The organism is Kitasatospora sp. NPDC018058, assembly GCF_044327205.1.
Lineage (GTDB): Bacteria > Actinomycetota > Actinomycetes > Streptomycetales > Streptomycetaceae > Kitasatospora.
The window spans coordinates 1-56,106 of sequence record NZ_JBIRFA010000041.1 but is presented as its reverse complement, the minus strand read 5'-3'; the positions used below and the strand labels follow the sequence as shown (position 1 = coordinate 56,106).

52 protein-coding genes and 1 pseudogene are annotated in these 56,106 nt (G+C 73.3%); 19 read left to right on the top strand and 34 right to left on the bottom strand.

Annotated features, from left to right (window positions below; all coding sequences use genetic code 11):
* Window positions 1-35: 35 nt before the first annotated feature.
* The gene (locus ACH4E7_RS36570) at window positions 36-1,289 is read left to right on the top strand and encodes an RNA-guided endonuclease InsQ/TnpB family protein (RefSeq protein ID WP_396253501.1); all 1,254 of its coding nucleotides are present in this window, start codon (window positions 36-38) and stop codon (window positions 1,287-1,289) included.
* A gap of 254 nt (window positions 1,290-1,543) precedes the next feature.
* Here ACH4E7_RS36570 and ACH4E7_RS36565 read toward each other — a convergent pair whose 3' ends face one another.
* Both ACH4E7_RS36565 and ACH4E7_RS36560 read right to left on the bottom strand, forming a co-directional pair.
* The gene (locus ACH4E7_RS36565) at window positions 1,544-1,963 is read right to left on the bottom strand and encodes a hypothetical protein (protein WP_396253500.1); all 420 of its coding nucleotides are present in this window, start codon (window positions 1,961-1,963) and stop codon (window positions 1,544-1,546) included.
* 170 nt (window positions 1,964-2,133) lie between these two features.
* Window positions 2,134-2,421 carry a CGNR zinc finger domain-containing protein gene (locus ACH4E7_RS36560; protein WP_396253499.1) on the bottom strand — a complete coding sequence of 96 codons (288 nt, stop codon included), beginning with the start codon at window positions 2,419-2,421 and terminating at the stop codon, window positions 2,134-2,136.
* Between ACH4E7_RS36560 and ACH4E7_RS36555 the strand changes: the two genes are divergently transcribed.
* Window positions 2,306-3,628: an MFS transporter gene (locus tag ACH4E7_RS36555; protein WP_396253498.1), complete on the top strand. Its 1,323-nt coding sequence runs from the start codon at window positions 2,306-2,308 to the stop codon at window positions 3,626-3,628. The genes ACH4E7_RS36560 and ACH4E7_RS36555 overlap by 116 nt on opposite strands.
* Before the next feature lie 220 nt (window positions 3,629-3,848).
* Window positions 3,849-3,917 (top strand): annotated as a pseudogene (locus ACH4E7_RS36550) (helix-turn-helix domain-containing protein); the annotation flags it as partial.
* A gap of 123 nt (window positions 3,918-4,040) precedes the next feature.
* On the opposite strand, the gene ACH4E7_RS36545 reads toward ACH4E7_RS36550, so the two are convergent.
* From ACH4E7_RS36545 to ACH4E7_RS36530, 4 genes are all read right to left on the bottom strand, one after another.
* Window positions 4,041-5,567 (bottom strand): DUF6529 family protein, encoded by a 1,527-nt coding sequence (locus tag ACH4E7_RS36545; RefSeq protein ID WP_396253497.1) that lies wholly within the window; start codon window positions 5,565-5,567, stop codon window positions 4,041-4,043.
* The gene (locus tag ACH4E7_RS36540) at window positions 5,564-6,517 is read right to left on the bottom strand and encodes a metallophosphoesterase family protein (protein ID WP_396253496.1); all 954 of its coding nucleotides are present in this window, start codon (window positions 6,515-6,517) and stop codon (window positions 5,564-5,566) included. The genes ACH4E7_RS36545 and ACH4E7_RS36540 overlap by 4 nt, the downstream gene beginning before the upstream one ends.
* A complete protein-coding gene (locus tag ACH4E7_RS36535) occupies window positions 6,514-7,035 on the bottom strand; it encodes a cupredoxin family copper-binding protein (RefSeq protein ID WP_396253495.1) in 522 nt (173 codons plus the stop codon). The genes ACH4E7_RS36540 and ACH4E7_RS36535 overlap by 4 nt, the downstream gene beginning before the upstream one ends.
* A gap of 314 nt (window positions 7,036-7,349) precedes the next feature.
* On the bottom strand, window positions 7,350-7,880 hold the full coding sequence (locus ACH4E7_RS36530; RefSeq protein WP_396253494.1) for a GNAT family N-acetyltransferase: 531 nt from the start codon (window positions 7,878-7,880) through the stop codon (window positions 7,350-7,352).
* A 51-nt stretch (window positions 7,881-7,931) separates the two neighbouring features.
* Here ACH4E7_RS36530 and ACH4E7_RS36525 point away from each other — a divergent pair, with 51 nt between their 5' ends.
* Complete coding sequence (locus tag ACH4E7_RS36525) at window positions 7,932-8,519, top strand: TetR/AcrR family transcriptional regulator (protein WP_396253493.1); 588 nt, start codon at window positions 7,932-7,934, stop codon at window positions 8,517-8,519.
* Window positions 8,520-8,727: 208 nt separating this feature from the next.
* Here ACH4E7_RS36525 and ACH4E7_RS36520 read toward each other — a convergent pair whose 3' ends face one another.
* Window positions 8,728-9,120, bottom strand: coding sequence for a nuclear transport factor 2 family protein (locus ACH4E7_RS36520; RefSeq protein ID WP_396253492.1), 393 nt, complete (start codon window positions 9,118-9,120; stop codon window positions 8,728-8,730).
* A 104-nt stretch (window positions 9,121-9,224) separates the two neighbouring features.
* On the opposite strand from ACH4E7_RS36520, the gene ACH4E7_RS36515 reads away from it, so the two are divergent.
* Window positions 9,225-9,671, top strand: a complete 447-nt coding sequence (locus tag ACH4E7_RS36515) for a MarR family winged helix-turn-helix transcriptional regulator (protein WP_396253491.1) — start codon at window positions 9,225-9,227, stop codon at window positions 9,669-9,671.
* A gap of 79 nt (window positions 9,672-9,750) precedes the next feature.
* Here the strand turns inward: ACH4E7_RS36515 and ACH4E7_RS36510 are convergent, their stop codons facing one another.
* The gene (locus ACH4E7_RS36510; protein WP_396253490.1) at window positions 9,751-11,007 is read right to left on the bottom strand and encodes an alpha/beta hydrolase; all 1,257 of its coding nucleotides are present in this window, start codon (window positions 11,005-11,007) and stop codon (window positions 9,751-9,753) included.
* Between the two features lie 108 nt (window positions 11,008-11,115).
* Between ACH4E7_RS36510 and ACH4E7_RS36505 the strand changes: the two genes are divergently transcribed.
* Window positions 11,116-11,574, top strand: a complete 459-nt coding sequence (locus ACH4E7_RS36505) for a MarR family transcriptional regulator (RefSeq protein ID WP_355675301.1) — start codon at window positions 11,116-11,118, stop codon at window positions 11,572-11,574.
* A gap of 454 nt (window positions 11,575-12,028) precedes the next feature.
* Here ACH4E7_RS36505 and ACH4E7_RS36500 read toward each other — a convergent pair whose 3' ends face one another.
* The 11 genes from ACH4E7_RS36500 to ACH4E7_RS36450 form a co-directional block, all read right to left on the bottom strand.
* The gene (locus ACH4E7_RS36500; protein ID WP_396253489.1) at window positions 12,029-12,694 is read right to left on the bottom strand and encodes an HAD family hydrolase; all 666 of its coding nucleotides are present in this window, start codon (window positions 12,692-12,694) and stop codon (window positions 12,029-12,031) included.
* Window positions 12,691-13,356: an HD family hydrolase gene (locus tag ACH4E7_RS36495; RefSeq protein ID WP_396253488.1), complete on the bottom strand. Its 666-nt coding sequence runs from the start codon at window positions 13,354-13,356 to the stop codon at window positions 12,691-12,693. Before ACH4E7_RS36495 ends, ACH4E7_RS36500 begins: the two co-directional genes overlap by 4 nt.
* A gap of 47 nt (window positions 13,357-13,403) precedes the next feature.
* Window positions 13,404-14,813: an NCS2 family permease gene (locus tag ACH4E7_RS36490; RefSeq protein WP_396253487.1), complete on the bottom strand. Its 1,410-nt coding sequence runs from the start codon at window positions 14,811-14,813 to the stop codon at window positions 13,404-13,406.
* Window positions 14,810-15,616: a hypothetical protein gene (locus ACH4E7_RS36485; protein ID WP_396253486.1), complete on the bottom strand. Its 807-nt coding sequence runs from the start codon at window positions 15,614-15,616 to the stop codon at window positions 14,810-14,812. The genes ACH4E7_RS36490 and ACH4E7_RS36485 overlap by 4 nt, the downstream gene beginning before the upstream one ends.
* Window positions 15,613-17,055: an MFS transporter gene (locus tag ACH4E7_RS36480; RefSeq protein WP_396253485.1), complete on the bottom strand. Its 1,443-nt coding sequence runs from the start codon at window positions 17,053-17,055 to the stop codon at window positions 15,613-15,615. Before ACH4E7_RS36480 ends, ACH4E7_RS36485 begins: the two co-directional genes overlap by 4 nt.
* Before the next feature lie 30 nt (window positions 17,056-17,085).
* Entirely contained in the window at window positions 17,086-18,018 is a 933-nt protein-coding gene (locus ACH4E7_RS36475; RefSeq protein WP_355675295.1) for a nucleoside hydrolase, read from the bottom strand.
* 14 nt (window positions 18,019-18,032) lie between these two features.
* The gene (locus ACH4E7_RS36470) at window positions 18,033-19,118 is read right to left on the bottom strand and encodes a glycosyltransferase family 4 protein (RefSeq protein ID WP_396253484.1); all 1,086 of its coding nucleotides are present in this window, start codon (window positions 19,116-19,118) and stop codon (window positions 18,033-18,035) included.
* 5 nt (window positions 19,119-19,123) lie between these two features.
* Window positions 19,124-20,137, bottom strand: coding sequence for a formylglycine-generating enzyme family protein (locus ACH4E7_RS36465; protein WP_396253483.1), 1,014 nt, complete (start codon window positions 20,135-20,137; stop codon window positions 19,124-19,126).
* On the bottom strand, window positions 20,134-21,249 hold the full coding sequence (gene ribD / locus ACH4E7_RS36460; RefSeq protein WP_396253512.1) for a bifunctional diaminohydroxyphosphoribosylaminopyrimidine deaminase/5-amino-6-(5-phosphoribosylamino)uracil reductase RibD: 1,116 nt from the start codon (window positions 21,247-21,249) through the stop codon (window positions 20,134-20,136). Before ribD ends, ACH4E7_RS36465 begins: the two co-directional genes overlap by 4 nt.
* Window positions 21,250-21,311: 62 nt before the next feature.
* Window positions 21,312-22,031 carry a GTP cyclohydrolase II RibA gene (ribA, locus tag ACH4E7_RS36455; RefSeq protein WP_396253482.1) on the bottom strand — a complete coding sequence of 240 codons (720 nt, stop codon included), beginning with the start codon at window positions 22,029-22,031 and terminating at the stop codon, window positions 21,312-21,314.
* A 9-nt stretch (window positions 22,032-22,040) separates the two neighbouring features.
* On the bottom strand, window positions 22,041-23,753 hold the full coding sequence (locus tag ACH4E7_RS36450) for a WD40 repeat domain-containing protein (protein WP_396253481.1): 1,713 nt from the start codon (window positions 23,751-23,753) through the stop codon (window positions 22,041-22,043).
* Between the two features lie 577 nt (window positions 23,754-24,330).
* Here ACH4E7_RS36450 and ACH4E7_RS36445 point away from each other — a divergent pair.
* The 3 genes from ACH4E7_RS36445 to ACH4E7_RS36435 all read left to right on the top strand — a co-directional run bounded on the left by ACH4E7_RS36445 (window position 24,331) and on the right by ACH4E7_RS36435 (window position 30,182).
* Window positions 24,331-25,365, top strand: a complete 1,035-nt coding sequence (locus ACH4E7_RS36445) for a questin oxidase family protein (protein ID WP_396253480.1) — start codon at window positions 24,331-24,333, stop codon at window positions 25,363-25,365.
* Between the two features lie 37 nt (window positions 25,366-25,402).
* Entirely contained in the window at window positions 25,403-27,025 is a 1,623-nt protein-coding gene (locus tag ACH4E7_RS36440) for an alpha-amylase family glycosyl hydrolase (protein WP_396253479.1), read from the top strand.
* 376 nt (window positions 27,026-27,401) lie between these two features.
* Window positions 27,402-30,182, top strand: a complete 2,781-nt coding sequence (locus ACH4E7_RS36435) for a BTAD domain-containing putative transcriptional regulator (RefSeq protein WP_396253478.1) — start codon at window positions 27,402-27,404, stop codon at window positions 30,180-30,182.
* A gap of 230 nt (window positions 30,183-30,412) precedes the next feature.
* Here the strand turns inward: ACH4E7_RS36435 and ACH4E7_RS36430 are convergent, their stop codons facing one another.
* Together ACH4E7_RS36430 and ACH4E7_RS36425 are read right to left on the bottom strand one after the other, a co-directional pair.
* Entirely contained in the window at window positions 30,413-30,979 is a 567-nt protein-coding gene (locus ACH4E7_RS36430) for a phosphatase PAP2 family protein (RefSeq protein ID WP_396253477.1), read from the bottom strand.
* Window positions 30,976-32,322, bottom strand: coding sequence for a diacylglycerol/lipid kinase family protein (locus ACH4E7_RS36425; protein WP_396253476.1), 1,347 nt, complete (start codon window positions 32,320-32,322; stop codon window positions 30,976-30,978). Before ACH4E7_RS36425 ends, ACH4E7_RS36430 begins: the two co-directional genes overlap by 4 nt.
* A 651-nt stretch (window positions 32,323-32,973) precedes the next feature.
* On the opposite strand from ACH4E7_RS36425, the gene ACH4E7_RS36420 reads away from it, so the two are divergent.
* The 3 genes from ACH4E7_RS36420 to ACH4E7_RS36410 all read left to right on the top strand — a co-directional run bounded on the left by ACH4E7_RS36420 (window position 32,974) and on the right by ACH4E7_RS36410 (window position 37,806).
* Window positions 32,974-33,504, top strand: coding sequence for a hypothetical protein (locus ACH4E7_RS36420; protein ID WP_396253475.1), 531 nt, complete (start codon window positions 32,974-32,976; stop codon window positions 33,502-33,504).
* Window positions 33,505-33,802: 298 nt separating this feature from the next.
* Complete coding sequence (locus tag ACH4E7_RS36415) at window positions 33,803-36,547, top strand: ATP-binding protein (protein ID WP_396253474.1); 2,745 nt, start codon at window positions 33,803-33,805, stop codon at window positions 36,545-36,547.
* A 155-nt stretch (window positions 36,548-36,702) separates the two neighbouring features.
* Window positions 36,703-37,806: an NADH:flavin oxidoreductase/NADH oxidase gene (locus tag ACH4E7_RS36410; RefSeq protein ID WP_396253473.1), complete on the top strand. Its 1,104-nt coding sequence runs from the start codon at window positions 36,703-36,705 to the stop codon at window positions 37,804-37,806.
* Window positions 37,807-37,872: 66 nt separating this feature from the next.
* Here ACH4E7_RS36410 and ACH4E7_RS36405 read toward each other — a convergent pair whose 3' ends face one another.
* The 7 genes from ACH4E7_RS36405 to ACH4E7_RS36375 all read right to left on the bottom strand — a co-directional run bounded on the left by ACH4E7_RS36405 (window position 37,873) and on the right by ACH4E7_RS36375 (window position 45,963).
* Window positions 37,873-40,014, bottom strand: coding sequence for a hypothetical protein (locus ACH4E7_RS36405; RefSeq protein WP_396253472.1), 2,142 nt, complete (start codon window positions 40,012-40,014; stop codon window positions 37,873-37,875).
* 3 nt (window positions 40,015-40,017) lie between these two features.
* A complete protein-coding gene (locus ACH4E7_RS36400) occupies window positions 40,018-40,329 on the bottom strand; it encodes a hypothetical protein (protein ID WP_355675474.1) in 312 nt (103 codons plus the stop codon).
* Between the two features lie 268 nt (window positions 40,330-40,597).
* Window positions 40,598-41,617: a hypothetical protein gene (locus ACH4E7_RS36395; RefSeq protein WP_396253471.1), complete on the bottom strand. Its 1,020-nt coding sequence runs from the start codon at window positions 41,615-41,617 to the stop codon at window positions 40,598-40,600.
* A complete protein-coding gene (locus ACH4E7_RS36390) occupies window positions 41,614-42,498 on the bottom strand; it encodes a hypothetical protein (RefSeq protein ID WP_396253470.1) in 885 nt (294 codons plus the stop codon). Before ACH4E7_RS36390 ends, ACH4E7_RS36395 begins: the two co-directional genes overlap by 4 nt.
* Window positions 42,495-43,355, bottom strand: coding sequence for a hypothetical protein (locus ACH4E7_RS36385; protein ID WP_396253469.1), 861 nt, complete (start codon window positions 43,353-43,355; stop codon window positions 42,495-42,497). The genes ACH4E7_RS36390 and ACH4E7_RS36385 overlap by 4 nt, the downstream gene beginning before the upstream one ends.
* 53 nt (window positions 43,356-43,408) lie before the next feature.
* On the bottom strand, window positions 43,409-44,380 hold the full coding sequence (locus tag ACH4E7_RS36380) for a hypothetical protein (protein ID WP_396253468.1): 972 nt from the start codon (window positions 44,378-44,380) through the stop codon (window positions 43,409-43,411).
* A gap of 542 nt (window positions 44,381-44,922) precedes the next feature.
* Window positions 44,923-45,963 (bottom strand): GlxA family transcriptional regulator, encoded by a 1,041-nt coding sequence (locus ACH4E7_RS36375; protein WP_396253467.1) that lies wholly within the window; start codon window positions 45,961-45,963, stop codon window positions 44,923-44,925.
* Window positions 45,964-46,033: 70 nt separating this feature from the next.
* On the opposite strand from ACH4E7_RS36375, the gene ACH4E7_RS36370 reads away from it, so the two are divergent.
* On the top strand, window positions 46,034-46,366 hold the full coding sequence (locus tag ACH4E7_RS36370) for a cupin domain-containing protein (RefSeq protein WP_396253466.1): 333 nt from the start codon (window positions 46,034-46,036) through the stop codon (window positions 46,364-46,366).
* Between the two features lie 53 nt (window positions 46,367-46,419).
* Here ACH4E7_RS36370 and ACH4E7_RS36365 read toward each other — a convergent pair whose 3' ends face one another.
* The gene (locus tag ACH4E7_RS36365) at window positions 46,420-47,403 is read right to left on the bottom strand and encodes a winged helix-turn-helix transcriptional regulator (RefSeq protein ID WP_396253465.1); all 984 of its coding nucleotides are present in this window, start codon (window positions 47,401-47,403) and stop codon (window positions 46,420-46,422) included.
* 202 nt (window positions 47,404-47,605) lie between these two features.
* On the opposite strand from ACH4E7_RS36365, the gene ACH4E7_RS36360 reads away from it, so the two are divergent.
* Window positions 47,606-48,715 carry an alpha/beta hydrolase gene (locus ACH4E7_RS36360; RefSeq protein ID WP_396253464.1) on the top strand — a complete coding sequence of 370 codons (1,110 nt, stop codon included), beginning with the start codon at window positions 47,606-47,608 and terminating at the stop codon, window positions 48,713-48,715.
* A gap of 50 nt (window positions 48,716-48,765) precedes the next feature.
* Window positions 48,766-49,854, top strand: coding sequence for an RICIN domain-containing protein (locus ACH4E7_RS36355; RefSeq protein ID WP_396253463.1), 1,089 nt, complete (start codon window positions 48,766-48,768; stop codon window positions 49,852-49,854).
* A 12-nt stretch (window positions 49,855-49,866) separates the two neighbouring features.
* On the opposite strand, the gene ACH4E7_RS36350 is transcribed toward ACH4E7_RS36355, so the two are convergent.
* Window positions 49,867-50,298 carry a hypothetical protein gene (locus ACH4E7_RS36350; RefSeq protein WP_396253462.1) on the bottom strand — a complete coding sequence of 144 codons (432 nt, stop codon included), beginning with the start codon at window positions 50,296-50,298 and terminating at the stop codon, window positions 49,867-49,869.
* Between the two features lie 153 nt (window positions 50,299-50,451).
* Here ACH4E7_RS36350 and ACH4E7_RS36345 point away from each other — a divergent pair, with 153 nt between their 5' ends.
* Window positions 50,452-51,696, top strand: a complete 1,245-nt coding sequence (locus ACH4E7_RS36345; RefSeq protein ID WP_396253461.1) for an RNA-guided endonuclease InsQ/TnpB family protein — start codon at window positions 50,452-50,454, stop codon at window positions 51,694-51,696.
* Here the strand turns inward: ACH4E7_RS36345 and ACH4E7_RS36340 are convergent.
* Entirely contained in the window at window positions 51,693-52,220 is a 528-nt protein-coding gene (locus ACH4E7_RS36340) for a peptidylprolyl isomerase (protein ID WP_396253460.1), read from the bottom strand. The two genes, ACH4E7_RS36345 and ACH4E7_RS36340, sit on opposite strands and share 4 nt — an antisense overlap.
* Before the next feature lie 106 nt (window positions 52,221-52,326).
* On the opposite strand from ACH4E7_RS36340, the gene ACH4E7_RS36335 reads away from it, so the two are divergent.
* Window positions 52,327-52,542: a hypothetical protein gene (locus ACH4E7_RS36335; RefSeq protein WP_396253459.1), complete on the top strand. Its 216-nt coding sequence runs from the start codon at window positions 52,327-52,329 to the stop codon at window positions 52,540-52,542.
* 91 nt (window positions 52,543-52,633) lie between these two features.
* Window positions 52,634-52,810, top strand: a complete 177-nt coding sequence (locus ACH4E7_RS36330; protein WP_396253458.1) for a hypothetical protein — start codon at window positions 52,634-52,636, stop codon at window positions 52,808-52,810.
* A 71-nt stretch (window positions 52,811-52,881) separates the two neighbouring features.
* On the opposite strand, the gene ACH4E7_RS36325 is transcribed toward ACH4E7_RS36330, so the two are convergent.
* On the bottom strand, window positions 52,882-54,258 hold the full coding sequence (locus ACH4E7_RS36325; protein WP_396253457.1) for an ALF repeat-containing protein: 1,377 nt from the start codon (window positions 54,256-54,258) through the stop codon (window positions 52,882-52,884).
* Window positions 54,259-54,411: 153 nt separating this feature from the next.
* Between ACH4E7_RS36325 and ACH4E7_RS36320 the strand changes: the two genes are divergently transcribed.
* On the top strand, window positions 54,412-55,368 hold the full coding sequence (locus ACH4E7_RS36320) for an NAD-dependent epimerase/dehydratase family protein (RefSeq protein WP_396253456.1): 957 nt from the start codon (window positions 54,412-54,414) through the stop codon (window positions 55,366-55,368).
* A gap of 9 nt (window positions 55,369-55,377) precedes the next feature.
* Here the strand turns inward: ACH4E7_RS36320 and ACH4E7_RS36315 are convergent, their stop codons facing one another.
* Together ACH4E7_RS36315 and ACH4E7_RS36310 are read right to left on the bottom strand one after the other, a co-directional pair.
* Window positions 55,378-55,707 carry a DUF1330 domain-containing protein gene (locus ACH4E7_RS36315; protein ID WP_396253455.1) on the bottom strand — a complete coding sequence of 110 codons (330 nt, stop codon included), beginning with the start codon at window positions 55,705-55,707 and terminating at the stop codon, window positions 55,378-55,380.
* Window positions 55,708-55,880: 173 nt separating this feature from the next.
* The coding region (locus tag ACH4E7_RS36310; protein WP_396253454.1) for a hypothetical protein at window positions 55,881-56,106 on the bottom strand (226 nt) is incomplete at its 5' end.

The following is a 56,106-nucleotide window of genomic DNA, read 5'->3' as shown; positions in this document are numbered from 1 at the left end:
GGGCCGTTGTCAGTGGCTTTCGGTAGGTTGATCTTGTGCATCTTCGGTACTCCTATCGCATCTGTCCGACGGCTGGTCAGCGCTCTGCGCTGGCCCGTACGTTCGGGTGTGCGCGGGTGGTGTACAACGATGCTTTGGCGGCTCGGAAGCAGGCCCGTAAGGACGGCCTTCCGTACCCCAAGGGCACCGACTTGCAGAAGCTGGTGATCACAGAGGCGAAGCGCACCGCCGAGCGGGCGTGGCTCGCCTCGGTCGGTGTGGACCCTCTGATCCAGTCCCTGCGGGACCTGGACACCGCGTACCGGAACTTCTTCGACTCGGTGTCCGGCAGGCGCGCCGGGCGTCCGGTAGGGCTTCCTCACTTCAAGTCGAAGCGGGACAACCGGCAGAGCCTTCGGTTCACCCGCAACGGGTTCCGCATCCGGGGCAACGGGAAGCTGAATCTGGCGAGGATCGGCGATGTGCGGGTGAAGTGGTCGCGTGTGCTGCCCGCCGATCCGTCCTCGGTGACGATCCTGCTCGATCCGTCGGGCCGGTACTACGCGAGCTTCGTCGTGGACGTCGAGCCGGAGCACCTTCCCGAGCTGGACACCGAGATCGGCATCGACCTCGGACTGACCACCTACGCCGTCATGTCCGACGGCAGCGTGATCGACAACCCCCGTTTCCTGCGCAAGGCGGAGAAGAAACTCAAGGCCGCGCAGCGGGCGCTGTCCCGCAAGGCGAAGGGGTCGAAGAACCGGGCCAAGGCCCGGCGCAAGGTCGCCAAAGCGCACGCCAAGGTGGCCGACACCCGCATGGACTGGCTGCACAAGCAGACGACCGGGATCATCCGCGAGAACCAAGCGGTGTACCTGGAGGATCTGAACGTGCGCGGCCTCGGTCGTGGCCGGCTGGCCAGGTCCGTCCACGACGCCGGATGGTCCACCTTCCGGCGTCTCCTGGAGGAGAAGGCCGCCCGGTACGGGCGCACCATCGGCATCGTGCATCGTGCGTTCCCGTCCTCGCAGCTCTGCTCCGAGTGCGGGCACCGCGATGGCCCCAAGCCCCTCGCGGTCCGCGAGTGGGCCTGTGGCGCGTGTGGTGTGCTCCATGACCGTGACCTCAACGCTGCTCGAAACATCCTGGCCGCCGGGCAGGCGGACAGGCTAAACGCCCCTGGAGGGCCGGTGAGACCTGGTGCGGCGATCCCGCGCCAGGCGCGGCCCGTTGAACGGGGAACCCACCTCGGCGACTTGCCACGCACGGGTGTCCGTGCCGCAGGCGCGGGAGGAATCCCCGTCCTTTAGGGCGGGGAGGATGTCAAACGTTCCCGCCCGCGTCCCCACCTGCCACCACGTGCAGCCACGTGCGACCAAGCCAGCCAGTCCGGCCCGGCGCGGGGAGCCGGCGGGGCCGGCCGGCTGGGCCCCGCCGCTTCCGTACCGGTACCGCAGTGGGGCGATCAACGCCTGCCGACCCCGCCCCGGATCGACGGCGGCCCGCCGCGTGCGAGGAAGTGCACGCGGCGGGCCGTCGGGTGTGCGGGGCTGTGGGCCGTGGGTCAGCGCACGGTCACGGTGAACACGGGAGAGGCGGTGTTCCCGCTGATGATGCGCAGCTCGTTCAGGCCCTTGATGCCGAGCTTCACGCCGAGGGAGTAGGAACCGTTGCGGGTCGTGTGCACGGAGGCCGGCAGGGTGACCCACGTGCCGTGCTGCTTCTGCTGCAGGGTCACCGCGCTTCCGGCCTTGAGGCCGGTGGTGGTGCCGGCGACACGGAACAGCCGCCAGGCCTGGACGGACGTGACCGACGGCTTGGCGGTGATGCCGGCGGACGCGGCGGGGACGGCCGAGGCCGCCGGGGCGGACGCGCCGGGGACGGCCGGGGCGGCCGCCATGGCGGTGCCCGCCGCCCCGAGGACGAGCGCGCTGAAGGTGGCGACGGCGGCCAGGCGCAGGGAGTTCCGCTTGGAGACGATCACGGGTGCACCCCTTTCAGGGGGAGGTGGTCGTTCGGCCCGAAGACGCGGTCGGTGCGATTCGGGCGCTGTCATCCGGTGGGACGTCTCACCCGACGCCACCGGTTGCGTACGGAACGTCACTGTCATGTAACAGTCGGAAAGGCGCCGGGGCGCATTGCCGTTCGCGGGCGCTACGCCGAGTGGCCGCGCTGGCGGTGGTAGTGGCGGGCGGCGCGGGCGCGGTTGCCGCAGCCGGGGCCGCACCACTCGCGGCGCGGGTGGTCCTTGACGAAGAACAGGACGCAGCCCGGGCCGTGACAGGCCCGCAGGTCGGCGGCGAGCGGGCCGGTGAGCAGGGCGGCGGTGTCGTGGGCGAGGGCGCCGAGCGCGGCCGGGACGGGGGCGCGGTCGGCGGACGAGCAGCCGCCGGCCCCGGCTCCGGCCGAGGCCCCGCTCTGGCGGAACCGGGACTTCCTCAAGTTCTGGTCCGGCGAGACGCTCTCCCTGCTCGGCACCCAGGTCACCACCCTCGCCCTGCCGCTCACCGCCGTGATCGCCTTCGGCGCCACCCCGGAGCAGGTCGGACTGCTGCGCTTCCTGCAACTCGTCCCGTACCTCGCCCTGGCCCTGGTGTTCGGCGTCCTGGTCGACCGGATGCGGCGCCGGCGCGTCATGCTGCTGGCCAACGGCGCCAGGATGGTGCTCATCGGCCTGATCCCGCTGCTGGCCGTCACCCACCACCTCGATCTGCCGCTGCTGCTCACGCTCGCCTGCGCGATCGGCGTCTTCTCCGTCCTGTTCGACGTCAGCTGGATGTCCTTCGTCCCGACCCTGGTGAAGGACCCGGAGCGCTACGTCGAGGCCAACCAGAAGCTCGGCGTCACCTCCTCCACTGCCGACGTCGCCGGCCCGGGCCTGGCGGGCGTGCTGGTCGGCGCCCTGAGCGCGCCGGTCGCGCTGCTGGTGGACGCCTTCTCCTACCTGGTCTCGCTCATGACGCTGCTGCTGATCCGCACGCCCGAGCCGCGCCCCGAGCCGCCCGCGCAGGGACGCCACCTCGGGCGGGAACTGGCCGAGGGACTGCGCTGGGTCTTCGGCGACCGCGTCCTGCGCCCGCTCGCCCTGGTGGCGCCGTTCTGCAACTTCTCGATGGTCTCGGTGTGGACGGTGTTCGTCCTCTACGCGGTGCGCGACCAGGGGCTGACGCCCACCGAGATCGGCGTCGTCTTCTCCGCGTCCTCGGTCGGCGGCCTGGCCGGCGCGGCCTTGTCCGGACGGATCATCAAGCGGTTCCGCCTGGGCACGGTCTACGCGGTGTCGATGACGGCGATCTTCACGAGCCCGCTGCTGCTCCCGTTCGCGGACGCCTCCAAGCCGGTGATGACGGCCCTGTTCGTCGGCTCGTTCTTCATCAGCTACCTGGGCCTGGGCGTGGCCGGCGTGGTGATGGTCAGCCTGCGCCAGACGCTGACGCCGCAGCCGCTGATGGGCCGGATGAACGCGGCCTTCCGGACCCTGCTGTTCGGCGGCGGCTCGCTGGGCGGCCTGCTCGGCGGCGTCATCGGCGGGGCGCTGGGACTGCGCGAGGGACTCGCCGCGATCGCCGTCGGCTCGGCCCTGATGCTCGTCCCGCTGACCCTCTCCCCCGTCAGCCGGCTGCGTCGACTGCCGCCGCCCGCCGCCTGATCCGCCAGGCCCCCGGACCACCGGGGGAAGGGCCGGTCGACCCCGGTACGCGCGCATGCTTCGACACCGTGCCGCCGGCCCGTCGACTGATCTGAACTCTTGAGCGCGGACCCCCTGCTTCAGCCCCGGGAGGAATCGGTTCCTTGTCTCGGAGCCACGAAGTGGTGGAGTGAGCTCCGGAGTTCTGTACGGGGTCAGTGGCCCCCGGTAGGTTGATCGTGTGCATTTGGGGCACTCGTATCGCATCTACCCGACGGTGGGTCAGCGGGTTGCGCTGGCGCGGACGTTCGGGTGCCGATCCCACGCCAGGCACGGCCCGTCGAACGGGGAACCCACCTCGGCGACCTGCGAACCACGGGCATCCGTGCCTCAGGCGCGGGAGGAATCCCCCGGCCTTAGCCGGGGGAGGATGTCAAAGGCCGGGCACCTGGAAGCCGTTCAGGTACCAGAAGGGGGCGGCGTACCAGATCAGGGCGATCGCCGTGACGAGGGTACCGCCGGCCAGGGGGAGCGCCCAGCCGGGCCAGCGACGGTGCCGGACCACGACGACCTTGGCGACGAAGGCCCCGTAGAGGAAGCAGCCGGTGAGCGAGTGCAGCGCCACACGGGTGTCGGTGAATTGGACGCCGTAGGCGGTGATGCAGTGCCGGGCGATGGGCAGGGAGAGGAGGAAGGCGGTCAGACCGATGAGGCGGTGCGTGGTGTGGACCGCGTGCGGTGCGGTTCGCAGTGCGGGCAGGCGGCCGTAGATCCACAGGGCGAGGAGTAGCTGGATCAGCGCCAGGCCCAGGAGCGCGGATCCCAGTTGGGCTTTCAGCAGTTGTGCGTCCTTGCCGCGGTTCCCGAAGAGGCCGGTCTCGTAGTCGGGGGTGTGTGCCCGGCCGTACCAGAAGAGGCCGGCCATCACCGCCACGGGCAGGAGAAGCCACAGGACGTCATGGAGCCGTCGGTGGCCGGCGGGGGGAGCGAGGCCCTCCGCGTGCTCGGCCGCCGCCCTCGATCTCACCGCCGCCGTGAGCGCGGGCTGCCAGGCCACGACGATCAGCAGGGTGAGTGTCTCGGCGATGAGGCTGAGCAGGGCCTGCGGGGCGGGTTGCAGGCCGTTTTCGGAGAACCCGAACAATCCGGTGGTGCGGGACGCGGCGAACCCGACGAGCGTGCAGCCGGCGATCGCGGCGGCGGCGATTCGCAGGAGCAGGGGTGCCGCCAACAGCAGGAGGGCGGCCACCGCGAAGGCGGTACTGGCCTGCAGCAGGAACAACGAGCCGATGACGTGGACGAGGCGATATCCGTCGATGTAGAGCTGAGCGTGGATGTATCCGCTCGCCGCGAGCGTGGCGGCGAGCACCAGACGCAGTACGAGGGCGGTCATGCTCCGGGTGTGCTCGGCATCCGCAGCGCCGCTTACCGGCAGGGCGGCCCCGCGTCCTTGAGGCGTCCGGCGGGCAGCACCTGCGGAAGTGGGGCGGGGCCCCGGCCGGGTCGGGGAAACGGATAGCTGTGGGTCCAGGTCACCTTCGTGCCCGCCTTGACCGTCGGTCGGCCGGGCGCGGCGCTGTCGCCGGGCCCCGGATGCCTGCCAGGCCACGACGATCAGCAGGGTGAGTGTCTCGGCGATGAGGCTGAGCAGGGCCTGCGGGGCGGGTTGCAGGCCGTTTTCGGAGAACCCGAACAATCCGGTGGTGCGGGACGCGGCGAACCCGACGAGCGTGCAGACGGCGATCGCGGCGGCGGCGATTCGCAGGAGCAGGGGTGCCGCCAACAGCAGGAGGGCGGCCACCGCGAAGGCGGTACTGGCCTGCAGCAGGAACAACGAGCCGATGACGTGGACGAGGCGATATCCGTCGATGTAGAGCTGAGCGTGGATGTATCCGCTCGCCGCGAGCGTGGCGGCGAGCACCAGACGCAGTGCGAAGGCGGTCAGGCTCCGGGTGTTCATGCGAGCTTTTCGTCCTTGACGGCCAGTGTGTGGCTGCCCTGCCAGTAGTCGACGGTGCGGATGCCGAGTGCGTCCTTGAGGCGTCCGGCGGGCAGCACCTGCGGAAGTGGGGCGGGGCCCTGGCCGGGTTGGGGGAACGGGTAGCAGGTGGGGCGGGCCGAGTGGAAGGTGATGTTGCCCTCGGTCTTGCTGAACAGCTGGTGGACGTGCCCGTTGAGGCACGTGACCGAGGAGAAGCGGTGGAACATCGACAGCAGCTGCACCGCGTCGTCGGTGCCCCAGCCCCACGTCGGATACATCGCGAACAACGGGATGTGACTGAAGATGACGATGGGGGTGTCCGACGACAGGCCGGCGATGTCCTTGCGCACGAAGTCGATCTGATCGTTGCCCAGATGGCCGAGTTGCTCCAGGTGCAGCGTGTTGACCAGCGCGATGAAGTGCACACCGTGGGTGTCGAAGCTGTACCAGCCGTCGCCCAGGGTGTTCTGGCCGAAGGTCTGTCGGTAGGCGCGTGGTCCGTTGTCTCCGATCGAGTCGTGCTCGCCCGGCACGGTGAAGACCCGGTCCGTGTCCAGTTGCGACAGCATCTGCTTGACCTGGTCGAACTGGTCGGGGGTGGAGAGGTGCGTCAGGTCGCCGCTGTGCATGACGAAGTCGGGTCGGAACCCGAGGGAGTTGACCTGGTTGATCGCCGTGCCGAACGTCCCGGTGACGTCCATGTTGGCCGGGCCCTGGAAGCCGATGTGGCTGTCGGAGATCTGCACGAACCGCAGGTCCGCACTGCTTGCCGGGGCCGCGCTCGCCGATCCGGGGATATGACTGATCACCTCTCCTGCGACGACCGTCAGGACGACGGCACCACCGAACCAGGCGGAGTGCCGCATGAGCTGCCGGCGGGTCATGCCGTGCTCGCCACCGCCGTCGGAGTCGTGTGTGTCCTCGGTCATGGGGTCACCTCCACGGTGGCGGTCATGTACGGGTGGATGGTGCAGTAGTAGGGGTAGGTGCCGGGTTGGGCGAACGTGTAGCTGTAGGTGTCGTTGGTGGCCAGGGCCGCCGACTGCAGTGGCCCGCCCGATCCCTCTTTGCTGGTGACGGTGTGGGCGTCGGGGTCGGTGTTGGTCCAGGTCACCTTCGTGCCCGCCTTGACCGTCAGAGTGGGCGGGGAGAACGCGAAGTTCTTGATCGTCACCGCGTTGGCAGCCGCCGGCGCGGACGGCTGGCCGCCGGCAGGTGAGGTCGAGGACGTGCTCGGTGGTGCGCTGACGGCGACCGTACCGTTCGTTCCGGAGGCGCCGGGAAATCCCGCCAGGGTCTGGCCGGGTCCGGGACTCAGCGCGCCGGCGGGTTCGGGATGTGACGATCCGCCGCAGGCGCTGAGCAGTCCGAGTGCTCCGGCGACGGCGACAGCGACCAGGCACACCGTACGCGACCGCCGGACCGACGGAGAGGAGCTCGCATTCATGACCATCGTTCCTTCTGCGCGTCCCCAGCCGCACGGGTGGGTGCGATCCACGAGCGGTCCGGGATCGGTCTTCTCAGCAGACAGACGACCGTCACACCCACCGGAGGACTCTGAAAGAGGGGTGCGACCCGGTGGGTCACTGTATGTGAGCGGACGGCACATTCCCCGGAGCGAAACGAATCCCAGAGCGGAGTCTCGTCGTTTCACCCCGGCGGCGGGCAGCGGGACTCCTCCAGCGGGTCAGGGGCGTTCGGGCCGCTCAATGGGCCGAGAGAGCAGGCGATCGTCCCACTCCTGTGCGGCTGGTGTCCGGGCTAGGATTCCGGGCCGAATCGCAGGTCCATCCGCTGTTCGACGGTGTCGAGGCCGAACTTGTGGGCGGGGCGGGAGAGGGTGAGCTCGAAGCCGGCCTTCGCGTAGAGGTGGTGGGCGGCGTCGAGGCCGGTGACCGTCCAGAGCAGTACGCCTTCGTAGGAGCGGGCGCGGGCCTCGTCCAGGGCGGTGTCCAGCAGCCGTCGACCCAGGCCCTGGCCGCGGACGTCCGGGTCGAGGATCACCCAGCGCAGCTGGCCCCAGCCGGGGCGTTCCTCGGCGCGGACGAGGCCGACGGCGCCGACCACCCGGCCGGCGAGTTCGGCGACCCACAGGCGGCCGGGGGCCGGGGCGCCCTCGCGGATGCGGGCCAGGACCAACTCGGCCATGCCGGCGGCGACATAGGCCTCCATGGTGGCGTCCATGCCGTACTCGCGGGTGTAGAGGACACCGTGCAGGGCGGCGACGGCGCCGAGGTCGCCGGGGCGGTCGGCCTCGCGGATGGTCGCGATTGCGGGTGCGGTGGCGGCCATGGCGGCATCCCCTTCCACTGAAACACTCGTTTCAGTGGAACGATAGACCACGTGTCCACTCCCGCCAACGCAGCCTCCCGTCCGTCGCCGCGCCGCGAGGAGATCCTCGCCGCGACCGTCCGCTACGTCGCCGAGCACAACGTGTCCGACCTCTCGCTGCGCCCGCTGGCGGCGCGGATCGGCTCCAGCCCGCGGGTGCTGCTGTACCTGTTCGGGTCGAAGGAGCAGCTGGTCCGGGAGGTCCTGGCGGTCGGACGGGCCGAGCAGTTGGCGCTGCTGGAGCGGTGTGAGGTCGAGGGCGGCAGCGCCCGCGAGACCCTCGAACTGCTCTGGGAGTGGCTGACGAGGCCCGAGCGCCGGGGCGCGCTGCGGCTGTTCTTCGAGGGGTACGTCCGCGCCTTCGACCGCCGCGAACCCTGGCTGGACTTCGGCACCGCCTCGTTGGAGGAGTGGCTGCCGCCGCTGGAACGCGTCCTCGAGGGCACCGGGGCGAACGCCACCGTGGTGCTCGCCGTCCTGCGCGGCCTGCTGCTGGACCTCCTCGCCGACGGCGACGGCGGCGACGGCGACGGCGACGGCCGCCACGCCGGGCGGGTGCACGCCGCCTGGCGCGACTTCCTCGACGCCACGCTCCCCTGAGGTCCGGGCCTGAGGCCGTCCCCGGCTGCGCGCGTCAGCCGCGGCCGTCGCGGGCCGCCCCTGCCGCGCATCGACACCGAGAGGGAGGGCGAGAAGTCGCAGGCGCGGCCTTCCCGCCTTCCTCACGGCGCTTCGACGGACGCTTCACGGGCTCAGTGGGCGCCTCAGTGGGCGCCTCAGTGGGCGCCTCCGTGGGTGCCTTGCGGGTTCAGCGGGCACTGCCGAGGTTCCGGTCGGCGTCGGCGCCTTCGAGCATGAGGGTGGTCTCCTCGATGCGGCGGAAGCGGCCGTCGGGGGCGAACTCGGCGAAGAGGTAGACCTCCATGCGGACGGTGGAGCCGTCGGTCTTGGTGACGGTCATGGTGTGGCGGTCGGCGTAGCGGTCGCCGTCGAGGAGTTCGTCGTGGACCTCGACCGAGCCGCCGGCGACGACCGTGCGCAGGTGGGCGATGTGGGCGAGGAACTCGGTGCGGTTCGCCCAGCTTCCGTCGGTGCGCTGGCGGTAGTCGGGGGCGAAGTGCCGGTCGGCGGCCTCGTCGAGGTCGAGTCCGGGGGTGAGGAGCAGGTCGGTGAGGGCGGCGCGGGCGTCGGTGCGGTGCATGGGGTTCCTCCGGTGGATGGGCGGATGGAGCGACAAGATGCGTGCCTTAAGCACGCATCTCACGATACAGGAAGAGCGTGCTCGGTGCACGCTAATCTGGAGGGGTGACGAACCCGACGGGACATGAGATCGCCGAGGCCCTGGGGCTGCTGCTGCTACGCGGCACCCGCTCCGGCCTGCACGCCCAGCTCGTCGACGGCCTCGGCGAGGCCGTCGACGAGCTCACCTATCCGGTGCTCAGCGGCCTGGCCCGCACCGGCCCGTGCAGCGCCGCCGACCTCGGTCGCGAGGCCGGGCTGGACCGCACCACCGTGACCCGCCGCGCCGACCGGCTGGAGGAGGCCGGCCTGCTGCGGCGCGAGGCCGACCCCGGCGACCGGCGCGCCACCCTGCTCGTCCTCACCGACGCCGGGCAGGGCGTGGTGCGGGCCACCCGGGAGCGTCTGGCGGCCCGCATCGAGGGCTCCCTCGCATCCTGGCCGGCTGCGGACGCCCGGGCCTTCGCCCGACTGCTGCGGCTGTTCGCCGAGGAGGGGCCCTTCCAGGCGTAGGAAGGGAGGCGGCCACCCGCAAGGGGTGCCGGCACCCGCCGGGCGCGGCACCGTCGGCGCGCCGACGGCTGTCGGCGGCTCAGCCCCGCCGGATTCCGGCGAGCCGGGCCGGGGCGGCACCGAGCCACCAGGTGGGGTCGGCACTGCCGTCGGTGGTGCTGCCGTCGCGGTGGACGTAGTGCCGCACGTCCCGTCCGGGGTCGGCGAACTCACCGGCGAGGGCCCGCTCCAGCCACTCCGCCCCGAACCGGAACACCTCGGCCGCCACTCCCCCGAGCGGGTGGAACTCGTCCTCGTAGACCCGCAGTTCCTTCGGCGCCCGGATGCGCTCGAAGCTCTCCAGCGCCTGGCCGAGGTCGGTGAGCTCGTCGAACTCGCCGATCCCGTACAGCACCGGGCAGTCGATGTCGGTCACCAGGTCGCCCAGCGGCATCCGGTGGGCCAGGTCGCGGTCAAAGGCCTCCTCGTCGGTGTACCCGGCCATGTACATGTAGTTGTTCTTGAAGGTCGGCTGGGCGCGCTCGAAGATCGTCGCAAAGTCCCCCGTGACGGCCTCGAAGGCGGCCAGCGCGGCCAGGCGGCGGTCGGTGGCGGCCGCGCGGGAACCCCAGTAGCCGCTCATCGAGATGCCGAACATGCCGATCCGGTCGGCGTCGACCTCCGGGAGCGCGGCCAGGTGGTCGAGGCAACGGCCGATCGCCCGCTCGTAGTTGGCGAGGTCGACGGTCAGCCCGCCGGCCCGGCTCTCGCCCTGACCCGGCCCCTCGATGGACAGCGCGACCATCCCGCGCGAGGTGTAGTAGCGCTCGGCCGCCCAGATGTAGTCCTCCTTGATCATGTCCATCCCCGGGCCGAGGATGACGGCCGGCGCGTTCTCAACCCGCCCGGCCGGCAGGTGCAGCAGAGCGAAGATCCGCGAACCCTCGAAGTCCAGCACCACCCGCCGCACCCGGCCGTCGCGCAGTGCGCCCAGGCGCTCCACGCAGTGGTCGGCGCGCTCGCGCATGGCCGCCTTGCGCGGGTCGGCGGCGTCGAAGAGCGAGTACTGCGCCCGGCCCCACATCACCGCCGCCCTCAGGTAGAGGTCGGCGGCGGTCTGCGCGAACCCGCCGCGCTCGTGGTGGGCGGCGCGCTCCTCGGCCTGGCCGGCCACCGTCGCCCACGCCTTGGGCAGCATCGCGCCGCTCCGGACCAGCGCGAAGACCTTCGCGAAGTCGGTGTGGTCGTGGCCGAGCTGCTCCATGGTCCCGACGGCCTCGGGGTGCAGCGCGTCGAAGCCGCCCTGGGCGAGGGCGATGTCCAGGGCCCAGCTCTGGCCGGTCGAACGGGTGGTCATGGGGGTCTCCTTCTGAGGTCCTTTGAGCTAAGTACTTAATGAATAAGTACTTAGTCATTAAGTACTGAGGCTAGGCTGCTGTCAACCCGCCGAGGAGAAGGACCGACCATGGCCGAGCCGCCCCCCACCGCCGACCGCGCCCAGGCGCTCGACCGCCTGGCCCGCGCCGCCTACCGCCTCAGCGCCGCCGACGCCCGGCTGCGCGGACGCGCCACCCGCACCCCGGGCGCCCTCTCCCTCACCCACGCCCGGGCCCTGCGCACCCTGGCTGAACAGGGCCCCCTCACCATCAGTCAGCTCGCCGCCGGCACCGAGACCACCGGCGCCGCCACCACCCAGCTGGTGAACGGCCTGGTCACGGCCGGCTACGTCACCCGCACCCGCCAACCCGAGGACAAGCGCTCCGTCCTGGTCGCCCTCACCGACGTCGGCCGGGCCCGGCACGACCAGCGCCAGCGGGCGCTGACCGAGGCCCTGCACACCGACCTGGGCGACTACGACGACGACGCCCTCGACCGGGCCGTCGAGGTGCTGCACCGGCTGTCCGCCGTCTACGACCGACTCTGAGGACGGCCGCCGACCGGCGGTACTCCGGCCGCCCGACGATTCGCCCGCGCGGGGACGGGGTGCCCGCCGCGACCGTCCGGAGCCGGACCCGCGCCGGGGACGACGGACCGCGCCCGCACCGCCGAGCGGTGCGGGCGTACGGCGTCGGTCAGCCCGGCACTTCGCTGTCGACGTAGCCGTCCGCGGACACCTGCATCGCCACGACCAGCCATCCCGTACCGCTCATGTCGCACCTCCACGGCGACGATAGCGGGAGGAGTCCGACAGGCCACCGCGCCTACCGGTCCTGGAAGGGCGGATCGACCGGCCCCGGTTCCGTCGGCTCCGGTTCGGGGACGGGTTCGCGCAGCGGCCGCACCGCTTGGGCGGGCCGGCCCCGGCGGACGAGCGGGTGGGCCGGGCCGGTGCGGGCGCGATGGCCGGGGTGGGGGCCCGGCTCCCGCCGCCTTGGGGGTCAGCCGGGCGGGGCGAGGATCCGGTCGACGACGGCGGGGAAGGTGGGGGCCAGCCAGGTCGGGGTGGCGGTGCGCAGCCGGGCCTCGGGGTGGAGGCCGTAGGTGACGGCGATGGAGGGCATGCCGGCGGCGTTCGCCATGTGGAGGTCGTTGACGGTGTCGCCGACCATGACCGACTCGGCGGGTCGGTGGCCGAGTTCGGCGGTGATCAGCAGGCCCGCGTCGGGGGCGGGTTTGGGGCGGGGGACGGCGTCGGCGCCGACCACCATGGCGAAGTGGTCGCGCAGGCCGGCCGCGGTCAGCAGGACCTCGGCGCTGGCGGTGAGCATGTTGGTGGCCACCGCGAGGGTGCGGCCGTGGGAGCGCAGGCGGGCCAGGCCCCGCGCGACTCCGGGGTAGAGCAGCGCGGGGGCCCGGGGCACGATCCGTTCGCGGTAGAGCGTCAGGTAGGTGCGCACCGCGGTGGTGACGGTCTCGGCGTCGGCGGGCGCGTCGAGGAGTTGCGCGAAGGCCTCGGTCAGGGGACGGCCGATGGTGGCGCGGATCGCCTCGGGGGTGGTGCCGTGGACACCGAGGGCGGCGAGGGTGGCGGTGCTGGTGTCGACGACGGTGGAGGCGGTGTCCAGCAGGGTGCCGTCGAGGTCGAACAGGGCCAGGCCGGTCACGACTCGGGGGGTGCACTGGCGCGTGGGACCCAGCCGTTGTCGGCGCCGGTGCGGATCAGGGTCTCGGCGTAGCGCCACAGGTCGGCGGAGGAGTCGCCGATGACGGACTTGCGGGCCAGGACGTCGGCGTCGGTGACCCCGGGGGTGCGCCAGGTTCCGCCGCGGTTGCCGTAGTTGAGCAGCAGCGGCTGGAGGCGGTCCATCGCCTTGGCGAACCGGGCCTCGGCGCTGGTGCGTTCCTCGAACTCGTCCCAGATCGCGCGGAAGTGGTCGCGCTGGTCGTCGGGGAGGATCGCGAACAGCTTGTCGGCGGCGCGGCGTTCGCGTTCCTCCTGGTCGGCGGCGGCCGCGGAGTCGTAGAGGAAGGTGTCCCCGGCGTAGATCTCGACCAGGTCGTGCAGGATGACCATGGCGAGGGCCTTGACCGGGTCGACCGGCTCCTCCGCGTACTCGGCGAGGACCAGGGTCATCAGGGCGAGGTGCCAGGAGTGTTCGGCGTCGTTCTCGCGCCGATCGGCGGCCAGCAGCGGGCTCTGCCGGAAGACGTTCTTGAGCTGGTCGACCTCGATGATGAACTCGATCTGGCGGCGCAGCCGTTCGGGGGTGGTGTCGGGCTGTCGCACGGACGCGGCGAACTGCGGGGTCTGGTCGTCATGGGGCATGGGGCCTCCCGGTGGCGCTTGTTGACGGTATGTCAGGACTGGAGGTGTTAGAACTGGAGGTACTGGAGGAGGATACTGGCGGCGAGTACGAGGGTGGTCGCCCACAGCGCCGGGTGGAGGGGTCTTCGGCCGGCGGCGCGTAGCAGGGCGCTGGTGGCGAAGGCGGCGGCCATGGCCTGGTCGATGGCCAGGGTGGCGACGGTGACGGCGGCCGCGACGGCGGTTGTGGCCAGGGTGAGGCGCTCGCCGCGGGCGGGGCGCAGTGCGGTGAGCATCTTGATCGCGACGAAGACCAGGGCGCCGGCGGTGGCCTCGACGGGGACGTGGGCGAGGACCGGGGCGAAGAAGAGGCACAGGAGCAGCAGGAGTCCGGTGGTGACGGCCGAGAGGCCGCTGCGGGCGCCGGCGCGGATGCCGACGGCGCTCTCCACGAACGCCACGAAGCTGGAGGAGCCGGTGGTGGAGCCGGCGATGGTGGCGCCGGCGTCGACCAGCAGGGCCTGGCGCATGCCGGGGACCTTCCCGGCCCGGTCCTGGAGGGGGGTGTGGGCGGTCAGGCCGACGATTTTGGCGATGCTGCCGAAGAAGTCCAGGGCGAAGAGCACCAGGATGACGCCCCAGGCGCCGGGGTCGGCGATCACCGTCAGGTCGAGGCGGAACAGGGCGGCGCCGCTGCCGTCGAGGCCGTGGCCGAGGTGGGCGACGCCGACGCCGCCGGCCGCGCAGACCAGGGCGGAGGTGAGGATGCCGGCCGGGACGGCCAGGGCCTGTCCGGCGGATCTTGTCGGGCCCGGCAAGATCCGCCGGACAGGCCCTGGGGCCTTGGCGCCGTAGTGGTCCAGGAGGAGCGCCGTGGCCAGGCCGGTGTAGAGGGCGATCGCGGGTGCGCCCGTCCAGTCGCCGGCGCCGGCCAGGTGTCCGCCGGAGGTGCGTACGACGTGGGCGATCTGCAGGCCGATCAGGCCGATGAACGCCGCGACGGCGGCGGCGAGGGCCGAGCGCAGTTCGGCGGGGATGGCGTTGATGACGGCTTCGCGCACGCGCAGCAGGGAGACGACGAGCATGGCGACGCCGGACCAGAACACCATGCCGAGGGCCTGGGGCCAGGTGTAGGCGAGGGTGCCGACCACGGAGAAGGCGATGACGGAGTTCATCTCCATGCCGGGGGCCACGGCGAAGGGCAGGCGGGCCCACAGGCCCATGGCGATGGTGGCGAGGCCGCCGACGGCCGCGGTGGCGAGGAAGGCGGCGGTGCGCGGGATGCCGGCCTGGCCGAGGATGGCCGGGTTGACGATGACGATGTAGGACAGCGCCAGGAAGGTGGAGGCGCCGGCGAGGATCTCGCGGCGCCAGGTGGTGCCGCGGGCGCTGAGTTCGAAGTGGCGGTCGAGGGCGCCGGCCGGGCCGGTCGAGGGGGGTCTGGGTCTGCTCGGGCTGTCGGCGTCGGCGGGGGTCATGGCCTGGCGCCCTGGGGTGGGACGGTCGCGGCCACGGGGGCGATGGTGTCCCCGACGTCGCCGAGGACCAGCTCGCCGTCGTCGTCGGGGCTCACCGCGTAGAACTTGTGGTTCAGGACCCCGGATATGTGGCCGACGTGGAGGGTCAGCCGCAGGCCCAGCTGTTCGGCGTGCCGGGCCAGGGCGAGGGCGCCCTGGTGGGTGGAGTGGCAGGTGAAGACGTCGACGGTGGCGCCGGGTCGCAGGGCGAGTCGCATCATGGCCATCAGGGTGACGCCGCTGGCCACGACGCCGTCGATGATGACGACCTTCTCGGCCTGGGAGGGCAGCCATTCGTCGACGCCGACGATCAGTCCGTCGGCCAGCGGTATGCGCTTGGCCTGCGGGGTCCAGCGCCGGTGCTGGTCGGTGACGCCGAGGTGTTCGGCCAGGATGCGGCCCTCGCGTTCGGGGGCTATCACGACGGTGCCGGGTTCGGCGGCGCGCTGGGCGGCCTGGACGGGCAGCAGGGCGTAGATGTCGAGCAGGGCCCGTAAGTAGCGGGCGCGGTCGGCCCCCTGTTGGGCGGGGAGGTTGGCGATCTCGGCGATGGTCGCCATCTTGTCGGCGATGGCGGGGCGTTCGGCGGAGGCGACCCGTACGGTGTCGGGCAGCGGGCCGGTGCGGTGCAGCGCGGCCAGGGTCGGGGCGCTGAAGTGCACGAGGTGGCCGAAGTAGGTGTCGTAGTCCTTCTCGAAGCCGGACACCGTCTGCTGGACGTCGGTGGGGAGTTCGGCTCGGTTGAGCAGGTGGGAGCGGTTCATTGCTGTCCTCCGGCCCTGGTCTTTGAGGGGGTGGTGGGGTGCTGTTCGGTGGCGGGGTGCTGTTCGGTGGTGGGCGCGTGGGCGTCGCGTGCGAGGAGGGCGAGCGCCAGGGGTGCGGCCGCGGTGGCGACGGCGGCGGTGACGAGGAAGGTGCGGGTGAAGTCGGCGGTGGCGGGGTGTTCGCCGTGCAGCAGGACGAGGACGGCCAGGCCGACGGAGCCCCCGGTGTACTGCGCGGTGGTCACCAGGGCGCTGCCGGTGCTGTTGCTCTGCGGCGGCAGGTCGCGGGTGCCGGTGATGAACATGCCGGTGAAGGCCATGCCCTGGCCCAGGCCGCTGAGCAGCAGGCCGGGCAGGATGCCGGTGGCGTAGCCGCTGTGCAGGCCGACGGCCACGGCGAGGACGGCCAGTCCGGCGGCGCCGGTGACGAAGGCGGTCGCCAGCAGGCGGCTCAGCGGGATGCGGCCGGCCAGGCGGCCGGCGAGGGTGTTGCCGACGACGATGGTGGCGGCCAGCGGCAGGAAGGCGATGCCGGCGGCGAGGGCGCTGTAGTCGCGCACGTCCTGGAGGTAGAGGGTGACCAGGTAGAACTCGGCGCCGAAGCTGGCCATGTACAACGCGGCGACGACGCAGGCGACTTGGAGGGTGCGCACACGCAGCAGGGAGGCGGGCACCAGCGGGCGGCGGCGGCGCTGGCTGTGGACGAGGAGGGCACCGGCGGCGAGGGCCGTGACGATGGAGGCGGCCATGACCGGCGCGGACGGGTCGCTGCGGGAGAGTTCGGTGAAGGCCAGCACGACGGCGACGACGGTGACGCAGGCGGAGAAGGTGGCCGAGGTGGCGACGGGGGTGTGGGTGCGGCCCTCGGTGGGGCCGAGGGCGCGGCCGGCGGCCAGCAGGCAGACGGCGGTGATGGGGAGGTTGATCCAGAAGATCCAGGGCCAGGAGGCGGCGGCGAGGATGCCGCCGCCGGCCGTGACGCCGAGGGCGAGGCCGACCGCCCCGGTGGTGCCCCAGACGCTGACGGCGCGGTCGCGGGCGGGGCCGGCCGGGTAGGCGGCGCTGAGCAGGCCGAGGGTGGCGGGCACGAGCAGGGCCGCGGCGACGCCCTGTCCGACGCGGGCGGCGATGAGCGGGGCGGCGGAGTCGGAGAGGGCGGCGCCGATCGAGGAGGCGGCGAACAGGAGTTGGGCGGCGAGGAAGATCCGGCCGGGGCCGAAGGCGTCGGCCAGCTGGCCGCCCAGTAACAGGCAGCCGGCGAAGAAGATGGCGTAGGCGCTGACGATCCACTGCAGGGCGATGGTGGAGAAGTGCAGGCTTCCCCCGATGTCGGGGAGCGCGACGTAGATGATGGAGAAGTCGAGCGCCACCAGCAGCTGAGCTCCGGCGAGTGCGGTGAGCAGGCGGGGGCCGGGGGTCAGTCCGGGAGAAGCGTGCACGGCGGTCAGCCTCCATGGGGTGTCATCGGGTCAGCCCAGAGCGGTGAGTGCCTTCATGAAGACGTCCCAGAACCGCTCGGTGTCCAGGTGGGTCGCCACCTTGGCGTTGGGGGTGCGTCCGGTGACACCGTACAGGTCGATCACGGTCGCGCCGCGGGTGAACTCCCCGCGCAGCTCGATGGAGACCGGGGCCTCGACGCATTCGACGAGGGTCGGGTCGAGGACGCGGGCGATGGCGACCGGATCGTGCAGCGGGGCGTCGGGCAGGTCCCAGATCTGGTCGTAGGTGCTGGAGCGGAATCCCAGCAGGGAGGCGGAGACCTTGCTGATGTGGGTGTCGACGTCGAGGATGCGCTGCATGACCTCGGCGGTGACGGGGGCCTGGTGGGTGACGTTGAGGCCGCAGTAGGTCATCGGGACGCCGCTGTGGAGGACTTCGTGGGCGGCTTCGGGGTCGACGAGGATGTTGTACTCGGCGTAGGGCTGGGTGTTGCCGCGGTGGGTGGCGCCGCCCATGCAGACGATCTCCTTGATCTTCGCCTTGTCCCCGGGGTGGCGGGCGAAGAGGCCGGCGATGTTGGTCTGCGGGCCGGTGACCACGAGGGTGATGGGCTCGGGGCTGTCGACGAGCAGGTCGTGGATGAGGTCGACGGCGTGGGCGGAGTGCAGCGGGACCTCGGGCTCGGGGAAGTCCCAGCCGTCCAGGCCGGTCTCGCCGTGGACGTCGTCGCCGATCAGCAGGCTGCCGGTGAGCGGCTTGGGGTAGCCGGCGGCGACGGGGATGTCGAAGGCCTTGGCGAGGGAGCACATGCGTCGGGCGTTCATCGCGGTCTTGTCGACGGTCTGGTTGCCGGCGCTGGTGGTGACGGCTTTGAGTTCGACGCGGGGGTCGCCGACGGCCAGCAGGATGGCCATGGCGTCGTCGTGGCCGGGGTCGCAGTCCAGGATGATGGGGGTGGGCACGGGGGGCCTCCGGGTCAGGTCGTGGTGGTGAGGGTGCGGTAGAGGGAGAGGTGGTGGCGGCCGGCGGCGGCGAAGGACTGCCGCAGCCTCTCGGCCAGGGCCAGGTCGTCGGGGGTCGGTGTGTGGGCGGGTGCGCCCAGGGCGCGGCGCAGCGCGTCGGTCAGTGCCCGGGCGTCGCCGGCGGGCACGATGGTGGCCGCCGAGTAACCGGCCAGCAGCGTCGGCAGGTTGCCGGAGTCGCTGGCGATGACGCGGCGGTGGCAGATGACGGCCTGGGCGACGGAGAGCGAGAAGGGCTCGCCGTGGGTGCCGCGGTCGATGGTCGGATGGACGATCACGTCGGCGGCGCGGATGGCGGACCAGCTCTGCTCGGGGCGGTAGTGGGTGAAGTGCACCCGGCCCTTGTCGCGCCAGGTCTCGGCGCGCTGCATCAGGGTGTCGGGGATGCCCGGCGGCCAGATCAGGTGCCGGGTGCCGGCGTGGACGAAGTGCAGGTCGGCGCCTTCGTCCAGCAGGGTCAGCGAGGCCTCCAGGCTGAGGTGGGAGCCCTTCCAGCGGGTCATCCGGCTGGGCTGGAGCACGGTGGGGCCGCCTGCGGTGGGCAGCGGGAAGGGTTCCTCGTCCAGGGGCAGCGCCAGGGCCAGGGTGACGGCCCGGGCGGTGGGGAGCTTGCGGTGGACCTCGCCGGCCACGAACGGGGAGTGGGCCGCGATCGTGCCGGGGAGGGTGGCGAGGAAGGCCCACTGCCCGGGGTCGTCGTCGATGTTGTGCAGGTCGAAGACGAAGCGGCCCCGCCAGCCGCGGCTGTGCAGGAGGTCGACGAGGGCGGTGACCACGTCGGGCTTGTGCCACTGCGGGTTGTGCCAGTGGACGATGTCGGCGTCCTGGAGCCGGTCGGCGAGGTCGGCGTCGAGGTCCGGGGAGGACGGCGTGGCGATGTCCAGGGCCGGGTGGTGTGCGCAGCCCGGGGAGTCGGGGGTGCCGACGATCGCCGTCACCTCGCAGGGCAGCGAGGCGAGTTGGCCGACCAGGGCCTTGAGGTGGGTTTCGACGCCGCCGGTGACCGGCAGGCCGGTCCAGTGGAGGTGGACGATGCGCACCGCGCTCAGGCCTCCCCGTGCGGGAGGACGTCCTCGGCCAGGCGGAAGCCCATCGCGTACAGCGAGCGCGGGTAGGGGCCGTGGCGGCGCTGGCAGCGGGCGAGGTCGCGGAAGCGGTTGAAGGCCCCGCCGCGCGCGATGCGGTACTCGCCCATCCTCTTGTAGAGGTCGTCCTCCACCAACTGGCCGCCTGGGTAGGGGCGGTAGGTGCTGCTGGTGTACTCCTCGACGTTGCCGGCCATGTCCAGGGCGCCGCACCAGGACCGGCCCTGCGGGTAGACGCCCACCGGGCTGGTCATCAGCAGCCCGGACTCCAGGGTGTTGGCGGCCTCGGTGTGCCAGGTGCCGCCCCAGGGGTAGCGCGGGCCCTCGGGTCCGCCGGCGGCGTACTCCCACTCCTGCTCGGTGGGCAGGCGGAAGCGGCGGCCGGTGTGCCGGCTCAGCCAGGCGGCGTAGGCGTCGGCGCTGTCGGCGGTGACGGTGTGCACCGGGTGGTTGGCGGCGGACGGTGCGAAGCGTCCGTAACTCCAGTTGCTGGGGAGCTCGTTGTGGCCGGTGCTCTTGAGGAAGACGGCGTACTCGGCGTTGGTCACCGGGTAGACGGCGATCCGGAACCCGGCGAGCTCCACCGGGTGGCGCGGGCACTCCTTCTGCACCCAGGAGCGCTGTACGCCGAACTGCTCGGCGTCCCGGTGCAGTTCGTCGACCTCGCCGTCCGGGGTGCCGATCAGGGCCCGGCCGGCGGGCACGTCCACCATCGCGGGGTCGTCCCAGCGGATCCGCGGGTCGCCGGTCAGGGCGAGCACGGTGCCGGCCGCCAGGCGGTGTTCGAGGGTGAGGGAGGCGTCCTCGGCGGTGGCGGCCAGCCGGGCGGTGTCGCACTCGCCGACCAGGTCGAAGCACTCCAGGCGCTCGGCCCGCGGTTCGACGTAGCCCTCGGGCAGGCCCATGGCGGCCCGGTCGGTCAGGGCGTTGATGTCGGCGTCGACCAGGTTGCTGTGCACGATGTGGGAAGTCACGGGCCCTCCTTGTCGGTGGGGTCTGGCTCCAGTACGACACGCACGTCCTCGCCGATCCGGCGCGCCCCGATGACGCGGAAGCCGGGTGCCTGGGCGCAGGTGGGGACGTCGAGTCCGCGCACCGCGGGTGCCCCGTCCGCGCCGAGCAGCCGGGGCGCGCTGTACCAGAGGATCCGGTCGACGAGGCGCTCGGCCAGCAGGGCGCCGGCCAGGGTGGCGCCGCCTTCGACGAGCAGCGAGCGGATGCCCCGGTCGTGGAGCTCGGCCAGGGCGGCGGCCAGGAACCCCGGCCCCGGGTCGGCGGGGATCAGCTCGCACGTGCCGGGGGCGGTGCGCTCCGGCTGCCGCTGCGGTTCCCGCTGCCGGTCCGGCGGCCGGTCCGGTTCCTTGGCGGTGACGATCCAGGTGGGCGCGGCGCCGTCGGTGGCGAGCCGGCAGTGGGCCGGGGTGCGTAGCCGGCGGTCGAAGACGATCCGCACCGGCTGGCGCCGGCGTGCCCGCCCGGCCGGGTCGCGGGCGGTGAGCTGCGGGTCGTCGGCGAGGACGGTGGCGCTGCCGACGGCGATGGCGTCCACCCGGGTGCGCAGCAGGTGGGTGTCGCGCCGGGCGGGCACGCCGGTGATCCAGCGGCTGCTGCCGTCCCGGGCGGCGATCCGGCCGTCGAGGCTGGTGGCGAGTTTCAGCGTGACGTGGGGGCGGCGGTGGACCGCGGCGGTCAGCCAGGCGTGGTTGACCTCCGCGGCCCGGGCCGCCATGAGGCCCGGTCGTACCTCGACGCCGGCCGCGCGCAGCAGTTCGGCGCCCTCGTCGGCGAGGGTGGGGTCGGACACGGCGTAGACGACGTGCCGGATGCCGGCCTCGACCAGCGCGCGGGTGCACGGCCCGGTGCGGCCCTGGCGGCTGCACGGTTCCAGGGTGACCACCGCGGTGCCGCCGGCCGCCAGGGGGCCGGCGGCGCGCAGCGCGTGGATCTCGGCGTGCGGTCCCCCGGCCTTCCGGTGCCAGCCGCGGCCGACCTCGCGGCCCCGGCGGTCGAGGATCACGGCCCCGACCACCGGGTTGGGCGAGGTCAGGCCGAGGCCGCGCCGGGCCAGCGCGAGGGCGCGCCGCATCGCGGCCCGTTCCTCGGGCGAGAAGGCCTCGGGCGGGAGCGCCTCCGGTGGGGCGTGCGGGGTCACCGGGCCCCCTGGGCGGGGGCGGGGAAGGCGTGGTGGGGCAGGCCGAGTGCGCCGAGGTGGCCCATCCGCCGGTCCTTGACTTCGAGGTAGCCCTCGTTGAAGGGGGTGCGGAAGCCCCCGATCGGGACCCGGTCCTTGACCACGATGCCCTGGGCGGTGAGCTGTTCGACCTTCTCCGGGTTGTTGGTCATCAGCCGCACCCCGGAGACGCCGAGCTGGCGCAGGCAGTCGGCGGCCATCGTGAAGTCGCGCCCCTCGGCGGGCAGTCCGAGGGCGAGGTTGGCGCTGATGGTGTCGTGCCCGGCCGCCTGGAGGGCGTAGGCGCGGATCTTGTTCGCCAGGCCGATGCCCCGGCCCTCCTGGCGCAGCATGTAGACGAGGACGCCGTTGCGCGAGGCGATGATGGCGTCCACCGCGGCGGCCAGCTGGGGGCCGCAGTCGCACTTCTCGGAGCCGAGGACGTCCCCGGTGAAGCAGGCGCTGTGGATGCGCACGATGGGCGGGGCGTCGGATTCGCTGTGCGGGGCGATCGTGCGCAGGGTCACGACCTCCTCGGTGTCCTCCTGGCCGGCGACGCCGATCCGCCCGAAGACGGTCAGCTGCATCAGGGTGGAGCCGACCGGCACGGGGGCGCTGGCCAGGCGCAGCAGGGTGTCGTCGGATGTCGCCCGGCCGGTTGTCGCTTCGTCGGTCGTCGTCTCGTCGGTCGTCGTCATCGCGGGCCCCTACCGCTTCGAGTGCGCGATGGTGTCGGCGTCGATCTCGTACACGCGCCCGTCGTAGGAGGAGGCGAGGAAGCGGCCGGGGGCGCCGGCCGGGGCGAGCGAGGAGATGCCGGCGACGGTGGGCCGCTCGTCGGTCAGCCAGGTGGCGGTGTCCGGGTCGTAGACGGCGACGCGGCCGTGGTAGCCGCCGGTGGCGATGACGCCGGTGAAGGGGTCGACGGCGACGCACTTGATGCTGTTGCGGTGCGGGGTGGTGACCGCGGCCTGCTGTTCGCCGGAGGCGCTCCAGATCCGCAGCGTCAGGTCGCGGCCGACGCTGGCGAAGCGGCCGTCGGGCAGGGCGGCGGCGCCGTTGGCGATGCGGGCGTGGGCCTGCTCGTCGGCGGCGACGGGTTCCAGGGACGGCAGGGAGTGCCAGGCGGCGGCGCCGGTGGCGCAGACGCTGAACAGGACGTTGCCCTGGACGGCGATGCCCTTGATGGCGTTGTCGTGGATGCGGTGGGTGGCGGTCAGCTTCAGGCCGGTGCCGGTGTCGTCGCGCAGGACGAGGACCTCGCCGGTGTAGGTGCCAACGATCAGGGTGTCGCCGGCGCTGCCGCTGTGCACGGCGGCGCAGTTGAGCGGGGAGCGGTGCTGGTACAGGGCGGCGCCGGTGGTGGCGTCGAAGACGGTGCCGAGCTGGCCGCCGCTGACGACGGCGGTGCCGATCTGGGTGACGAAGTTGCAGCAGCTGCCGAGTTCGGCGGTGATCCGGCCGTCGCGCCGTACCGTGCCGCTGTCGCCCACGGTGAAGCGGCCGGTGGTGGTCTGGGTGACGGCGTTGAGTCCGGGGGTCGGCTCGACGGGGGTGAGGTCCCAGCTGCCGTCCTTGCGGTCGAAGACGGCGTAGCTGGAGCCGAAGGTGCCGAAGACCCAGCGGGTGTCGTCGAGTTTGGCGCAGGAGCGCAGCCACACGTCGGCGGGCACCTCGCTGGTCAGCAGGTGGACGGGGTCGGCGCCGGGGGCCAGCTGCCACAGGCGCACGGTGCGGTCGTAGCTGGAGCTGAGCAGGACGCCGTTGTCGGCGTCCCAGGCCAGGCGCTTGATGCCGGCGTCGTGGACCTGGTGGCGCCGGGTGCCCCGGGGGTCGATCAGGATGAGTTCGCCCTCGTCGTTGCCGAGCGCGAAGCTGTCCGGGCCGAGCACGGCGACGGTGTCCGTCTCGATGTCGCCGAGGTCGATGGTGCTCAGCAGGGCGCCGGTGTCCGGGTTCCAGCGCCGGACCGTGCCGTCGTCGCTGGTGGTCACCAACTCGGCGCCGCCGCGCACCCATTCGACGGACAGCACGTCCGCCTCGTGTCCTTCCAGGCGGTGCAGGAGCCGGCCGTCGAGGTCGTAGACGCGGGCGATGTGGTCGCGCGAGGCGGTGGCGACGCGGGTCTCGTCGGGCGAGACGACGGTCGTCTCCACGTCGTCCTTGTGGTCGGTCAGGACGGTGATGAGGCGCAGGTCCGGCACCGACCACAGGCGCGCGGAGTAGTCGCTGCTGGAGGTCACCACGATGCGGCCGGAGGCGGAGAAGCGGCACTGGTTGGCGAGGTGGTCGTGGCGGGCCTCGGCGATCGCCGTGCGGGTCACGGCGTTCCACAGGATGACTCGGTTATCGTACCCGGCGGTCACCACGAGATCGCCGTGGGCGTCGATGCCGCTGATCGGCGACGAGTGCTTGATCACAAGGGTCCCCTTAGGCTCGTTGGATCGCGGTCCGCGGTTGAGCGCGGCCCGTGATTGGGCGTGACGAGGCGCCTCGGCGCAAGGCGCGGTGGGATCGACCTGATGCTGCGGGATCAGCCTGGTGCGGTGAAACGGCCAGTCGCGCTCGTACCTCGGCGGTGGGGGCTCGACGCCGACCGGACGGTCGACGCAGGAACGCCGGCTCACGGGACCGGCGATGGGACTGCCGGTGCGCAGGCCGGCGGCGGGCACGGGACTGGGCCAAGGCAGGACGCTAGTTACCGGTACATGCCAGAGTCAACATCGCGGCGGACATGTCTTGATCCCGCCCGACCGTCCGCCACTGCAGGTGAAGGCCGATCAAGGCTCGCGTGAACATGCCGCACGGCTGCGCCACCCCGATCCGGATCCCTCCTGGTCCGGGCATGATCGGCACATTTCGGAGGATTCCCGTCCGGATGTGGAGCACTCGACGATCATCTCGGGCATGACATTGATCAAGCCAAACCGTGGAGGCGTTGTTGCTGAAACATCGTCACAACACCTTCGATGTAGGGGAATCGACCAAGGGGGTACGGTGAACGAACTGGACGGCGCGCTGGAGTTCCTCGACGACTCGGGCCCCGAGTTCGGCCCCGGAGTGAGCAACCACGGCCCCATGGCCTCGGAGGCCCTCGCGCAGCTGGGGCACGCGGACGCGATCGCGTCCTGGGTCAGCTCCTACCGCAAACTGCTCTACCAGGACACGTTCGGCCACCTCGACACCATCACCGAGGACAACTGGCGACCGGCGCTGGGGAACATGCGCCTGATGGGCGACTGGGCGGAGTTCTTCCGCCGCGAACTCGCCGGCGCCCCCTGGACGGACGTCCTGGCCCGGTGGTGGCCCCGCCTGCTGCCCGGCTTCTCCGCCGGCGGCGGCCACGGTGTCATCCGCACCGGCCACGCCGTCCGGATGCTCAGCGAGGCGCACACCCCGTGGCGGCTCGAGGAACTCGCCCGCGGCCTGGGCTACTGGGCCGCCCGCTACCAGGAGCTCCCGGAGAGCCCCACCACCCCCCACGACCGCGACCTCGCGCAGGCCTGGGCGGCGGTACCCAAGCTGCGCAGCGACCAGGGCGACGGCATGATCTTCCGGATCCGGCTCGAAGCCCTGTGGCTCGAACCGGACTTCGCCCCCGCCGTCGACTCCCTGCGCCCCGACGGCGACCCCGGGCAGGCGCTCAGCCGGCTGACCCGCACCACCGCCACCAGCTACCTGACGGACGACCACAACCGGCCGATGGCCTTCGTGCACGCGCTCACCACCCCGGCCGCCGTCCGCCTGGTGCTGCCCCACCTGCCCGCCGAACTGCACTGGCCCAGCGTCGCCGCCGCGGTGCGCTTCTCCGCCGCCATCCGCTGCGCCTACGGCACCGGGCGGCGCGAGCACCAGCCGCACGAGCCGGTCCAGGACTACGCCACGCTCGCCGAACGCGCCCTGGCCTCGGAGGACCCGCACGCCATCAAGTACGTGGAGGCCTGCCGGCGCGAGGACGCGCTCAGCCCGGACCCCGTGTACGGGGTGGCCGCGACGCACTGGGTGTGGCTCTGCGAGACCCAGTCGTACTGACCGGCGGCCCTGCTGGCCCACGACCAACGGACCGGTGATGGAACGTCTCTGGTGGCACGATGCCGTCATCTACCACGTCTACCCCCGAAGCTTCCTCGACACCGACGGCGACGGCGTCGGCGACCTGCCCGGCATCCGCCGCCGGCTGCCCTACCTCGCCGGCCTCGGCGTCGACGCGCTGTGGCTGTCGCCCTTCTTCGCCTCGCCCATGGCCGACTTCGGCTACGACGTCCGCGACCACACCGCCGTCGACCCGCTCTTCGGAAGCCTCGACGACTTCGACGACCTCCTCGACGCCGCCCACGGGCACGGCCTGCGCGTCCTGATCGACTACGTGCCCAACCACACCTCGGACCAGCACCGCTGGTTCCAGGACTCCCGCGCCGACCCGCACGGCCCCCGACGCGACTGGTACGTCTGGCGCGACCCCTCCCCCGGCGGCGCGCCGCCGAACAACTGGATCACCCTGTTCGGCGACAGCGCCTGGACCTGGGACGACGCGACCCGCCAGTACTACCTCCACTCCTTCCTGCCGTCCATGCCCGACCTCGACTGGCGCAACCCCGCCGTGCAGGACGCCATGTTCGACGTCGCCCGGTTCTGGCTCGACCGCGGCGTCGACGGCTTCCGCGTGGACTGCGCCCCGCTCATCGCCAAGGACCCCGCCCTGCGCGACAACCCGCCCTCGGCGGACGGGAGTTCGGCCCACCACCGCGAGATGGGCGGCTTCGACGGCCAGATCCACCTCCACGACCAGGGCCACCCCGACCTCCACCCTCGCTACCGCGACTTCCGCGCCCTGCTCGACTCCTACGGCGAACCCGGCGACCGCGTCGCCCTGGGCGAGGTCCACGAATACGACTGGCCCGCCTGGAGCCGCTACTTCGGCCAGGACCTCGACGAGCTGCACCTGCCCATCAACTTCGGTCTGCTCGGGGTGGCGTGGCGGCCGCAGGCGATCAGCGGGACCGTCCGCGCCATCCTCGACGCCGTCCCCGCGGGAGCGGCGGTCACCTGGGTCATGGGAAGCCACGACGACCCGCGGGTCGCCTCCCGGGTCGGCCCCTCCCAGGCCGCCAACGCGATGCTGCTGCTCCTCACCCTGCCCGGCACCGCGATCCTCTACAACGGCGACGAACTCGGCATGCCCGACGCCGCCGTTCCCGCCGACCGGATCCGCGACCCCTGGGGCCTGCGCACCCCCGCCCTCAGCCGTGACCACGCGCGCTCGCCCATGCCGTGGTCCGCCGACTCCGACTCACCGTCAGCCGGCTTCACTTCCAAGGGAGTTGAACCCTGGCTCCCGATTACGATCCCCCCCGGCGGAACGGTGCAGGCCCAGGAGGCGGACCGGGCCTCCCCGCTGTCCTTCACCCGTGACCTCCTCGCCCTGCGCCGCACCACCGCGGCGCTGCGCTCCGGCCCCCTCACCTTCCTCGACGCCCCGGACGGCGTCCTGGCCTACACCCGCTCGGCCGGCTCCCGGGCCGACCTGCTCGTCACACTCAACCTCACCGACCGGCCGGTCCCGATCGACCACCTCCTGGCGCAACGGCCCTCCTGGGAGCGTGTCCTGTCCACCGCCCGCACGACCGATGCCGGACCAGGCGACCCGACCGTCCTGGCCCCCGACGAGGGCGCCGTGTGGAAAGCCGTTTGACCACCGGACCGACCGGCGGGGCGGGTCAGTGGCGCAGGACGGCGGCGATGTGGTCGGTGCCGGTGAGGGTGCCGTCAGGGACGAAGGTGACCTGGGCGCCGGCGTCGAGGGTGGGGCTGAGGGCGGGGTGCATGGGGACCCTTTCCGAAGGCGGTTCGACCTTCTGTGCGTGGACGCGCGCAGCCTGACGCCGGTCCTGAATGTTCGCAATGTAACGATTTGCGACTTCGGTGGCCGCGCGAACCGGGATGCGGTGGGCCCACAGTTCGATGCCGGCCGGCTTCGCGGCGGCGGTCCGGGTGCGGTGGGCGGGGGGACGCTCTGTGATGGGGAGGTTTCCCGCCGCCATATGCTTGTCATATTTGCTGGTGGCGCGGTGGGGGCGTGGGTGGAGTTCCGGTTGTTGGGCTCGGTGGCCGTGGTGGCCGCGCAGGGGCGGGAGCTCGCGGTCGGGTCGGTCAAGCGCCGGAGTCTGCTGACGATGCTGCTGCTGAACCCCGGCGTGCCGGTGGGGGTCGGGCGGCTGACCGAGGCGATGTGGGACGAGGAGCCGCCCCGGCACGCGCGCACGGTCATCCAGAACCACGTGTCGGCGCTGCGCGCGCTGCTGGCCGCGCACGGGGCCGCCGACGGCGGGGTCGAGCTGGTGACCGACGGCGGCGCGTACCTGCTGCGGGTGCCCGACTCGGCGGTGGACGCCGGGCGGTTCGAGCACCTCGTACGGTCGGCCCGCTCGGCCCGGGACGCGGGCGAGTCGGTGGCGGCGCTGCGCGAGGCGCTCGGGCTGTGGCGGGGACCGGCGCTGGCCGGGACCTCGCCGAGCCTGCCGCTGCGGTGCGCGGCGCAGGCGCTGGAGGAACTGCGGCTCGCGGCGGTGGAGGAGCTGGCGTGCGCGTACGGTCGGCTCGGCGACCACGGGGCGGCGGCCGGGGTGCTGGGCACCGAGGCGGCGCTCAACCCGCTGCGGGAGTCGCTGGTGGCGGCGCTGATGACGGCGCTCGGGCGGGCGGGGCGGCGCTCGGAGGCACTGGAGTGGTTCCACCGCACCCGCCGGGCCCTGGCCGAGCAGCTGGGGATCGGCCCGGGGGCGGAACTCGCCAAGGTGCACGAGGCGCTGCTGCGCTCCGACGCCCCGCCCGCCCCGGCCGTCGAAGCCCCGCCGTCGCCCGCGCCCTGGCCCTTCCCCCGACGCCCCCGCGGGTTCTCCGGGCGCCGGGAGGAGCTGGCCGCGCTCGACCGGGCGACCGCCTCCCCCGGGGCGATCGCCGTGGTCGCCGGCGGGGCCGGGGTCGGCAAGACCACCCTGGCCGTGTACTGGGCCCACCGGCGGCAGGCGGACTTCCCCGACGGGCGGCTGTTCGTCGACCTGTGCGGGCACAGCCCGCTGCCCGAGCGCTCCACCCCCGCAGTGCTGCGCGAGCTGCTGCTCGCCCTCGGCCTGCCGGCCGAGCAGATGCCCCACTCCCCCGAGGCGATGGCCGCCCGCTACCGGGAGTTGACCGCAGGGCGCAGGATGCTGATCGTCCTGGACAACGCGCGCACCTCCGAGCAGGTCCGCCCGCTGCTGCCCGACGGGGAGGGCTGCGTCACCGTGGTGACCAGCCGCGACCGGCTCGGCGGCCTGGTCGCCTCGGACGCCGCCCGGCCCGTCCCGCTGGCCGAGCTGTCCGCGCCGCAGTCCGTCACCCTGCTGGCCGACACCCTGGGCCGGGAGCTGGTCTCGGCCGAGCCCGAGGCCGCCGCCCGGCTGGCCGCCCTGTGCGACGGGCTGCCGCTGGCGCTGCGCCTGGCGGCGGCCCGGGTCGCCACCTGCCCGACCCGGGGCCTGGCCGCCCTGGCCGACGAACTGGCCGACGAGCAGGGCCGGTTGGGCCTGCTGGACGTGGAGGACGCCAGCGTCGCGGCCGCCCTGGCGCTGACCGTGCAGCACCTGTCCGAGCCGGCCCGCCGGATGTTCCACCGGCTCGGCACCCACACCGGCGCCACCCTCGACAGCCGCACCGCCGCCGCGCTGGCCGGCTGCGCACTGCCCCAGGCCGCGGGCGCGCTCGGCCGGTTGGCCACCGCCCACCTGGTCGTCGAGATCGGCCGGGACGCCTACACCCTGCACGACCTGGTCCGCCTCTACGCCCGCAGCCTGCCGCTGCGCCCGGGCGAGGACGACGCCGAGGCGCTGCCCCGCCTGCTCGACCACCTGGTGAACACCCTGCTCGCCGCGTGCGCCGCCGCCGAACCGGGCAGCGAGCCGTGCTGCGTCCCCCCGCCGGGGGCCCGGCGGCCCGTCGAGGTCCGGCCGTTCCCGGACCGGGCGGGCGCGCTCGCCTGGTACGCCGCCGAACGCGACACCCTGCGCGGCGCGGTGGAGGCGGCGGTCGCGGCCGGACTGCACGACCGGGCCTGGCGCCTGGTGCTCCTGCAGTGGCCGCTGATCGTGTGGCAGGTCCGGGACGGCTGGGTGCCGCTGCTCGAACACGGCCTGGCCGCCGCCGAGGCCGACCTGGACCCGGGCGCCCAGTCCCGTGCCCGCGCGCTGCTGGGCTGGGTCCTGCTGGAGGAGGACCGGCCCGAGGAGGCCCTCGCCCACCTGGAGCAGGCCCCCGGCCTCGCCGCCCTGGCCGACGACCGCACCGCGCAGGCCGTCGCCCTGGCCAACCTGGCCGTCGCCCTCGCCCGGTACGGCCGCGGCGCGCGGTACGGCGGACGGGCCCGGGTCCACGGCCTGCTGACCGAGGCCCTCGCGCTGGCCGAACAGGCCGACCGCGCCGACCTCGTCGCCCTCGCCCGCCAGCACCTGGCCGACCAGTGCCTGGCGGCCGGCGACCCCGAGGAGGCCGCCCACCACGCCGCCCGCGGCCTGGCCCTCGCCGACCCGCCCTTCCCGGTCACCCGCCGGGTCGTCCTGCAGACCCTCTACGGCCGCGCACTCGCCGCCACCGGCCACCCGGAGGAGGCCGCGCTCCACCTCGACGCCGCCCTCCGCTCCGCCCGGGCCCACCAGTACGGCGACGGCGAGGCGGCGGCCCACGCGGCCCTGCGCGCCCTGCCCGCCCCCGCCCTGCCCGCCACGACGGCCGGCGCGTCCGCCGCCGAGCCGCGCACCGGACCGGCGGGGGCCGAACGGGCGGGGGCCGGACCGGCGGGGGCCGGACGGCGCTGACGGCCGGCCGGAGCCGGGGCGCGCCGGTCTTGCCGGCGACCCAGTAGGTGATCGCCTGGTTCCGGACGACGTAGAAGCAGACCGTCTCGACGTGCCAGACGATGCTGGGCAGGACGTTGCCGCAGCTCGCGGAGGCTATCCCGGCGCCTGGCCGGTGGTGCGGTTGCCGGGGGTGTCGGCCTGCGCGACGGACGGCAGGACGGCAACACCCACCAGAGCGAGCAGGGCGGTCATTGCCCCACAGACGGGAACACCCGGCGGCCCACCGTCACTGCCAGCACCAGTGACGCGCACGCCGAGCCCAGCACCGCCCCCGCGATGACGTCGCCGGGGTAGTGCACCCCCGTGTGCACCCGCGAGTAGCCCACCGCGCACGCCAACATCCCCAGCGGGACCGAGGCCGGGGGCAGCACCGTCCCGACGGCGGTCGCCAGCGCGAAGGCCGAGGCGGTGTGCCCGGAGGGGAAGGAGGCCGAGGTCGGCATCGGCACGTGGCGGTCCACCCGCACCCGCGCGCCCTCGCGGTCGGGGCGCGGGCGGCGCACCAGCTGCTTGCCGAGGATGTTGGCGCTGAACGAGGCGAGGGCGACCGCCGCCGCACCCGCGAGCCCGGCCCGGCGGCAGCGACCGGGGACCAGCGTCAGCGCCGCCGCGACCGACAGGTTGATCTTCGAGCGGTCGGCGGCCGCGGAGAGCCTGCGCAGGCGCGCGTCCAGCGCGGGCGTGTCGGTCGCCGCGACGGCGGCGTAGACCGCGCCGTCGACGGCGGACAGGTCGCGCAGGACGGCGCCGCTCACGGCCGGGCCTCCGTCCGGGCGGCGCCCGAGGGGCGGGGGAAGGCCAGGCGCACCACGTCGCGCCAGTCCAGGTCGTGGGTGTGGCCTTGCTGGGCCGGGTCGGCGCCCGGACGGTTGCGCGGGACGCGCACCCGCAGGGAGCGCGCGCCGAGGGTGCAGACGACCGGCGTGGGCAGGATCAGCGCCTCGCCGTCGACGGCGACCGGGATCCGCTCGGCGTCGGCGCTGACCGTGACCCGGCGCGCCGACGTCACCGTCAGGCCGGTGGCCCGTACGCCGAGCAGTGCCAACTCGGCGGCCTGGGCGGCGCCGTCGACGCGGACGGCGAGGACGCCGAGCACGCCTTGGTCCAGGCGCGGGCGCCGGCCCAGGCCCGTCGCGTCGGGTGCGGCGTAGGGGTTGTTGCTGACCAGCAGCGCCTGCGGGGCGTCGAGGCGCCGGTCGCCGGCCTGGGCGGTCATCCGGGGGCCGCTGTCGCCGAGCAGCAGGTCCGGCAGGGCGTCCAGGGCGGTGGCGGTCTTGGCGTCGCGGTACTGCGGGCTCTGCACGATCTCGGCGTAGGCGCCGAAGGAGACGGTGTTGACGAAGGGCAGGTCCCCCACCCGGCCGAGGTCCACGCGCAGTTCGACGCCGTCGCGCAGCGCGTCCAGGCAGGTGGAGGGGTCGGTGCGGTCCAGGCCGAGGTCCATCGCGAAGTGGTTGCGGGTGCCGGCGCAGACCACCAGGAACGGCAGGCCGGCCTCGGCCGCGACGGCGGCGACCAGCGCCTGGGTGCCGTCCCCGCCGGCCACGCCGAGCAGGTCGGCGCCCTCGGCGACGGCCCGGCGGGCCAGCTCCCCCACGTCCTGCTGGACGGAGGTGTCCAGCAAGACCACCTCGGCGCCCAACTCCTCGGCCTTGCGGACCAGTTGGAAGCGTTCGACCTTGCCGCCGCCGGACTTCGGGTTCATGATCAGCACCGGCCGCCGGGGTGCCGGGGCCTCCCGCTCGGGCATCGCCTTGGGCGGCCGGGCCGCCCGCAGCGCCGAGCGGGCCAGGGTCAGCCCGGCGAACCAGAGGGCGAGCGACACCGTCACCGGCAGCAGCACCTCCGAGACGAGGGCCAGCGCGACGACGGCGATCGGCGCGGCGACCGCGAGCACCGCGCCGACCGCCCGGGCCACCCCGCGGTGGGCCAGCGCCCACCACGCGCCGACGGCCATCACCACGAGCCCGACGAACTCGGCGAGCAGCACCAGCAGCCCGTGCAGCCCGGTGAACGCCAGCACCGCGAGGGCGGCCACCGCGCACAGCAACGCGACCCGCGCGAGGTTCCGCGGACCGCGGCCCGCCGCCTTCGCCATCGACTCCCCACTTCGCTCGGTCCGCTGAGGCGCCGTCGGCGCCCTCCGGTCCGGTCACCGTAACCGGCGGGCGCCGACGGCCGCGTGCCGAGCGCAACGCGCAGGTCACCGGCCCTCGCCCGTTCGGCGCAGCGGCGGCGTCGGCCCGACCTGTCGCCGGACGGGCCCGGGCCCCGACACGCGCCCCGCCCCGGCCCGTGGGAGCACGGGCCGGGGCGGGGCGGGGCGGGGCGACGCGGGCCGGATCAACTGCCGGCGGTTCACCACCCCACCATGGATCTCGGCGTGCGCTGGACGCCACGGTGACGGGCGCACGCCCGCGCCGAAGGCGGTCGTCCGCCCCGACGAGGAGGCCGTGGAGCCGCGCACCCCGTAGCGGCGGACGCTTGATCCGTTCGGGGGCAACGCCGTGCCCCCGGCGAGCGACGGCTCCGGCATGGCGTGGACTCCCGCGCGCCCTTCTGGGGATCATCGACTTCGTTCGAGTGTGCAGCCTGTGCCCGGTGGAAGGGTTGCGGCCTGATTCCATGAAACCTCCGAAGTCCACTGAAAGTCGTTCGCGGTGAGATCGCGCTGACGGTGAACCGGTCGGAGAACTTCCTCGGAGCCGCCGGGCCGGCGTCGCACCCCTCCAAGGAAAGGGATTCACGAATGAAGTACGGTTTCAGACACCTGTCCACGGTGACCGGGGCGGTGGTCGCCGGGATCCTCCTGGCCTCGCCCGCGGTCGCCCAGGGCGGCATGGGCTCGACGGCTCGGCCCGGCTCCACCACCCCCGCACTCACGTCCGGGCACTCGGCGAGCCCGGACGGCGGCAACCACTGCGAGCGGGAAGCGCGGGGCTTCAGCTCCGACGTCGTGGACTTCGGAACCTTCTCGGACACCCAGTTCCGCCTGGCGACGAACCGCAGGGGCGAGGCGTTCCTCAACGACAGCCGGAACCCGGGAGTATGGGTGGACGTCGACGTCATCCCCGGCGCCCCGAAGTGTGTGATCGACACCGACATCTCCGCCACCGAGAGCGGTGCCAACATCCCCAACAAGCTCTTCCTCAACGTGGAGAGCGACGACGGGAAGATCTACCAGGCGGTGTGCAACATCACCGGGACGCCGTTCAACGCGTCGAACCTGGCGGCTGCCTGCGGCTCGGGGTTCGCCCAGATTCCGGGCACCCCGGTGTGATAGCACTCCGCTCCGCGCGCCGGCCCCGGTTCTCTCTCCCGGGGCCGGCGCACCTCAAGGCCCAGGAGCCACTCCTGGACGCGGGCACCTCCTCCTACGACGAGCCGGCCGAGGGCGGGACGGGGCCCCGTAGCCCGCGTGAGCGGCGGCGCCGCCGTTGTCCTCACCGACCGTCGGCCTCCGTGTCGGGCCCTGGGCGGCTTTGTCAAGCCCGTACCGGAGCCGTCCGATCAGCAGTAGCCTCGGCGCTCTGCAACGAAGCGACGAAGCCGCTGGCGGGGTGAATGGGAGGCGACGGGTGGCCGAGGGGAAGGCCGGGGGCGGCGACGGGGCCGGGCGGGACGACTGTCCGCTGCACGAGCGCGAGGCCGAGATCCGCTCGGCCGCGCAGGCGATCGAGGCGCTCACCCGGCCCGACGCCGGGCTGGGAGAGCTGCTGCTGTACACCGGTGCGGCCGGGCTGGGGAAGACCGCGGTGCTGACCGAGGTGCGGCGCGCGGCGAAGCGCGCGGGCTGCACGGTGCTGTTCGCCCGGGGCGGGCAGCGGCAGTGCCACGAGCCGTTCCACGTGGTGCGCCAGCTGGTGCGGCCGGTGCTGTCGGCCCTGTCCGACGCGGAGCGGGCGCAGGTCTTCGGGCCGTGGGAGGAGATCGTCGGTCCGGCGGCGGGTCTGCGGCCGCCCGGTGGGCGGCTCGATCCGCAGGGGGTGCGCGACGGGCTGGACTTCGTCCTCACCCGCCTCGTCCAGCTCCGCTCGCCGGTGGCGGTGATCGTGGACGACCTGCACTGGGCCGACCCGGAGTCGCTCGGCTGGTTGGCGGGCTTCGCGGTCCGCGCCCGGGAGCTGCCGGCCCTGCTGGTGCTCGCCTGCCGCGACGAGTTCCCCGACGACGCCCTGCCGCTGCAGCGCGGTCTCACCGACCGGGCCGACCGCAGGCACGAACTGCGGCCGCTGCAGCCCTCCTCGGTCGCGCACCTGGTCCGCGCGGCCCTGGGCGCGCGGGCCGAGGACGCCTTCTGCCGCCACGTCTGGGCGGTCACCGCCGGGAACCCGTACGAAACCGCCGCCCTGCTGCGCGAGGTGGCCGACCAGCGGCTCGACCCGGTCGAGGAGAGCACCGGGCAGCTGCGCGAACTCGCCGCCACGGCACGGGGGATGACGCTGCGGCACTGGCTGGACCGGCTCGGTCCGACCGCGCTGCGCTTCGCCTGGGCGGCGTCGGTGCTGGACACCGACGTCCGGCCCGACCTCGCCGCCGCCATCTGCACCCAGGGGCCGGAGACCGCCGCCCAGTCCATCCGGGAGCTGCGCCGGCACCAGGTGCTGACCGGCACGGCGTCGGGCCGGCTGGAGTTCGTCCACCCGCTGGTCGCCACCTCGGTCTACCAGTCGATGTCGCCCGCCACCCGGACCGGGATGCACGGAGTCGCCGCCGTCGAGGTCGAGAACGCCGGCCTCGGCCTGCTGGCGGCGTCCCGGCACCTGCTGGAGATCCTGCCCGAAGGGGACGGCGCCATCGTCGACAAGCTGCGCCGGGCGGCCCGCGAGCACCTGGCCATCGGCGCGCCCGAAGCGGCGCAGCGCTGCCTGCGCCGGGCCATCAGTGAGCCGCCCGCCGATGAGGACCGGGCCCCGGTGCTCTACGAACTGGGCTGCTCGGCGTTGCTCACCGATCCGGCGACCACGGTCAACCAGCTGCGTCAGGCGCTCGCCGACCCGTACGGGCTGGGCCCCGAGCTGCGGGTGGACGCGGTCTTCCGGCTCGCCCAGGCGCTCGCCCACAGCAACCGGCTCGGCGAGGCGGCCGCGCTGTGCGCCGAGGAGGCCGCGCGCACCCGGCCCGGCCCGGGGCGGCTTCGGCTGGAGGTCGCCCACTTCATGTTCGCCGCGTTCCAGTTCGAGGACGAGGACGGCCCGGGCCGCTCCCGGCGGCTCGCGGAGTTCGCCCGGATGCTGGACACGGTCGGCCTGGCCTTCGCCGACACCGTCGAGGACGGGGCGGCCCCGGGTGAGGCCGTGTTCGAGCACGACGGCCTGGCTCACGCGGTGGCCGTGCTGCGGTGTTGGGACCTCACGCTGCGCGGCGGCGACCGCGCGGAGGTGATCGCCCTGGCCGAGTCGGCGCTGCCGGGCGGCCGGCTGCCGCGCTGTCTCGGCTGGACCAACACCACCTGGGGCTTCGAGCTGCCCGGGGTCCTGGGCATCAGTTACCTGTACGCCGACCGGGTCGACCGGGCGGAGGAGCTGTTCACCGAGGCGGTGCGCGCCTACGAGGTGGCCGGGTGGAGCGGCGGCCACCTCGGCTTCGCCTACCTGCTGACCGGCATGCTCCGGTTCCGCTGCGGTGTCCTCGCCGAGGCGGAGGACTACCTGCGCCGGGCCCTGCGCATCGCCGAGCGGATCGGCCCGGGCTCCCCGCTGCACTGGGACGCGGTCGGGGCGCTGGCCGAGACCCTGGCGGCGCGCGGCCGGCTGGACGAGGCCCTGGAGCTGGCGCGCGAGCACGCCTTCGGGCCGCCGTACCCGACGGTGATGGTGCTGCCCGACGCCTCCACGCTGTACGGCCGGCTGCTGCTGGCCCGGGGCGACGTGTCGGGGGCGGCCGAGGCGCTGGCCGCCGCGGGCGCGGCCTTGGACGCGCGAGGGTGGCGCAACACGGTGTGGGCGCCGTGGCTGGGGCACCTGGCCCGCGCGGTGGCCGTCGACCAGCCGGAGCGGGCCCGTGGCCTCGCCGAGGAGGCGGTCCGCCGGGCCCGGGAGTCCGGGACGGACTCGGCCGTCGGCAGCGCCCTGCGGCTCGGCGCCGCGGTGCACGGGCGGCCGCGCGCGGCCGAGCTGCTGGCGGAGGCGGTCCGGCATCTGGAGCGCTCGCCCGCCCGCTACGAGCACGCGCTCGCCCTGGTGGACCTGGGGGAGGCGCTGGGCGCGGCCCCGGCCGCCGGGGCCGCGCTCACCCGGGGCCTGGAGCTGGCCACCCAGTGCGGCGCCGACGGCCTGGCCGTCCGGGCCCGCAATCTCCTGCGCTCGGGCGCCGCGGGCTGAGACGGGCTGAGACGGGCCGTGGCGGACCGGGCGGTGGGGCCGCGGTCGGTCACTCTTGAATTTTATCGTCCCGTGCAACTATTGTCATGACACATAGAGCGCACCTGCAAACGGCTGCTGGCGCCCCCGCCGCTGACCCCACCGGGAGTCCGACCATGAGCACCAACCTCTTCAGCCCGTACACCCTGCGGGAACTGACCATCCCCAACCGGGTCTGGATGCCGCCGATGTGCCAGTACAGCGCCGCGCCGACCGGCGAGGCCGCCGGGGTCCCGAACGACTGGCACTACACCCACCTCGCGGCGCGGGCCGCCGGCGGCACCGGGCTGATCATCGTCGAGGCCACCGCGGTCAGCCCCGAGGGCCGCATCAGCCCGTACGACCTCGGCCTCTGGAACGACACCCAGGTCGAGGCCTTCCGCCGGATCACCTCCTTCCTCAAGGAGCAGGGCACCGTCCCCGCCCTCCAGCTCGGCCACGCCGGACGCAAGGCCTCCACCGAGCGGACCTGGGTGGACCGCGGTCGCGCCCTCGCCCCGGACGAGGAGCACGGCTGGCGGCCGCTCGCCCCCAGCGCCGCCGCCTTCTCCCCCGAGCACAGCACCCCAGACGAGCTGACGGTCGATCAGATCGTCGAGATCGTGCGGAGTTTCGCCGACGCCGCCCGGCGCGCGCTCGACGCCGGCTTCCAGGTCATCGAGCTCCACGGCGCCCACGGCTACCTGATCCACCAGTTCCTCTCCCCGCAGAGCAACCACCGCACCGATGCCTACGGAGGCACCTTCGAGGGCCGCATCCGCTTCGCCCTGGAGGTCGTCGACGCGGTGCGCGCGGTGTGGCCCGAGGAACTGCCGCTGTTCTTCCGCGTCTCCGCGACCGACTGGCTCACCGAGAACCCGCAGGACGGCCGCGAGGGCTGGACCTCGCAGGACACCGTCCGCCTCGCCAAGGAACTCCAGGCGCACGGCGTGGACCTGCTGGACGTCTCCACCGGCGGCCTCGTCCCCGACGCCCGGATCGAGGCCGCGCCCGGCTTCCAGGTGCCCTTCGCCGAGGCGGTACGCAACGAGGCCGGCCTGCCGGTCGCCGCCGTCGGCCTGATCACCGACCCCGCCCAGGCCCAGGACATCCTCGCCTCCGGCCGCGCCGACGCCGTCCTGATCGGCCGCGAGCTGCTGCGCAACCCCTTCTGGGCCCGCCACGCCGCCGCCGAGCTGGGCGGCGAGGTCCACGCCCCCGTCCAGTACCACCGCGCCTGACGCACCCGACGGCCGCCGCGGCCGCCGGCACCCGGGTGGGGTGGCGGCGCCCGCGGCGGCGAAGGGTCAGGAGTTGCCGCGGCCGAGGAAGTGGCCGGCGGTGGTGGCGCTGGTGGAGCGGCGGTCGTGGGAGGCGTCCTCCACGACGTGGATCATGCTGCTGTCCGGGTCCATGCCGCGGTCCTTGGCCCAGCCGCTGACCAGGTGGGTCATCTCGTTGTTGGCGTCCAGGTAGGTGTCGGAGATCTTGGCGTTGGCGATGCTGTTGTTGTGGTCCTTCATCTGGTTGTCCCACTCCCAGGCCCAGGTGTCGACCAGGCGCTGGGCGCTGTCGCCGACCCACGGGATGAGGGTCGGCGGCGCGCCGATGACGTGGTACGCGACCTTGGCCTTCCAGTCGGCCTGGAGGTTGGCGTCGTCGCGCTGGCCCATCGCGACGTCCGCGCGGATCGCGTCGTAGACGCCGAGACTCGCGGCGCCCTTGTTCATCACGTCCTGGATGTCGTTCTGCGAGGGGTTGGGCCCGATCGAGGAGAGCTCCTGGGCGATCTTCGCGCTCTCGGCCTTGTGCAGGGTGGCGTAGGCGTCCGGGTTGTCCGACAGCCCGCGCATGACCCGCACCAGGCTGTCCTCGCCGACGCCCATGTGCACCGTGCCGTTGCCGTCGGTCCACACCGAGCTGCCGTGGTCCATGTACTGGGAGTTGCGGCCGTTGAAGATCTCGTGGGTGTCGTTGGTGTAGTCCGCCAGGGCGTTGGCCAGCGGCTGGCGCAGGGTGTCCTTGATCTTGTTGCCGCCCTGGCCCTCGTCCAGGGTCGTGATGGTGTCGTGCATGATCCGGGCCTGCGCCTCGGTGTGCTGACCGGTGTGCGGGGCACCGGCCGGCTGGCCGGTGGTCGCGGCCTCCAGCGCCGCCCCCAGACCGCTCTGGGACAGCGGGTCCGGCACCTTGACCACGCCGGCGTAGGGGTTGGCGATCCAACCGTCCGGCCACTTGCGGTCCTTGAGCAGGTAGTGCAGGTGCTGGTTGCCGCCGCCCGCGTTCGGGTCCAGGTAGGCGGTGGCCGCCTCGGGCTCACGGCCCATGACGGACAGCACGTTGTCCAGCGGGTCGGCGCCCAGCGGGTCGCCGCTGTGACTGGCCTTGTAGCTCCACGCGTCCGGGTGCTTCTTCTCCGTCTCGGTGATGTCGTCGGCCAGGTCGCCGAGCATCGGGGCGGAGTACTTGGCGTCGCCCTTGGTCATCAGGGTGGTCAGGATCTGGTAGCCGTACACCGGATCCGTGTTGGAGCCGTAGTTGTTGTAGCCGGCGTTCTTCACGCCCTCGCGCCAGTGGCGGTAGAAGTCGGTGTTGGTGTCCTGGGTGGCGGAGGCCAGGGCGTGGGTGAGGCCGCCCTGCAGGTCGGTGTAGGCGGCCTTCTTGTCGCCGCTCGGGCTGCCCAGCTTCTGGGCGAGCTTGATCATGCCGTCCGGGCCGAGCCTGTCGAGCAGGGCCTGGGAGAACTCGGGGTGGTCCGCCTTGTCCTTCATCAGGTCCTGCAGCTGCGAGAGCTGGCCCGGGTCGAGGCTGTCCAGGTTGGTGGCCAGGTCGTAGGCGCGCTGCGCGTCGCCCGCGTCACCGCCGCCCACCGCCTTGCCGTTGAAGGTGGTGTCCAGCGGGTTGTTCGCCTTGGAGGCGCCGCGCAGGGCCGCCGCGATCCGCTCGTCGGCGCGGGTGGCGGCCTGGATGCCGGCGGCTATCGCCTTGGTCCACTTGTCGGCGGCGTCCTCGTACGACTGCCGGCCCTCCGGGTCGTGCACCAGGGCGCGGCGGGTCGCCGGGTCGAGCGTGCTCTCGTCGAACACGGCGGTGCCGGTGCCGGTGACCTTGAAGCCGTCCTTGACCGCGCCGTCCGCGGCGTCGCGGGTCTGCTTCTGCGCCGCGGCGAAGTCGGTGTGCGCCTCGTCGAGCAGCGAGGCCATCGCGTTGGCCTCGGTCTGGGCGTCGACGATCTGGCCCTTGGTGGCGAGGAGTTGGGCGTTGGCGAGGGTGGCGGTGCTGCCGGTCCACCACGCACCGGTCCCGGTGCCGGTGCCGGTGCCACCCAGCACGTCCTGCTGCATGGTGGTCTGCATGGTGTGGAAGCGCGCGGCCATCGCACGCCACTGGGCGGCGGCGGTGGACAGGGCGTCGGGGTTGGCGTCGAGTACGTCCTCGTATCCGAGCATGGGTCACTGCACCTGGAGGGACTGGGCGATGGACAGGTTGGTGTTGCGGTAGTTGAACGTGGTCGACTGCATCGCGGCGGCGTTGGCGTTCAGCCGGCCGGTCAGTTGCTGGACCTGCTGGTGCCACTCGTCCAGCGAGTCCTTCAACGCCCCGGCGCTGGCCCAGCCCTTGAGCGCGGTGACGGCCGTCCCGGTGGCGTCGTTCGCGACGGCGCCGGCGGTGGGACAGTCGTGGGCCAGGTTGACCAGCGTGCCGTGCGCCTTGTCCATCGCGGCGTGGTCGACCGCGAATCCGCCTGCTGCCGGTGTGCTCATCTGTCGGTTCCCCCATGTCTGTTGGCCCGGTTGTGTGGTGTGTACAACGGGCGCCGATGATCGTAAACCCGGGAGACACCGGAATCGGCAAGGGAATCACCATGGGTTTGTCACCGTTTCGTCTCCGCGGGTTCCGGCCCCGGCGCGCCAAGTGGCGTACGGGCGGGGCGAGGTGGCACGCGGACGGGGACGAACGGGGCGGAGCCCGCAACGCGAACCGCCCGCCGACAGGGCTGCCGGCGGGCGGGGTCGAGGGGACCGAGGGCGGTCAGGCGAGCAGGTCGGACTGGAGGGTGACGACCTGACGGAACGCCGTGGCGGGGACGCCCTGGGGGTTGGTCATGGTGATGACGGCCACGACGTCGGAGGCGGACAGGTACGCCAGGCGGGTGGTCGGCACCCCCTTGCCGGCGCTCTCCGGCGAGTCCTTGAGGGTCACGTCGACGCCGTCGACGGTGTCCCAGTCGCTATGGGGCGCGGTCTTCGCGTCCGGCGCGGCCTTGGCCGGGCTGTCCGAGCGCAGGCTGGAGAAGGTGTCCCAGCCCTCCGCCGAGGAGCCGAAGCGCAGCAGCCGGATCTGGGTGCGGGTGCCGTCGGAGGCCGTCCACTCCCGGACGGTGGCCGCCCGGCACACGTTCTGCAGGAGCAGCACGCGCAACTTGGCCGGGTCCTTCTGCTCGGCGAGGATCGCGTCGCACGGGACCCAGGAGGCGAGGGCCGTCCCGGCGGGCGCCGAGGAAGCGGCCGACGCCGAGGGGGTGGCCGACGCCGAGGGGGTGGCCGACGCCGAGGGGGTGGCCGACGCCGAGGGGGTCGCGGTGGGCACCGGGAAGACCGGCGCGGTCACGGAGCCGCCCGCCTCCTTGGGCGCGGGCAGCAGCAGGTAGCGCAGGTCCGCGTAGTGGAGCGCCTTGCCCTTGGTGCTCGGCGCGGCCTTGCCCGAGGGCAGGGGCGGCAGGGTCAGGGGCGGGAAGGTGTAGCGGCCGTCGTTCGCGGTGGCCAGGCCGGGGATGTCGGTGCGCTCGGGGGTGGTGACGGCCATCGCGGCACCGGTGCCGGCGAGGGCGAACACCAGGACGGCGCAGCTCCAGCGCACGGTGGCCTTGCGGCGGCGGGTGCGCCGGGCGGCCTGCTCCTCGGGGGTCTCCTGGGTTCCGGGGGTCTGCGCGGCCTCGGGGGTCGCGACGGACTCTGCGGCCTCGGGGGTGACCGGGGCCGCCGGGCTCTCGGCCGGGGCCGGGGCGGTCGGGTCCGGCGCGGGCTGCGGGGCGGCGGGCTGGTCGGTCATACGGACGCTCCCGGGAGGGCGAGGCGGTCGAGCTGCATGGCGAAGAGGGCGACGATCTTGTCCTTGGGCAGCGGCGCCAGACCCTCGGTCTCCATGATCACCAGGAGGTCGCCCTCGGCGGCCGAGCACTCCAGGTGGTCGATCGGCGCGGACGGCGGCGCCGGCATCAGGTAGCAGTGCGCCTCGGGGTGGCCGGGGATCTGCGGGCCGACGCGGAAGATGCCGGTGTCGCCGGTGAACACCGCGGTGTACTCGTTGATCTTCTGCACCTCCTGCTGGTTGAACTGGCGCAGCCGAAGCCCGATCACCAGGTCGTCCCCGCTGCTGCGGTAGGTCCGCACGCCGGTGCCCTTGATGTGCAGGCCCTCCCAGTAGGAGCGGAGCTGCTCGCGCTTGTCCTTGGGGATCTGCTGGAGTTCGGCCTCCAGCTCGCCGGCCAGCTGCCCGGTGCCGTACTCGGTGTCGTTGCCGTAGCCGCCATGGTCCGGGCCGAGTTCGTAGCCGGCCGGAACGGGCAGCAGCAGGTCGCGCAGCGAGCCGAAGTGGCTGCCGTTGGACTTGGCGCCGAACGGCGTGGCACTCGCCGTCGGGGCGGGCGCGCCGGTGGGGCCGGCGGCGGTGGCCGGGGCGGGGTCGTCGTACTGGGTCTTGATGATGCCGATGCCGATCGCCACGCCCACCAGCGCCGCCGCGGCGGTCGCGGCGCCCGCGCGCAGCAGGCGGCGGGAGGCGGGGCGGGGCGCGGCGGGCTGCTGCTCGGGACCGGGCGGCGCGACGGGCGGGGCCGCGGGCGCGGCGGCGATCGGGGCCGGTTCGGGGGTGTCCGGGACGTCCGGGACCTCCGGGGTGGACGGGGTTCCGGTCACGGTGTCGTCGCTCATACCAGCCGCTCCCACTGCTGCTTCGCAAGGTCCTTGAGGGCCCCGGAGTCCACCTGCTTGGGGCTGAAGATCTCCACGGTCATCTGCACCGTGCCGCGCTTGGCGGTGGCCAAGCCGTAGTAGTACTGGTCGTTGCTGTCGGACCAGTACCTGGGCACGTTGTACACCGTGTAGCCGCCGTTGGCGCCGTCGGCGAAGGGCTCCGCGCGGCGGGACTTCGCCTCGTCGGAGTGGTCGGGCGTGTACTGGGTGAGCAGGACGCGGTACCTGATGTCGTCCTTCTTCCAGTCCACCTCGACCGCGCGCCGGAAGCCGGTGGACAGCAGGTCCTTGAACATGAGTTCCGGCCTGCTGCTGTGCTCGGCGAGGTCCCCGGCCGACATCCAGCTCGTCTTGTCCGGGAGGTCGCCCCAGGGGCCGCTGCCGTCCGGGGCGCTGATCAGCAGTTTGCGCAGGTCGCCGTCGATGGCCGGCGGCGCGGGCTGCTCGGCCGCGAAAGCGGTCGGGTCGACCACCTGGGCCGGGTAGGACGGGCGGGCGACCTGCAGCTTCGGCAGCGGCGTGGGCGGGCGCTGGGCCTGGATCGCGTAGCCGACGCCGCCGCCGGCCAGGGCGCCCACCACCAGGGCGCAGGTGGACAGCAGCACCGGGCGGGGGCGGCGCGGGGCGCGCGGCGCGGCGGGGGCGGCCGACGGCAGGTCGGGGTCAGCGGTCAACTCACCTGCGGCGGGCGGGATTTGTGGCTGCGGCGGAACGGGCGGCTCGGGCTGCGCGGGCGGTTCGGGCTGCGCGGGCGGTTCGGGCTGCGCCGGCGGGACGGCCGGCGCGGGCGGCGGCTGCGCGGGTTCGGTGGTCACGGAAGTGGCTCCAGAGGAGGAGGAAGGGGTGGCGTCGGTGGGCGGGCGCGGGCTCAGCCGCCGGAGGCGAGCCACTCGCGCTGGCGCTTCATCAGGTCGTTCAGCAGCGCCTTGTCCGGCGTGCCCTTCACCTCGACGTCGATGGTGTACTCGACGTCGCCCTGACTGCCGATGCCGGTCATCGAGCCGGTGAACGCCTCGTTCTTGGGCTTCTTCCGGAAGCCATGGGCGTTCGGGTCGCCGTCGATGTCGATCGGCTCCTGCGACTTGATGTTGTAGAACTTGACGAACCTGCTGGCGATGTCGGCGGAGCCGAGGTGCAGCAGGGTGACGGTCACTTCGGCCTTGCCGTCGGCCGTCCGGTAGGTGCGGAGGGCACCGTCCTTGTAGCCGAGGTCCTTGAGGAGGGTGTCGATGTCGTCCGGCTTGCCGAACATCGCGGAGACCTCGTCGTGGGTCATCGCCATCCCGTCCACGGGCCCGTACGACTCGCCGCCGTCGGGGATCGGGAGCAGGAAGTAGCGCAGGTCGCCCTCGTGCGTGGAGCCGTTGACGGTGCCCTTGACGGTGCTGGCGGGCTTGGGCTCGGTCGGGACTGCGGTCGGCACCGGGACCGGCACGGCGGAGGGCGTGGCGCTCGCACTCGCACTCGCACTCGCCGAAGCGGTGGCGGTCGGGGCGGGCGCGGCGGCGGCCGGGCGGGTGTCCGGCTTGCCGACGGCGACGGTCACCGCGGCGCTGGCCGCCGTGACGGCGAGCAGGCCGGCGGTGGCCAGCGCGACGCCGACGGCGCGCGGCAGGCGGCGCGGGGTGGGACCGGGCGCGGACTCGGGCACGACGGCGGGCTCGGGCACGACGGCGGGCTCGGCGACGGGCTCGGGCACGGCAACGGGCTCTGCGGTCGGCTCGGGCGCGGCAACGGCCTCGGGCACGACGACGGGCACGGCAACGGCCTCGGGCGCGGGCTCCGCAGCCGGCTTCGGCGGCGGATCGGTGAAGGCGCTCTCGTTTTCGGGCGCGGACAAAGGACTCCCCCAGGGGAAAAGTGGATTTCGCACGCGGACCACTCTCGGATTCCGCTCCCCTGCGGGTCTCCGGACCGTCCGTCACGTGTCTCAGCAGGCATTATGAGAGTCCGATGACACCGGTGCCAACAAATTCAATCGCCGCACTCCCACCCTATGACCACAAACCGGACACGCCGTGATCCAAACGCAACCGACCGGTGCGCGAGGAAAAGGCCGGGTGACCTTCGCGAGCGAACCGGTTCACCGTCCGGGCGGCGGCGGCACCGTGACCGGGCGACAGGCAGCCGGGTCACGGTGCTGGTCGTGGGCGGGTTCCCCAGGGCACTCGATGCGCCCTTCGTCGCCACGAAGGTCTTCGGGGAGCGCGGCCTACCGCCGGTCGCGGCGGGCTGACGGCCCGTCGCCTGCGCCATGCCGCTGCGCGGCGGCCCGGGTGGGAAGGCCGCGGCGGCCCCGACGCCGAGCCACGTGAGCACGGCCGGGGCCCTGCCGGTGCGCCAGGTAGGCGCCGCCCAGCGGGAGTCCGGCGAGCAGGGCCGTCACCGCTGCGCCGGCCGCGGCGAGGAGCGCCTCGGGCCCCCTGGCCCGTGGCCGCGAGGCTGGTCGGTGCGGGCTCCGCCGAAGGTGCGGCGGTAGGCGCCGGGGGTGGTGCCGAGCGCGGTGTGGAATCGGCGGCGCAGGTTGACGGCGGAGGCCAGGCCGACCCGTACGGCCACGGCCTCCACCGGCAGGTCGGTCTGCTCCAGCAGCGCCCGGGCGGCGTCGATGCGCCGGGCCAGCAGCCACTGGCCGGGGCTGGTGCCGAGCTGCTCGGTGAAGCGCCGGGCCAGGGTGCGCCCGGAGAGCCCGGCACGGGCGGCCAGGTCCTCCAGGGTCAGCCGCTCCCCCAGGTGCCCCTCGGCCCACTCCAGCAGCGGGGCCAGCGACTCGTCCGCCCGCGCGGGCGCCGGGACGGCGGCGTACTGCAGCTGGCTGCCCTCGCGGTGCGGGGGCAGCACCATGTGCCGGGCGACCTGGGCGGCGTAGGCGGCGCCGTGGTCGCGGCGCAGCAGGTGCAGGCACAGGTCGATGCCCGCGCCGGACCCGGCACTGGTGGCGACGTCGCCGTGGTCGACGTACAGCACGTCCCGGTCGACCGTCAGGGCCGGGTACTCGGCGGCGAGCTGGGCGGTGCGGCCCCAGTGGGTGGTGGCGCGGCGCCCGTCCAGCAGTCCGGCCTGGGCCAGGACGAAGGCGCCGGTGCAGATGGACACGATCCGGGCGCCGCGGGCGTGGGCGGTGCGCAGCGCGTCCAGGACGGGCGGCGGCACCGGGGAGCCGGGCGGCTGCCAGCCGGGGACGACCACGGTGTCGGCCCGCTCCAGCGCCTCCAGGCCCGTGTCGACCGTCAGCGGGACGCCGAGGGTGGTCGGCACCGGGCCGGGGGCCTGGGTGCAGAGGGTGAAGTCGTAGTGGGAGGGAAGTCCGGCCCGTTCGGCGCCGAAGACCTCGGCGGCGCAGGCGAGTTCGAACGGCGCCTGGGGCGCGCCGAGCAGGGCCACCACCCGGTGGCGGGCCGCGTTCGCGGCAGAGGCGTCCATGGCAGGAATGTACCTGATGATGTCTTTCTGGACTCTGGAGCGGCGGGGCGGCAGCGGCCACAGTGGGGGCATGAGCGAGAACGACGGGAACGACGCGCTGAAGACGACGCTGCTGGCCGACGACGTGGAGCCGGTCGAGGTCGGGCCGGGGATCGTGCGGCGGCGGCTGACCGCCACCGGGTACGCCCGTGGCTGGCTGATCGACTTCGCGCCGGGCAGTGAGTGGCCGGAGGTGGACGTGCACCACACCGAGGAGCGCTACTACGTGCTCAGCGGCGAGGTGATCGAGGGGGACGAGCGGCACCCGGCGGGCAGCTACGTGGTCTTCGCGCCGGGCAGCCGCCACCGGCCGCGCACCGAGACCGGCGCGCGGATGCTCGGGATCACCATCTCCGCCGCCTGACGGACCGCCGGGGGCGGGGCCCGAACGGGCCTGCCGCTCCGCCCGCATGCCCGTCAGAGCCAGCCCCTGCGGGCCGCCTGGACGCCCGCCTGGAAGCGGGTGGTGGCGCCGAGGTGGGCGAGGAGGGTGGAGACGCGGCGGACCACGGTGCGCCGGCCCAGGCCGAGGCGGCGGGCGATGGCGTCGTCGGTGGCGCCGCTGGCCATCAGGGTGAGGATGCGGCGGTCGCGTTCGTCGATGCGCAGGTCGACGCCGGCGATGGTGGCCGGCACGGCCAGGCGCCACAGGGTCTCGAAGACGGCGGCCAGGGCGTGCAGCAGGCTGGAGGGGCGGATCAGCAGCGAGACGACTCCGTCGCGGTCGTCGGCGGGCAGGGTGATGATGGCCAGGTCGTCGTCGCCGAGGGCGAGTTTGAGCGGCGGCTCGTCCAGGGTGCGGGCCTGCTCCCCCGCCTCGACCATCCGGGCCATGTTGGGCCCGGCCACCGGGTCCTCGAACGCGGCGCCCTGGTAGATGGCCCGGTAGACGACGCCCGCGGCCATCCGCCGGCGCTGCAGCACCTCCTGGTCGGCGTAGTGGGCGCTGCTGCCGGAGTACGGGGGCACGTCGATGACCCGCACCTGGTGACGGGCGGCCAGTTGCAGGCGGCGGCCGGCGGCCAGTACCTCGGCGGGCTCCTCGACCACCTCCAGCGGGCCGTAGGCGCCGGCGTCGCGCCGGGCGTAGCGGTAGAGCCGTTCCAGTTCGGCGCCGGCCCGGCGGGCGGTGGCCTGGCGTACGGCGTCGCGCTGGAGCACGGTCTCGACCACTCGGTCGGGCGGCAGGGCCTCCCAGGCGTGGTCGCGGTCGTCGGCGCTGCGGGCGGTGTCGGAGGCCACCGCGACGCCCTCGTCGGCGAGGTCGCGCAGCACGGCCAGCACGGTGTCCCCGTCCAGGCCCACCTCCCGCGCCAACTCCTTTACGCGTGCCCTCGGTTGGGCGACAAGGCAGCGGTAGACGCGGCCGCGTTCGGTGTCCGGATCCAGCACGTCGTGCACGAAGCCCCCCAGGCGCCGCGTCCTGCCCCCGGGCCGTTGGCCGGGGGTCGTGGGAGCCTACCCGCGCCGGTGGCGCACATGCGCCAGTGGCCCAGGTGGGCCGCCGGGCGCTCTGGCGGACGGCCGGGGCACCTGGCCAGAGTTGTCGGTGCTCAGACAGACCTCTGAGCTTCGGACAGCTCGTGAAAGGCCGAGGACGCCCATGACCGTTGCCCGGCTCCGGCGCGCCCGCGCGGCCCTCGCCGCCCTGGCCGCCTGCCTGCTCGCGCTCGCCGCGCCCGCCGCACCCGCGACGGCCGCCACACCCGTCCGCGCCGCTCGCGCCGAGGCGCCCGCACCTCCGCCGCTGGCGGACGGCTTCGGGCTGACCCAGATCGGCACCGCCACCGGCAGCGCCACCAACTTCGTCATCACCGTCACCACGCCCCAGGTCGCCGGGCCGCACACCATCCGCATCCTGCTGCCCGCCGACTACGCCGCCCGGCCGGACAAGCGCTACCCCGTGCTGTACTTCCTGCACGGCGCCTCGGACAACCCGAGCAACCCGGCGCTGGCCTACCCCGCGCTGACCGCCGCCCAGTCGATGATCACCGTCATCCCGGACGGCGGCCTGCGCGGCTGGTACACCGACTGGCTCGACCAGGGCACCGCCGCCGGGGCGCAGAACTGGGAGACCTTCCACCTGGGTCAGGTCCTCCCGTTCGTCGACGCCAACCTGCGCACCCTCACCGACCGCGGCCACCGGGCCGTCGGCGGCCTGTCCATGGGAGGCTTCGGCGCCCTGCACTACGCCCAGGACCGCCCCGAGCTGTTCGGCCAGGTGCTGACCATGTCCGGCGCCAACGACCTGTCCACGGACGAGATGATCATCCGCGGCGCCGTCGTCGCCACCCTCACCAACATCGGCACCGTGCTGTGCGGGCCCAGCGACGGCCACCCCTGCGGCCTGGACTTCGGCCCCACCGTCTCCAGCGACGCGATCTTCGGCACCCCGTACCCGGTGTTCAACGCCGACTGGCGCTGGAACGCCGCCGACCCGGCCTCGCGCCTGGCCCTGCTCGCGCACACCGGCATCGCCGTCTACACCGGCAACGGCAACGGCAGCCCCGGCGACATGGAGTTCTGGGCCGAGGGCACCGCCAAGCGCGTCAAGGACCACCTGGACGCGCTCGGTTTGCCGTACCACTACGTCGACTACGGCAACGGCGCCGGCTGGGGCGCCGACTGCCACGGCGGTCACACCCCCGGCTGCTGGGCGCAGGACCTCGTGGACTACGTCCCGCGCCTGGAGGCGGCCTTCGCCGCCGCCTGACGCCCTCCCCTCCTCTTTCCACCGATCTTTCCACCGACGAAAGGACCCCTGTGCCCTCCACCGCCTCCCCGGCGCGTACCGCGCCCTGGCTGCGGCTGCTCGCGGCCGCCCTGGTGGCCTGCTGCGTCGCGCTGGGCCTGACCGCCGCGCCGGCCCGGGCCGCCACCGCCGCCGCCACCGCCTGCGCATCGCCGCAGCAGTGCCTGAGCATCAAGTCGCTCGGCAACGGGCGCCAACTCGACGTCCAGAACGGCAACATGAGCGACGGCGCGTACATCGTCACCAACTCCGCGCCCGGCTACCACCAGAACTGGCACCTGAACGTCGACCCCGGCGACTCCTCCTTCACCATCGTCAACAACGACACCGGCAAGTGCATCGACCTGGCCTTCTTCACCCCGGCACTGCGCCAGCAGACCTGCGCCGGACAGGCCAGCCAGCGCTGGTTCCTGCAGCCGACGCCGGGCTCCGACGACTCGTTCATGATCCGCCACCAGGGCGACAACACCTGCCTGGACCTGTTGCTCGGCGCCAACTACGACGACGCCTGGACCGACCAGTACACCTGCAACGGCACCGTCAACCAGCAGTGGTCCACCGGCTTCCCGCTCGCCGCCCGCAACCTGGCCGTCGACCATGCCGCCAAGCAGTGCCAGAAGGACCCCTCCAGCTGCTCCTGGGCCGTCAAGAGCGAGGCCCCGGCCGCGCCGCTGCCGCGGGTGTGCGTCTCCTCCGTCTGGTTCAACAACACCAGCGGCACCGTCCAGCAGTCCTTCTCGGTCACCGACGAGAGCGGCTGGTCCAACAGCATCGGCGCCGACATGGGCACCCAGATCTCCGCGGGCATTCCCGGCAACACCCTGACCGGGACGGTCAGTTCGGCGCTGCACTACACCAACCTCTGGAGCGGGTCGAGGAGCGTCAACAACGCCGTCACCGTCTCCGTCCCGCCGCAGCAGTACGGCTGGGTGACGCTCGCCCTGCTGGCCCGCAAGGTCACCGGCACCTGGACCTTCGACGCCCACGGCCTGCCGTGGACCGCCGAGGACACCATCACCGTCCCGCTCAGCTCCGACCCCAACGGCGGCGCGACCCTCTACATCGCCAACACCAGCCCGACGTTCACCAGCTGCAGCTGACGTCCGCCAGGCCTACTGCCGCCGCCCGCGCTTGACCGGGCGGCGGCTCGGCGTCTGCCCGTCCACCGGCATTCCCAGGTGCGCGAGCACCTCGCGCACGGCCACCCGCCCCGCCTTGCGGTAGGAGCGCTCGCTGGTGTCCACGTCGTGCACGACGGTGTGGTGCACGACCAGCGCCAACGCCACCGGGACGCCCGGCAGTTGCCCGGCCAGCTCCTCACGGACACCGGCCACCAGCGCCGCGTGGTAGCGGGCCAGGTCCTCCGGCGCCGGGTCGCCGCGCACGGTGGCGCCGGCGGCGACCTCCAGGTGCACGCCCTCCTCCCACGGCTCGAAGTCCACGGTGGCGTCCGCGAGATCGCCGCAGGCCGTTTGGAAGACATAGCGGGCCCGAACGCCGAGCACCGGGCGGGGCGGGAAGGCCGTCATCGGCTCGGAATTCATAGTGACTCCAATCAGGAATGGGTGATCATTTAACTCCCCAAACCCGGTCCTTCAAAGCTGGGTAATAGGCGATCCCTGATCCCCTCCGCTGCGGAGCGGCGTCTGTCAGTGACGTGCGCTACGTTGGCCACAGCTATCGAAGGGGGTGCTCCCATGCTGTCGGGCCGCAGGTACCGACTCGAACTCACCGCGGATCAGGCTGTGTTGTGCGAGACGTTTGGCGACATTTGCCGGTCAGTGTGGAACACCGCCCTTGAGCAGCGTCGGGAGTACCGGCGGCGCGGTGCGTGGATGAACTATGTGCCGCAGGCCGCGGAGCTGGCCGAGGCCAAGCGGGAGTTCCCGTGGCTTACGGACGCGCCGTCGCACGTGTTGCAGCAGACCCTGCGAGATCTGGACCGGGCGTGCCGGGAGCACGGGACGTTCCGGGTGCGGTGGCGGTCGAAAGCCCATTGGTCGCCGTCGTTCCGGTTCCCGGCCGGGAACCTGATCGCGGTGGAGCGGATCGGCCGCAAGTGGGGCCGGGCGAAGCTGCCGAAGCTCGGCTGGGTTCTCTTCCGCTGGTCCCGGGCCCTGGGCGGTGACGTTCGTTCGGCGACCGTCACCCGGCAGGGACGGCACTGGTACGTCTCCTTCCTGGTCGAAGACGGCCGGTCCACACCGGATCGGCACACGATGCCGGAGACGGCCGTCGGGGTGGACCGGGGCGTCAAGGTCGCCGCAACCACCAGCACGGGCGACTTCCACGACCGGCCATACATCACCAGGGGTGAGGCGAAGCGACTGCGCCGGTTGCAGCAGCAGCTCGCCCGGTGCAAGCGCGACAGCAAACGCCGCCGGACGGTGCTGGCGAAGATCAACGCCATTACCGGCCGCGTCCGCAACCGGCGCGCCGACTTCTGCGCACAGACCGCCCACACGCTGACCACCGGCAACGCGGTGGTGGTGCTGGAGAACCTTCGAACCCGCAGCATGACAGCCCGCGCGACCGGAACGGTCGAACGGCCCGGCCGAGGCGTCAAAGCCAAGACCGGGCTGAACCGGGCCATCCTCGATAAGGGCTGGCACACGCTCGAACTCGCACTCCGCAACGCGGCGCGCGTCACCGGCACCCGCGTGGTGCTGGTCAACCCCGCGTACACGTCGCAGACCTGCCACGCCTGCGGGCATGTGGACCCGAAGAACCGCGAGAGCCAAGCGGCCTTCGAGTGCACCGCCTGTGGCCACCGGGATCATGCCGACGTGAACGCGGCGAAGAACATCCTCAACGCCGCAGGGCATGCGGTGTCAGGGCGTGGAGACCTCGGGATTGCCCGGTCTATGAAGCGCCAACCAACGGCGACACGCGCAGGGCGAAGCCCTCACGCGGTATGCGTGGCCGGAGTCCCGGTCCTTTAGGGTCGGGAGGAAGTCAACTCGACCGAGGTGATGACTACGTCCTCGACCGGGCGGTCGTCCTCGGTGGGCGTGGTGGCGATCTTGTCGACGACGGCCTTGGAGGCGGCGTCGGCGACCTGGCCGAAGATGGTGTGGCGGCGGTTGAGGTGGGTGGGGGTGCCCACCGTGATGAAGAACTGCGAACCGTTGGTGCCCGGGCCGGAGTTGGCCATCGCCAGCAGGTAGGGCTTGGTGAAGAACAGCTCGGGGTGGAACTCGTCCGCGAAGGCGTAGCCCGGGCCGCCGGTGCCGGTGCCGGTCGGGTCGCCGCCCTGGATCATGAAGCCCGCGATCACCCGGTGGAAGAGCGTGCCGTCGTAGTACGGGCCGCTGCCCGGCTCGCCGGTGCGCGGGTCGGTGTACTCCCGGGTGCCCTCGGCGAGTTCGACGAAGTTGCGGACCGTCTTCGGCGCGTGGAACGGGAACAGTTCCAGCCGGATCGGGCCGGCCGTGGTGTGCAGGGTGGCGAACCGGGCAGTGGCCACGGGTGACTCCTCGGGTCGATTCAGTCGATCATCAGCGCTTTCGGGTGGGCATCCTGGCACAGTGCTAGGTTCGCGGCCGAACCGGGTGGGCCGGTCGGGGAGAGAGGTGGCCGTGGTGGTCGGTGTGGTGCTGGTCGGGCTGCTGGTGCTGACGCTCGCCGGGTGCGGGTGCGTGGTGTGGGCCGAGCGCGGCGGGCCGCGCTGGGTCCGCGCGGTCGCGGCCGTCACGCTCGGCGCGGGAGGGGCGCTGCGGCGCCTCGAACGCAGCCGGCGCCGTCAGCGTAGGCGGCGCCGGAGCGTGAGCGGCGGGGACGGGGACTGAGGCTTGACGGGCGAGCAGCGGCTGCGGCGTGTGTTCACGGCGGCGCTGGACGACGCGCTGGCCGGGCGCGGGGTGGCGACCTGCCTGGGCCTTGGACGCGGAGACCGAGGACGCGCTGTGGGCGGTCTGCGACGCGCACCCGCGGGCACCGGAGGAGCTGGTGGCGGCGGCTCGGCTCGCCTTCGAGGGGCAGTTGGACGGCACCAACGCGGCGCGCCGGCGCGAGCGGATCGCCAGGTGGTCCGCCGAACGGGGCGGCGGCGGCTGAGCGGCCCGGCGGCGGGGCGCTTCCCCGGCCGTCGCCGTGACGGCGGCGACGGCCGGGGAGGTACCGGGGTGTCAGCTCTGGGCGGAGCGGCGGCGGGAGATCGCGACCATCGCGGCCCCGGCGGCGAGAGCCGCGGCGGCGCCGCCGGCCTCCCAGCCGAGCCCGTCGGTGCCGGTGGCGGCGAGCGTGCCGGTGCCGGCGGTGGTGGTGATGCCCGTGGTGGTGCCCGTGGCTCCGGCGGTGCCGGAGTCGGTGGTGCCGGTGGTGGTGGTCTCGGTCAGGGCGGCCGGCTGGACGGTCTGCGGCTGCTGGGCGCCCTGGTCCTGCTGCCCGGCGGGCTTGTCGGCCGGCTTTTCAGCGGGCTTGTCAGCGGGCTTGTCACCCGGCTTGTCGGCGGCCTTGTTCGCGGCGGCCTCGTCCAGGGCGCGGGCCTTGGCCCAGCCCTCGTTGAGGAAGGCCAGGATGTCGGCGTCGCTGCCGTCCATCGCCTTGCCCGCCGCCTCGCGCACGGCCGGGCCGCCGACCTCCATGAGCTGGGAGACCTTCACCCGGTTGTCGTCGGAGCGCAGCTTGGGCAGCTCGACCTGCAGGAAGTGGGCCACGTCGGCCGGGGTGCCGTTGAGCGCCTTCTGGGCGGCCTCGACGGTGTGCCGGCCGGTGTTCTTGTCGGCCAGGATGACCAGCACCGCAACGCGGTCGTCCTCGGCCTGGGCGGCGGGCCAGCCCTCCTTGAGGAACTTGGTGATGTCCGCGTCGCTGCCGTTCATCGCCTTGATGGCCCCCTCGCGCACGGCGCGGCCGCCGGAGGAGATGAGCTGGGCGACCTTCACCTGGTTGTCGATGGCGCGCTGCTGGGGCAGCTCGGTCTCCAGGAAGTGCCGCATCTCGGCGGCGGTGCCCTTGAGCGCCTTCTCGCCGGCCTCGCGCACCCCGCGACCGGTCTCCTTGTCCGCGAGGATCCGCTGGATCTCGGCGCGGTCGTCGTCCTCGGCCTGGGCGGCGGGCCAGCCCTCCTTGAGGAACTTCTCGACGGCCGCCGTGCCGCCGTCCAGCGCCTTGCCGGCCGCCGCGCGCACGGCCGGGCCGCCGGCGACCATGATCTGGGACAGCTTCACCCGGATGTCGTCGCCGTGCAGCTTGGCCAGGTCGATCTCCAGGAAGTGCCGCATCTCGGTCGCGGTGCCCTTGAGCGCCTTCTCCGCACCCTCGCGCACCCCGGGCCCGGTCTCCTTGTCGGCCAGGATCCGCTGGATCTCGGCGCGGTCGCGCTGCTCCTGACCGTCGGTACCCTCGGCGGGGGCGGCGTCCGGCGCGGAACCCGAGGCGGTGTCAGGGCCGGAGACCCCGGTCGGCCGGGGGGCGTCGGCAGCCGAGGCCGTCGAGGGGAACAGCACGGCGGGGGCCAGGACGGCGGCCGCGACGACGGCGGACACCCGGGGCAGCTTCATGCAGCGGAACCTGTCTTCTTCATGTGAAGGGATCATGAACGCCCCACAGCATAGATCCTCTTTTACTTTTGCCATACCAGGTATTTGCTGCGGGCTTCCGGACCCGCCCGACGGCGTGTCCCGCCTGGTCAAGTACGCCGTTAGGGTGGGCGGGTGAGCTTCCATCTGGTCATCGGACACGGGCCCGCCGGGGCCGCCACCGCCCGCCTGCTGGCCGAACAGGGCCACGCGGTCCGGGTCGTCACCCGCACCGGGCACCCCGCCGGGCAGGCCGCCGAGGGCGTCGAACACCTCGCCCTGGACGCGGGCGACCCCGCGCGGCTGGCCCAGGCCGCCCGCGGCGCCGCCGCGATCTACGGCTGCGCCGCGCCCCCACTGCCGCAGTGGACCCAGCGCTGGCCCACCCTCAGCTCCGCGCTGTGCGCGGCGGCCGAGGACAGTGGCGCGCTACTGGTCATGCTCGGCAACCTCTACGGCTACGGCCCGGTCGAGCGTCCGATGACCGAGGACCTGCCGCTCGCCGCGACCGGTCCCAAGGGCCGGGTACGGGCGGCCTCCTGGGAGCAGGCGCGGGCGCTGCACGAGGCCGGGCGGATCCGGGCCGTGGAGGTGCGGGCCTCGGACTTCTTCGGCCCCGGCGTCACCGACGGCGGCCACCTGGCCGCCCGGGCGATGCCGGCCCTGCTGAAGGGCCGTCCGGTCGCGGTGCTCGGCGACCCCGACACCCCGCACAGCTGGACCTACCTGCCGGACGTGGCCCGGGCTTTGGTCGAGATCGCGGGCGAGGAGCGCGCCTGGGGCCGCGCCTGGCACGTGCCCGCCGCCCCCGCCACGTCGGTGCGCGCGATGGTCGATCGCCTGGCCGCCGAGGCCGGCACCGGCCCGGTCGCGACGCGCCGCCTGTCCCCCGTCCTGCTCGGCGTGGCCGGCCTGTTCTCCCCGCTGCTGCGCGAACTGCGGGAGGTCCGCTACCAGTTCGACCGCCCGTTCGTCATGGACGCCTCCGCCTACGAGGCGGAGTTCACCGTCCGGGCCACGCCACTGGAGGAGCAGCTCGCGGCGACGGTCGGCTGGTGGCGCGAGCGGCTGGAGCAGCCTGCGGGACGGTAGTTGACGGGCTCAGTGCTCCTTGAGGCTCTGCTCGCCCCGGTAGCCGGCGGGCACGCCCTCGGCGATGATCACGTCGGCGACCATGTGGCGGGTGCGCAGCTCCAGGATGTCCCGGTAGGCGGGCGAGTCGTACCAGGCGCGGGCCCGCTCGTAGTCGGGGAACTCGATCAGGATGAGGCCGAGCCTGCCCCAACTGCCCTCCAGGGCATCGAACTTGCCACCGTGGACGATGAAGCGGCCGCCGAAGACGTCGAGGGTGGCGTCGATGCGCTGCAGGTACTCGACGATGTCGGGGCAGAAGTCGGCGGAGTGGACCTGGGCGAGGGCGTAGGCGGTCATCGCTGCTCCCGTGGGTGTCGGAGGTGGGTTGGTGTCTCCGACAGTAGGCGGCGGCGAGTGCCGCGCGAATCCGTCACGGATAAGTAGCCGTGACGTAGGTACGGCACGGGGGCGGCAGGACCTCCTGGCAGACGGCCGGCCCCCCGGATTCCGGGGGGCCGGCCGCCCTCAGCTCAGCCGCCGGTGTAGGAGCTGGAGCCCCATTGCTCGGTGTCGCGGCGGTATTCGTCCTGCCAGTGCAGGAACTCGTGACTGTCGCCCTGGAACGCCCGGCGCAGGTCGTCGGGGAGGCGGTCGGTGCAGGCCCTCTCTGACAGTCTCGACTGAGACGCCCGGAATGTCGGGTTAGTCTGGATGGGCGAGACAGGAGATCCCTTCAGCATGGCCAGCACCACCAAT

Coding starts and splice junctions, on each gene's coding strand:
- ACH4E7_RS36545 (WP_396253497.1), bottom strand. CDS start 5,567: ATGAACACCCGGAGCCTGACCGCCTTCGCACTGCGTCTGGTGCTCGCC.
- ACH4E7_RS36540 (WP_396253496.1), bottom strand. CDS start 6,517: ATGACCGAGGACACACACGACTCCGACGGCGGTGGCGAGCACGGCATG.
- ACH4E7_RS36535 (WP_396253495.1), bottom strand. CDS start 7,035: ATGAATGCGAGCTCCTCTCCGTCGGTCCGGCGGTCGCGTACGGTGTGC.
- ACH4E7_RS36530 (WP_396253494.1), bottom strand. CDS start 7,880: ATGGCCGCCACCGCACCCGCAATCGCGACCATCCGCGAGGCCGACCGC.
- ACH4E7_RS36520 (WP_396253492.1), bottom strand. CDS start 9,120: ATGCACCGCACCGACGCCCGCGCCGCCCTCACCGACCTGCTCCTCACC.
- ACH4E7_RS36510 (WP_396253490.1), bottom strand. CDS start 11,007: ATGACCACCCGTTCGACCGGCCAGAGCTGGGCCCTGGACATCGCCCTC.
- ACH4E7_RS36505 (WP_355675301.1), top strand. CDS start 11,116: ATGGCCGAGCCGCCCCCCACCGCCGACCGCGCCCAGGCGCTCGACCGC.
- ACH4E7_RS36495 (WP_396253488.1), bottom strand. CDS start 13,356: ATGCCCCATGACGACCAGACCCCGCAGTTCGCCGCGTCCGTGCGACAG.
- ACH4E7_RS36490 (WP_396253487.1), bottom strand. CDS start 14,813: ATGACCCCCGCCGACGCCGACAGCCCGAGCAGACCCAGACCCCCCTCG.
- ACH4E7_RS36485 (WP_396253486.1), bottom strand. CDS start 15,616: ATGAACCGCTCCCACCTGCTCAACCGAGCCGAACTCCCCACCGACGTC.
- ribD (WP_396253512.1), bottom strand. CDS start 21,249: ATGCGGCGCGCCCTCGCGCTGGCCCGGCGCGGCCTCGGCCTGACCTCG.
- ribA (WP_396253482.1), bottom strand. CDS start 22,031: ATGACGACGACCGACGAGACGACGACCGACGAAGCGACAACCGGCCGG.
- ACH4E7_RS36440 (WP_396253479.1), top strand. CDS start 25,403: ATGGAACGTCTCTGGTGGCACGATGCCGTCATCTACCACGTCTACCCC.
- ACH4E7_RS36425 (WP_396253476.1), bottom strand. CDS start 32,322: ATGGCGAAGGCGGCGGGCCGCGGTCCGCGGAACCTCGCGCGGGTCGCG.
- ACH4E7_RS36420 (WP_396253475.1), top strand. CDS start 32,974: ATGAAGTACGGTTTCAGACACCTGTCCACGGTGACCGGGGCGGTGGTC.
- ACH4E7_RS36410 (WP_396253473.1), top strand. CDS start 36,703: ATGAGCACCAACCTCTTCAGCCCGTACACCCTGCGGGAACTGACCATC.
- ACH4E7_RS36405 (WP_396253472.1), bottom strand. CDS start 40,014: ATGCTCGGATACGAGGACGTACTCGACGCCAACCCCGACGCCCTGTCC.
- ACH4E7_RS36400 (WP_355675474.1), bottom strand. CDS start 40,329: ATGAGCACACCGGCAGCAGGCGGATTCGCGGTCGACCACGCCGCGATG.
- ACH4E7_RS36395 (WP_396253471.1), bottom strand. CDS start 41,617: ATGACCGACCAGCCCGCCGCCCCGCAGCCCGCGCCGGACCCGACCGCC.
- ACH4E7_RS36390 (WP_396253470.1), bottom strand. CDS start 42,498: ATGAGCGACGACACCGTGACCGGAACCCCGTCCACCCCGGAGGTCCCG.
- ACH4E7_RS36375 (WP_396253467.1), bottom strand. CDS start 45,963: ATGGACGCCTCTGCCGCGAACGCGGCCCGCCACCGGGTGGTGGCCCTG.
- ACH4E7_RS36370 (WP_396253466.1), top strand. CDS start 46,034: ATGAGCGAGAACGACGGGAACGACGCGCTGAAGACGACGCTGCTGGCC.
- ACH4E7_RS36360 (WP_396253464.1), top strand. CDS start 47,606: ATGACCGTTGCCCGGCTCCGGCGCGCCCGCGCGGCCCTCGCCGCCCTG.
- ACH4E7_RS36350 (WP_396253462.1), bottom strand. CDS start 50,298: ATGAATTCCGAGCCGATGACGGCCTTCCCGCCCCGCCCGGTGCTCGGC.
- ACH4E7_RS36345 (WP_396253461.1), top strand. CDS start 50,452: ATGCTGTCGGGCCGCAGGTACCGACTCGAACTCACCGCGGATCAGGCT.
- ACH4E7_RS36325 (WP_396253457.1), bottom strand. CDS start 54,258: ATGAAGCTGCCCCGGGTGTCCGCCGTCGTCGCGGCCGCCGTCCTGGCC.
- ACH4E7_RS36315 (WP_396253455.1), bottom strand. CDS start 55,707: ATGACCGCCTACGCCCTCGCCCAGGTCCACTCCGCCGACTTCTGCCCC.